This window comes from Cytobacillus sp. S13-E01, assembly GCF_029193815.1.
Lineage (GTDB): Bacteria > Bacillota > Bacilli > Bacillales > Bacillaceae_L > Bacillus_BV.
Window position 1 is genome coordinate 1 of record NZ_JARFVC010000027.1, and the last position, 52,338, is coordinate 52,338.

The following is a 52,338-nucleotide window of genomic DNA, read 5'->3' on the forward strand; positions in this document are numbered from 1 at the left end:
TTTTATACTCCCTCATTAAAGTAAGGTTTTTCTCTTGTTTTCTCTGTTTTTCTCAGTATTTCAAATTTCAATAAGACTGCACTTTAATGGACTAACAGAACTTTATTTGTATTTTAGAGGAGGAGGACATAGTTAAATAAACCCTCTTCTTCTATTTTTTTACAAAAAAGGATAATATCTAGAAATATGGTCGCTATTGGATCCCACAATGTTCATGGCGGCACACCCTCCCATTTCTCACGGCGTCATATGAAAAATATGCGCATACATTCCTTCGTTCTGCCTATCCATGAAGTGGGGTCGGCGATGCTTTCTTGCGGGGTCATTGCCCAATAGTATAAATGCTTGCCGACTGCTCCTAGCTTCTGTTGTAAGTCTTCTTCAAATTGAAACAACTTTAAAATACTTCGACTACTAAGTGAATAAAAAATGAGAATTAAATATTGTCATCGATACTACTGTTTATGTTATATAAATCTTCGACTATTTTCTGCACCTAACTTCTTTTTGATCACTTTACCCTATCCTTTTAAGCAGCTTCTTGCATACTAAAATGAGGAATATCTTGTAACATTTTAGCTGGTTCAAACTCAATTTGTTTCTTTCCAATCGTAAATAAAATACGAATTAATTTACAACATATAGCGATGATAGACTGCTTCTTTTTTAATGGATTTTCATTTCGTGTAATAAAGTACTGATGTAGTGCCTTAAATGCAGGATTTTGAGCTACAAGAGGCAACACGACTTTAAACAATAGTGCCCTTAATTTAGGACGCCCTCGTTTAGTAATAATTGTTTGCCCTTTCCACTTTCCTGATGTAGCTAGTTTTAAGTTTAATCCTGCTAACTTAACAATTTGGTCGGGATGTGAGTACTTTTGTAAATCACCGACTTCTGCAAAAAAGGAGGCTACTGTAACTTGTCCAATACCTTTAATATCTCCCATCTCTCTCGCCCCTGGAACATCTTGTATGATGTTCTCTACTTCACTCCAGACGCTCTCTAATTGTTCTGAAAGAAGATCGTATTGGTCTAGTAAGCTTTTTAATTTTAACCTAGCTAGACTTCGCCCCTCTTTAATGCCTACTGAACGAAGGGCAACGTTTTTCAACTGAACAACCTTCTTTATTCCCACACCTTTTTTAACTTCTTTACGAATTTCAGCTAGAATTTCCAAGTCTTCACGCTCTAATAACTCATCAGGAAAAAGTCCCATTCTTAGAACTTGTAGAGAAGCTTTTCCATCCCACTTCCCAAAGACCGTTAAATATTCAGGAAAGAAACGGTCGAGCCATTGGTGAACTATATTTTTCACAGCTGTTAGGTCCTGTACCAATTGGTTATATAGGTTCATACCTTCACGTAAATCCGAGTATATACCTTCCGGTAAATTGGGCTCCGAATATCTTCCGCCCTCAATAAGTCTAGAGATAACTCTAGCATCCTTGAAATCATTCTTAGTAGGAGAATTGTCATCTAACTCCTTTGTTTGCTTAACATGAGCTGGATTAACTACAACCACCTTTTTTCCTTTTTCTTTTAGCCAATAAGCCAACGGAAGCCAATAATGTCCAGTAGGTTCCATCCCAATGATGACATCTTCCTTAGACTGTTTAGCTTTGATTTGATTTAACCAGTTTATGAAACCTTCAAAACCCTCATATGTGTTTAAAAATGTATGAGCTTTTCCAAATTGTATACCTCTATAATCTTGTGCTCTTGCGACATGCTTATGTTTAGCAATGTCAACCCCTATAATTAAGGTTTTTTCTGTAAGTTGCAGAATCTTGTCATTTTGTTTATACTTCATTTTAAGTCCTCCTTTGGTTATTAAATGTCCTTTGCGCTGATCAGCTTGGACACTTTGTATCATACCAAGGAGGCTTATTTTATTCAAATCTCATTTTGCTTTAATACAGGAATGCTTTCTTATCTTTTAAAAAAAGAGGGACTAAGCTTATGCTAGTCCCACAGTGTCATTTTCTCTAATCTAACATCTATATTTCCGTCCTATGTTTAATAGATAAATAATGTCTATTCCATTTTGGATTGTATCTATTTACTCCTTTTAATACCTGATTTAACTACTATTAGAACATGACGTAGTCAGGCTAAACTACTCTGCTATTCCTTAACGACATTTTTTATGGTCAATACAAAGAAAACCGCTTAAACCGGACATAAATTATAATTTTTATCTGTCCAAATATCAACCTTCGCTCTTTTGTTTTACCATTGTTAGCAGTTGGGGTATTGAAGGCTCTTATACTACCTTACAAATTTTTTGAAGTACAGTTACATCACTGCCAAATTTACACATTGAATCACAATCACAGCGTAAATCGGTAAATAAAATGTAGGCGATAGACAATGAATCCAATGTTCTAAATGAAGGTCTTAATAGCTGGGCGTTTATCTCCTTTTCCCTGCTATTTGGTGCCACTAAGTAAAAAGGTACTCCGCTACCAATTGAAATGGATAAATCGTTAAGCCTTAAAATCCCAGAGTAAATCGATGTACTTTTTTCCACTTCAAAACCACTCACTATGTTATTAGAATCATCCAACCATAGTACGTCAATTAGTGAAACGGTATCAAACACCGGCTTAGGAAGGTCGGAGAGAATTAATTCCCTCAATGAATACTCGCCTAATTTTTCTTGATTCCAAGTGCGCTTGTGGTCATTACGAGCAATCCAAACCTTATACCCAAGTGATTTCCCAAGCTTTGCGAGGTAATATTGCATTTCCGTATGGGCATTTTCCTCAAGCTCATCTTGATTGACTTGTTTGTGACGCTTCGCTCTTGCCTTTACTTGTTTATCCTGCTCAATGTCAATAACCTTTGCAGCGTTCGCTTTAATAACCAAGCGACTACTACCAATCTCAAATAATAGTCCAGCAATCGCACCTAAATCCTTTGATAAATCACTTCGGTAAATATTGTTTTCCTTAATAATAACTTCCCTCATCTCAAGATAAGCTATCCATGAACCTAGTTTTTTGTTTTGATTAAAGAGAATGTTGAATCCATTGGTTATTGCCGTGTTAAAAGGAGGAAAAAGAGTTGGATGTAAAAAATATAAAATGTTGGCAACCGCTGGTCCTAATCCTTTTATTTTCAGCGCATCTAACACATATATTTCATTTAAAAGTTGTTCTTCTTTTGTCATCTCTAAGCACGCTCTTAAAAAACGACCAAATGCTCTTTTATTAGCTTCGTTTTCATAAATGTCAGGTATTCTTAATTTCGGCTTCCAGTAGAAGGCATGTGCTGCACCTTCAAAAATTTGTTTCTGTTCTGAAATAGCAGTTATAACAGTTTCTAAACTCGAACCTTTAAAATCATTGCCAAATGTACCCGCTTCTATTTCATTTATTACATTTGAAAGGCTTTTCCTAATTGTTCGAAATGCTTTCAATCTTTCATCATTATTAAGGAACCAAGTATGGTATACGGATTCAGAATCTTCTTTAAAATTTTTGATGATTTCTTCCAAGAAAAGACCCTCCAATAGACAACTATTTTTTATCAATTATAGCACTATAGTAAACTATGAGTGATAATATTAGCTACGTAATATTATAATTCCCTTAACAAAAAAACATCGTTTCATCTCGTATTTATGTTAAATTAGATGTGTACTACATCTTGTAGGAAAGGAAAGGTTACATGATAAAACGAAAGAAAATATTACTATTTAGCATAATGATTGGTACTCTTATTCTCGCTGTTTCCGCTGTTTTTATTGGAATCCATAAAACTGGAACAGTTAATCATGGCGGTGAGGTTACGTTAAAAACTCATGGAATGACAACCGCGAAAAGCTCATACACAAACCAAAATATGAAACCACTAGTCAATAATACGATTATCCGAATAACGTCCACATTATATGATCAAGAAATAATTGCAAAATTGATGAAAATAAAAGAGATTAAAGATGTGTATGTTTATGTCATGGTGCAAACCGAAAAAGGAGAATTTATTGGGGTTAATCCTACAAAGGATATTCTTATCCCAGCAGATAGTACTCTTATAGTTCCGCAGCTAATTGAAGGAAGATTACTTTCAGCAGAAGATGCAAACGAAAAAGCGATGATCGTTGGATCAGTATTCGCAAAGAACAATACCACAGAAGATGGCTACGCTATTTTAGGAACGCTCGGTTATCACCCAAAGCCACTTCAGCTTGAAGGAAATGATATGCAAGTAGTAGGTGTTGTTGGTGGGACTTCATCAATTGAAAATACAGTAATTTTACCCTTCGACATACTTGAAAAAATATATAAAGATGAAGATAAAAAATATGAACTATATGTCACTTTGGTTAAAGATGAAGACATTGATAAAACGTTGCAAGAGCTAGCCAAATTAAACGGTGACTTCGTTGATATCGAGATATATCAAAAGTAAGCGCAAGCACTTTTTAACAAGTATTCATTAAGCAGCTTTTAAATATGTGAATCAAAATCTACTATACTCTGTCTTTGTAAATAGAAGATAGATTGTTAAACACTAACGGCAATACGGATTGGTGCAATGATTGAACTGAAGATTAAACGTTTTGCCGTTCTATTCAAACTTCACAGGTTAAAAAAAGCAAATGATTAAGCATTAATGCCTAACACTAAATTAAATGAGCAAATCAAGAGTAATAAAGAACCCCAGAACTTTTTCATCCTGGGGTGTGAGCTAAAAAATCATGCGTGATTAAATGCTAGATTATTGATTTTCTAAATGGGATAGACTATGGGCTTTGCCTTTATTAAAGTTTCCTTGTTATATTATATGGTTATTCAACGGTTAAAGTGGACACCATATCTGCATGCCCTTGTCCGCATGGTACGCTACATCTAATCGTATATTCTCCTGGCTCCAATGTAAGCTTTCCTGAACCGTCACCTTGAATATTTAAGTCTGTTCCGTCAATTTGTATTCCGTGTAGGCCTTCTTCGTTTGTAAGATTAAATGTTACCTCACCTGCTTTAGCAGTGTAGTTCTCCTGATCAAATTTCCAGTTAGTTGCAGTAAGGTCAACGGCTGAACTATTACTGCCTCCATCGCTTCCTGTTCCTTCAGTAGTGTTGCCTCCATCAGCATTTTCCCCACCTCCGCAAGCGGCTAAAACGAGCAAAAGAGCAATGAACATCAAAGAAAAAATAGCTTTTTTCATCAAGACGACCCCCTATATATTATTTTGACTTCCTACGTTTTCCATTATAAGCTAAAAAAGGAGTCTAATTATCATATTTGAGTAAGTTTCAAAAAGCTGTCACATTTACTAATTTAATTTTGTAGTTTGTTTCCACTTTTAAGTTGCTTGAGCGGATACTAACTTTCCGGTGAAACCATCTATTTGATTATTTATTCTGACAAAATGGTAGGCGACCACCATTTAGAGTGTTACACTTATTTTTTATTAATTAGCTCCTGAAACATTTTTTCTAATTTATCAGGGGATGTAATGCCTATCATTTTATTTTGAATTATTCCATTTCGATCGACGAAATAAGAGGTCGGGATTGACAAGGCTTGATATACTTTCCCTACTTCACCTTTTTCATCTAGTAAAACTGGAAATTCAAATCCGTAGTCATCCACAAATTCTTGCGCACCCTTCACAGTATCAGATGTCGTAAGATTGACTGCATAAATTTCCATCTGATCACCATACTCTTCATATAATTGAACCAAATCTGGAGCCTCCGCCTTACATGGTGGACACCATGATGCCCAAAAGTTAACAAGGACAGGCTTATCCCCTTTTAAGTCAGAAAGTGCGTATGTCTTTCCATCCAAGCCTACTAGAGAGAAGTCAGGTGCTAATGCTCCTATAAAGGGACCTACTTCCGTTGGGTCTTCAGTTAGTTCAGCTGCAGGTTTTCTATTATTGGTTTTTAGTTCTGAACCTAAAAATTGTTGGGTAATAACAATCCCTATAAAAACACCTATGACCAATAGCAGTACCCTTTTCCACTTCATCATTTTAAAAGCCTCCTTTTAAGCTAAAGTCCAGTAAAACCACCGTAAGGTTTAATGATTGATAAAAAGGAACTAATGCGATAAACACAACGGAAACCAGTTATAAAAAAAGTATGTGTAAACGCCTGATTTTCCTCCAAAAACTACGGCCTTCTTGCTTAATTTCTTGAACAGATATTCCCTGATAAAAGGGGTCATACACGGTGAAATAAACGATAACATTCCAAAACACAACCCAAATCGTTATTTCTGCAGGATTTACAACTATGAAACCCCCTTTATATTACAAAAAAAGTTCCTTTAATCCGAAGTCACTTCTTGATCTACCTTTCGATGAGAGAAAAAGATCCATAAAATACTTAAAACCACCGTTATCCAGGCCCATTGCAAGCCATCAAAAATGATGAAAACATCCTGTATAGCTCGAATTGGAGCTATTATTATATAAAAAAATGCGATGAGCAGGAGTACCCATGGTTCAATTGGATATGACCGCTTTTGCATAAACCACATGATTATAGCTATTACTATTAAAAAAGCAACTATATAAATGTTACTAGGATGATAGAGCTGGCCCTGATAATCATACCCAAACGGTAGATTAGTAAGTACTCCATACTCCCGAATAATTACATACCAGACGATTAAGGCAGGGATTAAACCACGTACCAGCATTTGCCCCGCTCTATGCCAAGCTATGTGGCGTCTTCGCAAATACCATAAAAACCATCCAAATATTAATAGAGCTAACCCGATTTGAAAATAGCTTCCACCACTAAAATAAATGACTGACCAACCACGTTTCCAAATAAGGGAAGGGTTTGAAACGACCGGCCAAAATTTATATAACACGACGCCCGCTACAATAAGAGATATAACACTATCAGACAGCCTTTCTTTGTCACCAATGGGAGGTTCTATCTTGGATTCTTGTAGCCTTATCAAAATATACCAAACAAAAACACTAACCACCATACCTAAAATCGTAAAAGGAACGTTGAGCGGTCCTAGATCTAAAAAAAAACCAGATTGAAACATAATCGTTCACCCTACCCTACTTTTTTATGTAAACATCTATCTTTAGTAACACATCATCTTTAAGTATGACCTTCCACCAGGATACTATCAACAACTACAAATGCGATTACCGCCATTATAGTATAATGGCTGCAACAATAAAAGAGAATTATTGAACCCGTTAATTGAAAGAATCGTTTTACCTCTTATTAGCAAAAATGAGACAGGAATAGTGCTCCTGTCTCTACAACATCTTAATTATTCATGAAAATTTCTACCATCTGTCACTGCTTTGATGATGCCAGTGCGGATAGCAAAGTCACCAAAATGCTCGCCTTCCTGCCGCTCTTTTGCATAGTGGGAAAGAAGTACACGCAGTTCACTCAAAATTTCTTCTTCACCGATGTTTTCGCGGTACATTTTGCTTAATCGGCTGCCGTCAAAGGCTGCACCGAGATACATATTGTATTTGCCGGGTGCTTTGCCGATAAAGCCAATTTCGCCGAGAGCATGGCGTGCACAGCCATTCGGGCAACCGGTCATACGGATGGTAATTTCTTCGTCCCGCAGACCGTTTTCATCGACAATGACCTCAATTTTATCAAGAAGAACCGGTAAATAGCGTTCTGCTTCCGCCATTGCCAAACCACATGTTGGAAGAGCGACGCACGCCAGCGAGCTACGGCGAAGCGCTGTATAATGCTTGCCATCCGTCAAACCAAAATGTTCGATCAATTCGGTAATCTTTTTCTTTTTATGGCTCGATACATTAGCAATGATCAGGTTTTGATTTGCCGTTAACCGAAAATCACCAGTGTGGATTTTGGCGATTTCCCTCAAGCCTGTCTTTAGCTTGTAATTATCAATATCTGCGACGCGCCCACCTTCAACAAACAACGTATAATGCCATTTTCCTTTAACACCCCTCAACCAGCCGTAGCGGTCACCATTGTGATCGAAATGATATGGCTTCGCTTCATCCAACCTCCAGCCGAGGCGGTTTTCTAGTTCAACTTTGACTGTTTCTAACCCCAGTCGGTCAACTGTGTACTTAAACCGCGCATTTTTACGTTCGGAACGGTTGCCATAGTCGCGCTGAATCGTAATGACTTTTTCCGCTACATCATAAATTTGCTCCGGTTTACAAAAGCCAATTACTTTGGCTATCTGCGGATATGTCTCTTTATCACCGTGTGACATCCCCATACCACCACCGATTGCAACGTTAAAACCAACCAGCTTGCCATCTATAACAATCGCAATCAATCCTAGATCCTGAGAAAAGACATCAATATCATTTGATGGAGGAACGGCAATCCCGATCTTAAATTTCCGCGGCAAATAAAGTGGTCCGTACATCGCTTCTACTTCCTCCACTTCCGGCGAGCCGGCCACTTTTTCCTCATCCAGCCAAATCTCATGATAGGCCTTTGTACGCGGCAATAAATCATTACTCAATCGTTTCGACCATTCGTATACTTCAGAATGGATATCCGATTGATATGGGTTCGAGTTGCACATGACGTTCCGATTTACATCACCACAAGCCGCAATCGTATCCAAAAGGGACTCATGAATTTCCTGCATTGTTTTTTTCATATTCCATTTTAAAATACCATGCATTTGGAACGTCTGGCGTGTTGTTAGTTTTAAAGTTTCGTTGCCGTATTTTTGGGCAAGATCATCCATGACAAGCCATTGATCTGGTGTTGCTACACCGCCTGGCATCCGAACGCGTAGCATAAACTGGTAGGCAGGTTCTAATTTTTGCTTTTGGCGTTCATTGCGAAGATCCCGGTCATCCTGCAAGTAGCTACCGTGAAACTTCATCAGACGATTGTCATCGTCTGGAATCCCTGCGCTGATCTGATCCAACATCACTTCTTTTAGCGTGCCGCGCAAATAGTTACTTTCTTCTTTTATGCGTTCAACATCACTTGGTAAGCCCACAGGTGCTTTTAAAATTTGCTTCACCATTTTGAAAAAACTCCTCCCAATCAAAAATCAGTATACATCACGCTGGTAACGTTTTTCCTGCTGCATCTTGGCAAGATAGTCTTCCGCTCTTTCCCGGCTCATGCCGCCTTCTTTTTCGATAATCGCAAGTAGAGCAGTATGGACATCATGTGCCATGCTTTTCTCATCACCGCAAATATAAACCACCGCACCCTCCTGAAGCCATTTGAACATTTCTTTGCTCTGTTCTAGCATGCGGTGCTGCACATAAACTTTTTCAGTAGTGTCACGCGAAAATGCAACATCCATTTTCGTCAGGACGCTCTCTTTCAACCACCTTTGCCATTCAGTCTGGTAGAGAAAATCTGTCACAAAATGCTGGTCTCCAAAGAACAGCCATGACTTTCCTTTCACTCCCTTTTCTTCGCGTTCCTGCATAAAGGAGCGGAACGGCGCAACACCTGTCCCCGGTCCAACCATGATAATCGGTGTATCAGGATTCATTGGCAGCTTAAAGTTTTCATTATGCTGAATGTAAACCGGCAACGTATCCCCTGGTCGCAGAACCTCTGCGCAAAAAATTGAACAAACCCCTTTTCGTTGTCGTCCATGTGCATCATATCGAACGGCTCCGATTGTTAAATGTACTTCATCCGGATTTGCAGATATACTGCTCGCAATCGAATATAGACGAGCCGGTATTTTCCGGAGAATGGAGACAAACTCTTGTGCTGTTCCACCCCACGGACCAAAATCCCGGACTACATCAAGTAAATCCCGACCCACGAGGTATGATTTGATTTTTTCTTCATTGCGCGGTGATAAAAGCTCCCGTAAATCATCATTGGCCAAAAGCTGTTCCACCTTTTCAAGAAGTGGTTTTGTTAAAACAGTAATTTCATAATAAGAGGTGAGTGCTTCTTTAAACCGGAAAACGTCTCCCTGTTTATTAACCGTAACTATTTCTTCCTGATCCCATTTCAATTCCTCAAGAAGCATGTCTACAAGGGCCAGATCATTTTCTGGATAAATACCGATACTGTCACCCGGTTCAAACATGAGGCCAGAGCCTTCAAGTGATAACTCGAGGTGGCGCGTTTCTTTGTTCGAACCGCGACCGTTCAAATTTATATTTTCAAGTACTTCCGCTTTAAATGGATTTGTTCTGGAGAATGCCGTTTCAACTGCTTGAGGTGTTGTTGTTGGCGCTAAAGCATGAGAAGCACTTCCGCCCTGCGCTTCACTTAAGCTACCAAGAACTCCTTCAAGCCATTCGACCGCAGGTTCATCATAATCAAGATCACAGTCGAAACGCGGATAAATTCGTGTACCGCCAAGCTCAGCTAGCCGGTCATCGAATTCTCTTCCTGTCTGGCAGAAAAACTCATATGAGCTATCACCTAGTGATAAAACGGAAAAGTGAAGATCATCAAGCTTTGGTGCCCTTCGGCCATGTAGAAATTCATGGAATGTTAACGCATTATCCGGTGGATCACCTTCTCCATGGGTACTTACGATAATTAGTAGATTTTGGACTTTCTTTAAATTATTCGGTTTAAAATTGCTCATCGATGAGATGGTTACTTGAAATCCTTCCCCCTCTAGCGTCTTGCCCGCCTTCTTCGCAAGTGCCTGTGCATTGCCCGTTTGTGATCCGTAAAGAATGGTTACTTCTTTTGAGATTGTCTGTTCGGTGATCCCCGCAGGAAGTTCTGACTCCTGTACTTCTCGTGTTCCCGAAATAGAAGTGAATTGGGATGCAGCGAGATAACCGCTCAGCCAGACTTTTTGTGATTCTGACAAGGTCGGCAGAAGATTGTTAAGGAGTTCTGCCTGCTCCTGATTAAAAGGGCTATTCATTATCTTAAGTTGCACCAATTTCCACCTCACAAATGAATATTAACTTATCGTACCTCATTGTCGAATGACTGCCGTATTTTACACTTTTTACTATCAGTAGTAACTTCTACTAGTACATATCAGTTGCTTTATATATTAGTTTTCATTACTTGCAGCCGTACCGCTCCCCTTACTAGTTGCTCGATCGATGACAATATCTTCGATAACCCGATGGCTGCTCAACGGACCAGTGTGGAGAATTTGCAGACCTTGCTTTTGCCGCTTACGCACCGCTTGATTTACTTCTGCGATTAGAAGACCCGAAAACAATAAATACGGTACAACAATTACCTTGCCAATAGCTCTTTCAATACTCATCTCTAAACCTTCATCTAGACTCGGTTGGGCGGCAGCCAAATAACATACAGATACGTGCTTACTTCCGAGCCTTCCCCTGATGCCTTCTGCAATCTCCGAAAAGTCAACGTGAATTTCAGGGTCACTGCTGCCCCTTCCAACTATCAATAAATGGTCATGTGGGGACAAGTTAGCTGTAGTAACCCTGACAAGCTCAGCTATTGCATCAAGAATTTTCCCCTGAACACCAAAAGGATCCTTTACATTTACCTGAACATGAGAGTATCTGTCCTGTAAAGAAGTTAGGGCTCGAGGGATATCTTGTTTTATGTGTCCCGCCGCCAAAAGGAACAGAGGAACAACTGTGATATCCGTCGCACCCCTTATCACACAACGTTTGAAGCCCTCCTCAATCAGTGGCTCAGTTAGCTCTAGGAAACTAATTTCCTGAATGGGTACATCTATTCGTTTCATAACTCTTTTGTAAAAGGCTTTTGCCTCATCGGCCCCTTTTTTTGAGCGTGTACCATGGCCAATATAAAGAATTGCTTTCATACTTAGTTCTCCCTTTTAGTCTTATCCGTGGACCACTGGCAAAGTTGGCACAATTTCTTCATGAAACCAATTCAATTTTTTGTGCAGCCTTACGACCTCTCCTATCACAATCATGCTAGGATTGGAAATTTTCGCTTCTTTTACCTTTTCTTCAATCGAACTAAGCGTTCCTACTACGATCCTCTGATCGGTTAATGTACCCCATTGTATAAGAGCAATTGGTGTTTGGGGTGATTTGCCGTTCTCGATTAATTGTTTTGTTATCGTCGAAAGGTGTGAAACCCCCATATAAACACAAATGGTGTCTACTCCATTGGCTAGATGTGACCACTGGTGATTCGCTGCCTCATCGCCCGCTTGGTGTCCCGTAATAAACGCAAAGCTTTTACTCAAAGTACGATGTGTGACAGGAATCCCTGCATAAGCTGAAGCAGCAATGCCAGCCGTGATACCTGGTACAATTTCAAACGGCACATCATGCCTCACACATTCCTCAGCTTCTTCACCCCCACGCCCGAAAACAAAAGGATCTCCTCCTTTTAAGCGGACGACTTGTGAGCCTTTTTTTGCATATTTAACCAAAAAATGATTGATTGTCTCCTGCTTCATTGTGTGGTAATTTGGTAACTTGCCACAGTATACCAATTGGGCCCCTTCTTTCGCGTGCTTTAGTAGCTCTGGATTTACAAGCCGGTCATAAAGGATGACATCAGCTTTCTGCAGGCATCGCAAGCCTTTAACCGTAATCAAATCCGGATCTCCTGGACCCGCACCTACTAAATAAACCTTGCCAACCATGGCTCTACCATCCTTTCTCACCTTCTCAAGCTAGATAATATTCTTATCTTGAAGATATCCCAAAATTTGTTCAACTGCCTCTTCTACTGTTAAAAGGTCGGACCGGACCGTGATTTCAGGATGTTCTGGTGCCTGATAAGGTGAATTAATCCCTGTAAATTCCTTAATTTCGCCACGGCGGGCCTTAGCATAAAGCTGCTTAGGATCACGACGTTCACATTCTTCTAGCGGGCAATCGACGAAGACTTCGATAAACTCACCTTCTTGAAAGAGGGCACGGACCTGGTCTCTATCTGACCGAAACGGGGAAATAAATGCGGTTGTTACGACCGCGCCGCTATCAACAAACAGATTGGCAACTTCACCAATCCTCCTTATATTTTCAGTCCGATCTTGGTCCGAAAAACCAAGGTCACGGTTTAGCCCGTGGCGGATATTATCGCCATCCAGGACATATTCATTGATTCCCTGGCGGTACAATTCACTTGATACAGCATTGGCAATCGACGATTTTCCGGATCCTGAGAGACCGGTAAACCATAGTACGCAGCTTCCATGACCATTTTGAACACGACGGTCTAGCTTTGTAACGGTTGAAGTGTGCCATGTGATATTCGTTGCTTTCGTCATGTTTAAACCTCCTTAGACAGTTACCTCTTCCTTCATTCCCTCGATAAGAACTTCCACAACCTCTTTCCGGCTAAATGTAGACGGTGGAAGTGTACCAGAACGCAGGAGTTCTCTAACTCTTGTACCGGACAGAATCACGCGGTCCTCATTGCTGTGTGGGCAGGTTTTATCTGAAGCCATTCCTTCGCATTTATTGCAGTAAAAGCTATGTTCAAAGAATAATGGCTTAATGCCAAGTTGCTCTTCAGTAAATTGGCCAAAAATGTGCTGTGCATCATATGTTCCGTAATAATTGCCTACGCCTGCGTGGTCACGACCTACGATGAAATGTGTGCAACCAAAGTTTTTGCGTGCAATCGCATGGAAGATCGCCTCTCTCGGGCCGGCATAACGCATAGCAGCAGGATAAACGCCGAGCTGTACCCGCTCTATTGGATAATAATTTTCAAGCAGGACACGGTAGCTTTTCAAACGGACATCAGCTGGGATGTCGTCAGATTTTGTTTCTCCGACAAGAGGGTTGACGAAAAGGCCATCGACCGTCTCAAGCGCAGCTTTTTGAATGTATTCATGGGCCCGGTGGATCGGATTCCTCGTCTGAAAGCCAACGACTGTTTTCCAGCCCTTTTCTTCAAACAAAGCACGCGTCTCCTTTGGTTCAAGCCATACATCGCTAAATACCCCTTTTTCTGGTTTTTTTACAAGAGTCACTTCCCCAGCAACATAGACTGACCCTCTTTCATAAAGCCGTTTGACACCTGGGTGGGCAATTTCCTGTGTTTTATATACCTCAAGCGCTTCTTTATCTAGATCCGGTTTAAACCATTCGGAAACTTTTATCACTCCATAAACCTCTTTGTTAAAAACAAGCTTGATCAAATCGCCCGTTTCAAGTGTTGCTGCAGTTTCATAAGATACAGGGAGCGTCACAGGAATGGACCAAACCGTATCGTCGGCAAGACGCATATTGGACACAACCGATTCATAATCGGCTTTCCCGAGAAACCCGGTCAACGGACTAAACAGCCCGACTCCAATCAGCTCGAGATCACTTAAGGCGACAGCGTCAATTTCAATTTCTTTTTCGATATGTTTGAACTCATAGTATGGATCAAACGCTTGAATAAGTTTTCCTCCATGAGGTTTTGGTAAGAATGACAATAGAATCAAACCCTTCTTAATTTATTTTTAATCTTTTACTACTTGTTGCGGTACCCTTATCGACGGATTCTGCCTTTTCATCAAAGACAGCACACCGAACACGGAAATTAAGACCCCTGCCATAGCGATGATCGGGTAGACATTACGTTCGATCAATAATTGGATAAGTGTGTAAGACAGTACCATTGATAGAACCGGTGAAACGACCCAAACGGTCAGCATCTGAACAACGATGTCTTTTTTCAATACCGCCCAGCCATGTTTGGCAAAGCCTATACCGATAATGGAAGAAGTCGTGATTTGTGTTAAAGGAACAGGGATCCCGAGCATTGATGCTACAGTTACAATGCTTGCACCTGTTCCTGAGATGACGCAACCCTCTTCTAGCTTTAGGGTTGTAATTTTTTTACCGTTTGTTTCAAGGACTCGTTGTCCCAGTAACAGCGCTCCCAAAGCCACAAATAACCCTCCCCAAAAAATGCCGTTACCTGTTGATAGGATGCTGGCTCCGACGAGCGGGCCAACTGCATTGGCTACATTGTTCATCCCGGCAGAAAATGCTTCAAATAAGCCCATAAAAACGACAAGAGTGGACAGAAAAGGAACAGCTTTCGGCGCCTCCATCCATTTTTTAAATCTTTTGTTTTTTAGCAAGGAGGAAGCAAGGATCGCGATGAGAAATGCTGCAATAGGTGTAAGGAGCCAAAAAATGATAATCCAGACGAGATTACCAAGGAATACTGACTGGTAGACAATACCGGCACCCACGACTGAACCAACGGCAACTTCACTTGTAGAGAGCGGAATTCCAACTATATTTGCCAAAAACAATGACAAAGCAGCTGAAGCTATAACGATTAGGGCAATATTCACAGTAAATGTGCTGGTTGGGACAATCCCGCTCCCAATCGTTTTGACTACTTCACCGCCTCCAAGCCAAGCACCAAGAAAGATAGCAATACTGCACAATAATAAAGCCATCCCTTTTTTGATAACACCTGATCCATAGGCGATTCCCATCGAAGCAGCTGCACCACTTGCACCTATATTCATAGCAAAAAATAATCCTATCGTAATAGCAATTATCGTGAGCAAAAGAAAAGCCCTCCTTTAGCGATCGTGCAAACCACATTCCGTTTTGCTGCTTCCCACCCAGCGTCCCGCGCGTGTGTCACCACCAGTCTCCAATGGTTGTGTACAAGGAAAACAACCAATGCTCGGATATTGGTGGTCATGCAATGTATTGTATGGGAGGTCTCTTTCTCTGATGTATGCCCAAACATCATCCCAAGTCCAGTAAATTAACGGGCAAATTTTGATATTCTCAAATTTTTGATCTTTATTAATAAATTCCGTTTTTGCCCTTGTCGATGACTGTTCCCTGCGAAGCCCAGAAATCCAAGCATATTTGGCTGTTAGAGTGTCTCGTAAAGGAATTACCTTGCGGATATTGCAGCACTGGCTAGGGTCTCTTTTCCATAATGCAGACCCATACTGTGCAGCTTGGTCATCGAGATTTAATTCTGGTTGTTTCCGCTCAATCCTTAATATTGGGAAACGTGCTTCAATCTTGTCAATGACCTCATATGTTTCTGGGAAATGTAATCCTGTATCTAAAAATACAATATGTGCATCTGGCTTTATCTGCTGGATTAGATCAATCAAAACAATCGCTTCTGCACCGAAGCTGGACGCATAGACAATCTCTTGTTCAGAATAAGTACAGTAAGCCCACTCCAAAACGGAACGCGCCCCTTTTGTTTCATCCCCGACAGGAAAAGTTTCTGAAATTTGACTCCAATTTTGATATGTTACAGCAGCAGTCATTGCTACAAACCTCCTTTTCTTCATATAAGAAAAACGCAAGGCGCGCCCGCCTTTCGGCGCGTCGATTAAAACCCGCCACGTCCTGTGGCGAACATCGACATCAGCACATCCTGTGCAAGTCAAGCATAAGACGGTTTATTCAAGAAGGTGGTTTTTCCTTCTTAAAGGAAATGGCTTATGGCCTCAGGTCCGATGGCGCCCGGAGCTAGATGTAGATAGGCAGAGACACGAAGTTATACACAACCTTACAATTTTACAAATTCCTAAATAACAAAAAAGGCAGCCTCCCACCTGATAAGATGGAGACCGCCTCTAGTTGATCTAGTCAGCGATTTTTATTCGATTGAAGACGAACCTTTTCATTTTTATCAATTTGCACAATCTTGCCATCTTGGATAACTAGAGTGATAGATCCATATTTTAAAGTTTCAAGCATTGTCTCAAGGTGTGCTAAGACTTCTTCCCTTTCATCTGCTTTCAGTTGATTCGCCCCCTTTCAAATGAAATGTCTTTCCACCCTAGGAAAGGCGTTAGTACTAACTATTGGTTAACACCTTATCCCTAAAACAAAAATCATTTTGCTGGATTTATCACTTTGCTTCGAAGGTTGCCCGGCATTAAGTGAGCCGCTCATGATAAGTAATGTAGTATTTGATGAAATTAATCCTACCACACCAATAGGTTTAATGTAAATAATAAAATCAAAAATTTTAAAAATTCTCATTCAATCCCTTTTTGGGCATTTTCTTATCAATCCTAGTAAGTTCTAAACCTTGAAGATTGTTAATCAGATAACCGTTAACATAAAAAAAAGAGTAAACGGTCATCAGATGCACAGTCTGATGACCTTAGTTTTGAGGTGGGGTTTTACTGCCCCTTGAGCGTGGGATGAATTTCTCGGTTTATTTCCGGAAAATCTGTAGCGGCAATCAGTGTTCTTAGCGCTTACTGCTGCTATTAGGCGCTAAAACTTTTGTTCAAATTACTTTAGGAACAATCAAAAATGCGGCCGTTTTTACGACCGCATTTTTAGGATGAGTAGGACCATCCATTATTATTCAGGTTTGTTATTTGCTTCTGGATCTGGGGTGAAATCTGGCATGAAACCATCATATTTAACCTCTGTAACCATTCCTGCTGAAGCATGGTGAAGGTCATGGCAGTGGAATAGCCAGTTTCCAGGATTATCCGCTTTAAATGCGATCACGTATTCATCCCCAGGCTCTAGATTAACTGTGTCTTTATAGATCGGGGATCCTTCAAGCGGTTTCCCATTTTTACTCAATATCTGGAAGAAGACTCCGTGTAAATGCATCGGGTGGTCATCTAATTTTGAATTATTGACCAAGTTAACTTTTACGAGGTCGCCTTCCTTCACATTAATACTCTCAGTATTCGGAAATGTTTTACCATTGATGGTATAGGCAAGTTCATTATCGAGCATCTCTGTGTTCAAGTTCATTGTATATTCTACATCATAGCTCTGATCTAATGAAAATCCTCCGTCTTGGGGAGCACCATAGTTTGTATATGTGAACGTTGGTAATTCCTCATCCTGGTTTGACTTGTCCGTTGATTCTGTAGCGCCTTCATACTGGATTTTCGCCTTCATTCCATCAGTACCTTCCATGTTGCCATGGCATTCAAGTAGCCATTCACCTGGATTGTCTGCAACAAATTCGATGTCATACCGCTCACCAGGTGCAATAGAAAGTAATTCATTTTCTATTTCCTGAGGCTCGTTTAATTCCTGCCCATCAATAGCCACTACTTTAAATTTATGGCCGTGTAGGTGAAGTTTGTGGGTCATGTATCCGATATTTGCTAAGCGAATCCGGACTTTTTCACCCTCCTTCACTATAAGAGGATCGACACTTTCTCCGCTTTTTCCGTTAATCGTGAAGATATCATAGGCGCTCATGTCATCCATCATCATGCCATCATTTTCATCTGCTTTTTCTTCGTCATTTCCATTACTCATGTCCATGCCTTCCATGTCCTCATCGTCTTCACTCATGTCCATACCTTCATTGCCTTCACTCATGTCCATGCCTTCCTCAGGATTACTCATCCATTCATCAAGCATAAGCGAATAATCGCGATCATATGATTTTTCTTTAGGCTCTACAATGAAAGAACCATATAGTCCCTTATCAAGTTGATTGACACCATCTTGATGGGTATGATACATATAAGTGCCCGGATCTTCAGGTATAAATTCATACGTAAAGGATTCTCCAGGCTGAACGGCATTTTGGGTAACTCCAGGAATTCCGTCCATATTATTTGGAACCGTAATCCCATGCCAGTGAATTGTGACAGGGTCAGGAAGTTCATTTGTTAAATTGATCTTGACTTTTTCCCCTACATTAACACGAAGCTGCGATCCTGGTACTGAACCATTAAAAGTCCATGCATCTATACTTACTTCGTTGTTTAGTTGATGGGTTGCCTCTTTAGCGACAATATTAAATTCGTTACCTGACAATGTTTCAAATTTTGTAGTTTGCAGACCAGCAGGTTCCTTTTTATCGCCTTCCATATTCATGCCTTCCATATTTCCGCTATCTTCTGTTTGGCAGGCTGCCAATACTAATAAAACGAAAGACAACAATGCAATAAGTTTTATTTTCATATTCATATTCATACCTCCTGTGTTGTTGAAATGATTTTATAATATAAGTTTGCAGAAACTATGAATTTTACATGGGAGCCTTACTATTATTTGACCCGGTGCTTGGTTAAGTTTCAAATGGTAGAAGCTGCATAAATAATCGGTATCTTTCCTCTTTCGATCGTTTATATCTTTCGTCGATTGCTTCTTTGTATAATTTTCGTTTTTCTTCTTTTGATAACGAACTATGTTTAATCTTTATTCTAGCATCATGTAAAAACTCTACATATTCTTCATATGAATCATCGTATCTTTCTTTTAAGTTGTCGCGGATTTTTTTTGCTAACATCGGACTTGCTCCCCCAGTTGCAACGCTGATTTGCAATTTGCCACGTGTGAGGGTTGCCGGAATGTGAAAATTACCTATTTCTGAATCGGTAATTACATTTATAAGCTTTGTATCTTTCGTATTTTCATATATTTCCCGGTTTATTTCCGGAAAATTGGTAGCGGCAATGATGAGAAATGCATCCTTATAATCGGCGTATTCAATTTCTTTTCTGATAACATTAATTTCCCCTTCCAAATACAGTTGCTCAATCTCTTGTATAATTTTTGGGCTAACAACAGTAACAGCTGCTTTTGCTTGAAGAAGAGGGCCTATTTTTAAAAAGGCAATGGCTCCCCCCCCCACTACCACACACGGTTTGTCTTCTATCTTAAGTGTAACCGGGTACATAGATGCACTGCTCCTTTCTCTCCTAAATGGTTTCTCAAAATATAAAGATACCTAATAGTTTGTTTGAAAAGTAGCTAAAAGTAAACAGTGAAATATCTTATTTTTGATTCATTTATGACAATAAGGGAAATATAAGGTAAAATGTTTCTAAAATCATATTTTGGAGGAATTCAGCATGAACCTTACATTAACACGTAAAGGAAACTGGATCTGGTTTCTTTTATTGGTATTTGGTTTGCTTCTAACAGCCTGTCAAAATGAAGCAAAACTATCAACTCCCACACCTACTTCCGACTCTCCTCAAGACACTGTAACAAAGTTGGATGTCCCTTCATTGAACTTACTAATGACAAATTCAATGGGAGACTATATCTCATTTGTAAACCCTGCCAACGGAACAACCCAGAAGGTAAAAGTAGGGGCTGCGCCATTTGGTCTTGCCTTGGCACCTGAAAATCGCGCATATGTTGCAACTGCTGAGGGAGTTGCTGTTATTGATACAAAAGATAAGAAGCGTATTGCACTCATTCCATATCGTTCGAATATAAATGAGATTGAATTCGGAGAATATCGCGCAGGGGGTATGGGAATTGCCGTTTCTCCTGATGGAAGCCGAGTGTTCGTCGGAGTTTATCTACCTGGTGAAGTAAACCAGCTAGAGATTATCGACACAGACCGTCTTGAGGTAATTGATAGCGTCCCGATCGAAAATAGGCCATTTCAGGTGCTTATCAGTAATGATGGGCGTGAGGTATATTCTATTAATCATGATTCCTATTCAGTTACAGTAGTAGATACATCCGATTTAAGTGCACGGACAATTGAAGTTGCACCACTAGGACGTGGTGCCTTTGATAAACCAAATTATGGTGCAGTCGATACGAAAGGACGTTTACTTCTTCCCTTTCAAGGAGAAGTACTTGCAATTCTAGATCCCAAAAGTGGTGAATATACTGAAGAACCGATGAATGCAAACACCCATCTTTCTGGAGTCACTTATCGAACGGACGATAACAAATTATATATTATCGGAGCAGGAGCTGCAGGTGGTGCTGATAAAGGCTCAAGTCTTGTTGAAATGGACCTTGACACTATGAAGGAAACCATTTTTCCTTTAAGCCGTCCACACGAAAATGTTATCACAAGTCCTGATGGAAGATGGGCCTTTCTAACTGGCGGTTATACCTTGGCAAACTATGGCTGGGATGGAATTACAATTCTAGACCTCAAAGAAGGAAAATCAATGGAACTTCCAGTCGATGGTCAACCTCTAGATATCAAAATTATCGAATAGTCTTTAAAAGGGGACCGAATCATCCACTTTACATTTATTTAAGTGCATGTTAAATCGATTAGCTTCTTCTTTAGCAAACACCATTCACGTAAGGAAAGGCCGACAACTCTATATGCAGTTGTGGGCCTGTTAAGTAAAACCCATTTGTTCAAATAATCGACATTTATCATGAGCAAAGTTTGATAGCAACCCAGGCAGTGTCTTATTAAATAAACACTACACCTATTCTTTTAGAGGTTTCGTTAAAATACAAAAAATAATAGTTTTTGGCTTCAATAAACCATCAGCATATTCAGCAAAACGTATTTCATAAATCAATTTCTATTTGTCTGCTTACTCTTAACTGGACAGTTGCTACAATAACCAATCCCTTCAACATCTTCATCTAGTTTATAGTACATGCAGCATGTTTTCCTAGAGGGATTCACTTTAAGTTCTTCACCTATTTTCAAATAATGTTTAATTGGATTTTTTTCCAAGTTAAACAAGTCTCCACTAGCACTTCTCAGAAAATTAAAATCATCGTACAATCGGTATACCGTTACAGAGTCCAACTCTTTTGCTAGGAGTTTTCTGTAAGTAGAGTTAATTCGAATAGCAACATTTTCCCACAATATGGATGAATTGATACGTGATGTCTTTTTTAATACTTCTAAAACCGGTGTAATATGGGATGAAAAAAGGTTGCGTAACACCCTTTCACGCCAATGTTCTCTTTTCATACCCTCAACTTCCTGCCATTTACACATACCTTCTTGAATACATAATTTACGGTCCTTACCTAATGAGCATGCTTTTACTGATAAGTTAAGGGCACAGTTGAATTCGACCATACTATATAATGTGGAAGACACAACTAGATAAGCATATCTTTTAGAAAGCATAGAGGCTGCTACTATTATATTCGGGGCTTTAATTTCTAACATTTGCCTTTGTAGAAACAGTAGACATTTTTCCTCATTTAACAGATCAACAATTGCAATATCCTTAGGACTTTCGTGTTCTAAATATATATCAAAAGCCTTTAGTTTGTTCAAAACAATACTACTCATTTTTATCATCCTTAAATTGAATTCGTTTCTAATTAAGATAATGAAAATTATATCAAACAGGAAAATGACTTACTTAAATGATAGATATGTGAAGAAAGTCCTTAAAAAATGCCATTCTTTGCTCCATCATATTGTTATGGATAATGGGACACCACTAAAAGTGGTATTATGTTTACTCGTTTTATTTTCCTATCATGGAAAAATTGTTGTAACACTGATCAACGTACAATAGGGGGCTGTTTTACGAATTAAGTGATGAAGTAAATAAACTTGATTGGGCTGTCGCACTACAGCAGTAAAACGATCAGGACATATTAAAACAGACCAATAAAAAAATCAAATTATAAATTCAAAGTCAACTTGAACGGTGGTTCACTGGCCTTCCCAATTATATCAAGGCCTATTTACCGAATTCACTCTGCGAAAGTTGAAGCCACTAAATACTCTTCCTATATTTCTTATTTTCCCCAACACGTCTCCCTCTACCATATGGAATACATAATGGAGTCCCAAATATAGGGTCTTTTGTAATATCACACTCCATTCGGAAAACATCTTTTACCATTTCGGGGGTTATTATATCTTCTGGTTTTCCCTGTGAATAAACCTTTTTATTTAGAACAGCCACTATATGGTGTGCATAACGACATGCGAGATTTAGATCATGTAAAACCATGACTATAGTTCGGTTTTCTATTTCATTTAACTCAAAAAGGAGATCCAAGATTTCGATTTGATGTGTCATGTCTAAATAGGTTGTAGGTTCATCCAACAAAATAATATCTGTTTTTTGCGCCAAGGTCATCGCAATCCATGCTCTTTGTCTCTGTCCTCCGGATAAGGAGTCAACTGACCTATGAGCAAATTCTATCATCTGTGTTGCTTCGAGCGCTTGATTAACCACTTTTTCGTCTTCATTTGACCATTGCTTCAACCAACTTTGATGTGGGTACCTTCCTTGTTTAACAAGTTGTAGAACCGTAAGACCTTCGGGAGCAATTGGTCCCTGTGGTAAAATAGCAAGACGTTTTGCTACCTCTTTGGTAGATAAATTTCTTACTACTTCTCCTTCTAGAAATATTTTACCTGATTTAGGTTTTAAAAGACGCGCAAGTGACCGTAATAAAGTTGACTTTCCACAACCATTGGCTCCGACAAATACAGTAATTTCCCCTGACGGAATCTTTAGATTAAGATCTTCAATTATTATAGTGTCATTGTAGGCTAGAGTAAGGGAACTTGTTTCTAACACACTCATAGTCTCACCCCTTCTTTAAAAATTCATATTTCTTTACATATTACGATTTTTATATAATAAATAAATAAAGAATGGAGCACCAATTCCAGATACAAATACTCCTGCTGGAAGATCAAGTGGTAAAAAGGCTGTTCTGGCTACTACATCAGCTAAAATTACAATTAATCCTCCTATTAAAGCCGAAACTGGTATTAAACTGCCAAATGATCGACCAACTATTTTTTTTGCAATATGGGGTGCTATTAAACCTACAAATCCAATTCCACCCGCAAATGCAACAGCAGAACCAGCTAAAGCAACACTGACAATTAGCAAAGTAAAGCGGTAAAATTGTACTCTTGCCCCCAAGCCTAAAGCCACATCATCACCTAGTTCCTGTACATTAACTTCACGGGAAAAAATAAGAGCAAGTGGAATAAAAATTAACACCCATGGCAACATTGAATAAACATTCTCCCAATTTGCACCATAAATGCTACCCGTTAACCAAATGTACGCTTCACTTGTAGAGTATGTAGGACTAAGTACAATCATCATAGTTGTTAAAGAACCCATTACAGCCGCAACTCCGATACCAATTAGTACAATCCTTATTGGTGTTACACCCTGCTTCCATGCTAATAGGTAAATGATAAGAGAAACAACTCCAGCACCAACAATTGCAGCAAACGGCATCCATTTAATACTGATTTCTGAAAAATATGTAATGAATATAACCGCTGCTACTCCAGCACCCCCGGTTACTCCAATTATATCAGGGGAGGCCAATGGATTTCTAATTATCCCTTGTAGGATAAGCCCTGACACTCCTAGTGCTGCGCCTACAAGTAAGGATAGAAGCATTCTAGGTAGTCTAAGTGTATTAATTATAAATGTGTTTTCTCCATCTCCTGCCCCTACCAAATGTTGAACAATTGAAACTGGATTAATCATTGTACTTCCAACTGATAAGCCTATAATAAAAATGATTAATGTAAGGACAAATAACAACAAAAACATCTTAATGGCTTTTCTTTCTATTAAAAAGGAAAACTTACCTGATTTATTTCTAATGGTATTAAATTCTTTCATTCCTTTTTAAACCCCCTACGTGCTATGTAAATAAAAAATGGGGCTCCAATAAGAGCAGTCATTACACCAATTGGCATTTCTTCAGGCATAATAACAAACCTTGCCGCGACATCAGCCAATAATAACAAGCTTGCTCCGAACAAGGCACAATAGGGAATAATCCATCGATAATCAATTCCAACAAACGAACGAACAATATGGGGAACAATTAGACCTATAAAACCAATAGAGCCCCCCACTGCGACTGATCCACCTGCTAAAAAAACAATAACAATACCGATTAAGCTTTTTATTAAAATAGTTCTTTGCCCCAATCCCTTGGCTATATCTTCCCCGGAGGTCAAAATATTTATCGAAGTACCTAATAAAAATGATAATATCCCTGCTCCTATCATGAACGGTAAAATAGGTTCTAACATATCCATTGTTCTTCCTGAAACAGAACCGGCCAACCAAAACAATATTCCTTCTAAGTTTTGTTCATTAAGCACTAATATTCCTTGGGTAAAGGAACTAAAAAAAGCGGATATAGCAGCACCGGCTAATACAATTTTAATTGGAGATAATCCGTCTCTCCCTAAAGAGCCAAGAAAAAAAACCATGACGGCTGCAACTCCGGCACCCAAGAATGCTATCCACATAAAATGGACCAGTGACGTTACTGATAAAAAAACAGACGAAAAAACAACAAAAAATAATGCACCTGCATTTATTCCAAATATACTTGGGGAGGCTAAAGGATTTCTCGTTAACGCCTGCATCAAGGCACCTGCAATAGCAAGACTGGATCCAATAACAGTAGCGATAACTGCACGTGAAACTCTTGTTGTTGTAATTATAATATGTTCTGTTGAAGATTCGTCAAATTGAGTAAATGCCTCAATAGCAGTCTTAACTGAAATCGGTGTCTGTCCGAATACAATACTTGACATAAAAGATATAATAAAAATGCATATTCCAATGATAAACCCAATAATTTTTAGTGATGTACGAGGAAATAAGTGTGTCATTTTTCCACTCTTTCAAAACTAAGATTTTTAATAAGAAAAGCGCAGGGCGCCCGCCTATCGACGACAAGCATAAGACGAGCCCTGACTAAAGGCGTTTTTTGCCTTCGGGAAGGGATTGGCTTATACCATAGAGTCGATGGCGCCCGGAGCTAGACACTAAAACTAGGTACAAATTTTTATACTTTCTTTTCTTTTGATAAGAGGGGGATAGTACCCCCATTTTGTCTCTTAAACAGCACTGTACTGACTATTACTAATTTTCTAATTCAAAGTGTTCATAAAGTTGGTCTAACATCATATTGGCTGAAGTTATTCCACCTGCCATATTCCATGCAACTTCATCAATCTGATATACTTGATTGTTTTTTACAGCATCAAGTTCTTTCCATAAAGGATGATTAGTCCATTCCCCAAAAGTTTTTTGTACAGCATTTTCTTCACCCGGATCAGATAAGAAGTAGAAGAAAACATTTGCATTCATATTTGGAATACTTTCTTTATCTGTCAGTTTCAGAACAACAGTACCCTTATCTGCTTCTGCCTGCTGGAATTCTGAACGTACAAAACCAATTTCATCTAATATATCTCCTGCATAGCCTGTTACATAAATACGAGCATGATCTGCTCTGAAGTTAAGGACTGATGCTTGAATTGGCCACTTATCACCTAATTTAGCAGAAATCTTTTCTTTAAAATCGACAACACGATTATCCCAATCTGCAAGAAGTTCTTTCGCTTTATCTTCCTTATTCATCGCTTTTCCCATCAATTCAACAGTGTCTTTAAACTTAAATACCGTTTCATGTGTCACGGTTGGGGCAATTTGGGATAATTGGTCATAAACTTTTTCATGGCGTAATTTTGAAGCAATAATTAAGTCAGGTTTTAATTTTGCAATTTCCTCTAGATTTGGTTGTGTCTCCAGACCTACATGCTTAACCCCTTCCAAGTCGTCTCTTAGATATTTGTACATTGGCTGTTCTACCCATGAGTCAACAACTCCTACTGGTGTTACTCCCAAAGCAACCGCAACATCAGTAGCACCTTGATACAAGGTAACAATTCTTTTTGGAGTTCCTTCAATCGTTGTCGTTCCCATCGCATGAGTTATTTCTCGAACATTCTCTGATTCTGTTGTTTGGTTTTCCTCATTTTGTTCAGTTTGTTCGGCTCCTCCCTCATTGCTAGTTTGGTTTTCTGATGCCTGATTTCCACACCCAGCTAAAAATAATACGAAAAAAAAGATAACTGCAAGTAAAGAAAATGTATATTTTCTTTCAGATGAATATGTAATTGTAGACATAAAATTTCCTCCTTTTTAAATTCATATTATTGATAATGAAAATTATTATCATTTACAATTACAAATTTTATACTACTTAACTAATTAAATCAATAGTTAATTTTTAAAGAATTTCTAAGACAATTTTTCTTATTGATCTCTTACTTTCGTTACGATGAATCCATATAAGTGATTCAAAACTAGGTCTATTTCACAGACTAATAGGGGCAAATGAATATTACTTATTTTTATTTTTTTAGGTTCCTTCATAATAACGAACCCCATTGAAACATCTTTCAATGGGGTTCCTAATTATTATGCTCTTATGGTGGCTTACAGGGGTTGTAATTGATACTTTTTTGTGTAGGTATATCTACGCTTTATTAAAACAGTAGGGGCTACTGTTTGTTTATAAATTTCGGGGTTTAGCAACACCTTATATCATCCATTACTTGTAGCTGGTCGGTAAAAAACCACAAAGCCTCTCAACCCTAACTCACCTTATTTCGCTCCCGCACTAAGAATTATTTTAACACGAGTGTTGATTATCCAAAATTAGACAGACTTATCCCTTGTGAATTTTTGTATTTTTTCAAAACAACAGCCATTTCAGAGCACCAGTCAATAGGTAAATTGTCTTTCAGTAGTTTTCTTTGGAATGAGATAAACGACATTTTTTCGAATATCCGTCCTTCAGATGTCTTTGTATAAAGCCATTTCAATAGAACATAAGCGATTAAAGCGGTAAAAAGCTGATTAAAAACGGCATTTTCAGTCGTGCCAAATAAAACAGGAACATTTAGATTCTGTTTAATCCAGCGGAAGCACGTCTCGATTCTCCATCTTGCCTTGTACATGTCGGCGATTACTTCTGGCGAAACGTTCATTAAATTAGTAACAACACGCATCTCGTTACCGTAATCGTCCTTAAAAAATACCACCCGATGTCGATTCTTAGAACGAGATTGCTTAGTACCCAGTTGGCAGGTGATATCACGCGTGACAGGCGATCCAGCTACAAGGCGTTTTAAAGAATGAGGACGAAAAATCTCTACATTTTCTTTCATTCGAATGACAAACATTTGCTGGTCTGAGTCTGATGTAAATTGATCAATTCGCTTGATCTTAAAATAGGCTCGTTCTTCTACCATGATAAATCGAGAATCGACCAACTGTTCACCAATCGGCCCATCATGCACAAGTCCAGTAGTTTCAACGACTTGAAGTGGCATTTCAGTTAGAGGAGAATAGCTGACATGCAGTTTGATTCCTGCGCGCTCCCCATGATAAAGGGCCCACGGAAGACGTGACTTTCCCACTGTAATTGTGGTGGAGTCTACCAATAGGAGCTCCTTTGAAATTTTTAATGCTCGACGTGTCATTCGATTGCATTTAGACACGACTAAATGAAATAATTTCTTCATGATATTGTAGTCCACATGGCCAGCTTTCTTAGAGAGCGTGGAGTAATTGACATTGGGCAGTCCATATTGGTTGCCAACATCCGCACAGTCTCGATAACTTTTGAGCTCATTCATTGAAGTGCAGAGTAAATAATTAATGAGTGTTAACACATCAAGCTTACGAGCTGTATCCTTATAACCGATGGAGGCCTGAATGTCGGCTACTTCTTCTTCTGAGACAATCTTTTGAAACAAATTGTGGAATGTGGTATTCTTCTTCATGAGGGCACCTCTTCTGTAGTTTGTATGTTCGCAAACTCCATTCTACAAGAAAGGTGTCCTTTTTGATATATTTTAGTTGGATATTATTGGTTAATCACACTCGTGATAAAATATATCTATTTGAACAAAAAAATTTCTCAATACCTAATTGCTCAAGAAAGTCAATTTCTGAATATCCTACGCACTTTTTATGATAATATTTCTTGCCTACTTGTAATCGTTTTTTGGTCCTTCATCCATTAAAACCTCTACCATATTGGAAGACCCCATCTTAAGTTTAGGCCTACGCTCTGAGTTTAGCTTACTATAAAGCTCTAATGGACTTATAATAACTCCATCTAAGGTATTATGTAGGATTCCCGGCACACATGTATAAATTCTATCATTATTATTTGCATTCATGGAGGAAATGGTAACGGAGGTTCCACTATGGTTATCTATACTCATGGATACCTTGTATCTATAGAATGAGCCTGTCCCATTAGACTGAGCAGAATAAACCACAGGAACCACTGCGAGAATATCATTCGTTAGCCTTAATTTAATTATTTCTGTCTTCTTTGATCCACTGCTTCTCCCAATATCCCCCATATGTTCCACTGCCCCGTTACCAAACCGGTAGAGGGGCGGTGTTCCTTCAGCTCCAAACATTGCTACATCTATCTGCTTACCATTCTTTGTATAGACTAAAGCATAAATATCATAATCTGTCCCTGTCTTCCAAGATACCGTAGCAGTAATCTCTGGTGTTTTCTCAATGATAACTGACTTTTGACCTTTTTCGAGACTTATTTTACCCATTACCTTTTCAAGGCTTATCGTTGACAACGTGCTTTGTCTTTTATTATTTTCAGGAATAGTTAGAGTCTTTTCAGGTTCTTTTGGAGTTTGTTTTTGAATAGCTTTAGGTGCAGGGGGCTTGTTTTGCTCATCAAATTCAACCTCAACACCGTAATTTTTACATAACCCGTCAAGCCCGGAATCAAATCCGCGCCAGATTGATTTTGCCTTTATCTGACTATTCCTTAGATATAATTCTAATACGACAATTCCATTTTCATTTTTGAAGCTAGATGGGGTTAACTGGATAATATTGTTATCGGTGCATATCTCTGCCTTTAAACTCTTTACATTTGAAAATCCCGTGCTATTATCCTCTGTAAGAGTTATAGCTATTTTTGTAATACCTTCTGGGACTCTACTCATGTCAAAATCCATTTTATGTACTTTTGTATTACCTACTTTCTCAGATGGTATAAGGGTAGCTACACCAGAAGAACTCGTTGGTTGATTATAAAATATAATTCCGCTGTCCCCTTGTACCTTGTCTGAATCAGTTAAAAGGAAAGCTGTTAAGGAAATATCTATCGTATTAGAAATTTCGTAGCTAACAGTAACATTACCTTTTGGGGAACTTAAAACTGTATTGGCTCCCATCTGAAGAAATTGATTCATTTCAACAACTCCCTACTCCTCTGTCTATTAATCACCTAACAACTTTATATAAATCACTACAAAATCCTCTTCACCCAGATTAAAAGGGGATGTTTAAATTGCTTAAATTAATCATATCAAAAAATTAACATAATCCCCAGGTAAATTACAATTATTGTTGTTTTTAGTAAATATAACAAATTAACGCCTAATCTAAACAAACAACAGCACCACTCCAAATCTAACGGAATGGTGCTGTTTTGTTTTTTTTTTTTTAATATTTAGTACATGTTATGCTTGTAATGTGGATTGTGGATTTTGCTCTCGTTTTTCTGTTTTATCGATGATAGCCGTACCAACTAGGTCGCCAGTCACATTAAGTGCTGTAGCACCCATTCCTACAATAGCATCAATCGCTGTCAATAATGCGACTGTTTCCATCGGTAAACCGAGTTGAGCAAATACAGTTGCAATCATAATAATACCAGCACCTGGAACCCCAGCTGTGCCAATTGAAGCCAACGTTCCTACCAATACGACGACAAGCATATCAGTAAAATTCAAAGGACTTCCTACAAGGTTTGCAGCAAATACGGCAGATACCGCGATACGAATGGCTGCCCCATCCATATTAATAGTTGCTCCAAGTGGGAGACTGAATCCATAAAGACTTTGAGAGATTCCTAGTTTTTTAGCAGCGTCTAACGTGATTGGTAATGTACCTGTACTACTCTGTGTAACAAAGGCCGTAATCATCGGCGATTGCGCATGAGCGAAAAATTGACCTGGACGAACTTTGTATAAAAGCATGAAGACGATGTATATACTAATTTGAACAAGTAATGCTACGTATAGTACAGCGATTACGTTTCCCAAAGATAATAAGGCGCCCATCCCTTGGTTACCAACGGTTTTTGCTATAATCGCAAAGATACCGATAGGAAGATATTGTAGGAACCCCTTCATTATAGTAAGTGTTGCTTCATTTAGTCCTTCAATAACTTTATATAAATGTTCACCCATTTTAGCATGTTCTTTGGATACTCTTAAATAGGATATGGCAATCCCAAAAACAATCGCCGTGAAGATGATTCCTAAGAGGTTGAGTTCGCTAAAAGCAGTTACAATATTAGCAGGTATAATATTTAAAAGAACTTCGATAATACCAGGATTTTCAGGAACCTTAAATGCTTCGTTACTGTTAAACTCTATCCCACTTCCTAGGTTAAATAAACTAGCAACAGCTAAACCGACCGCAATGGCAAGTGCAGACGTTAACACATAATATAGAAACACCTTTCCCCCTACACGCCCTAAATCACCAATCTTTGTTTGATTAACACCCACGATAATGGTAAATAAGACAAGCGGGATGATTAGAAATTTAAGCAAACGAATCAAAAGATCGCCTAAAGGCGTCAAAATAGTTGCTTGTTCCCCAAATATGATTCCAGTAATAATACCTAACACTAAAGCAACTGTAATTTTTAAAATAAACGAGGCATTAATGTAACTTCTCCAAATCGCCTTCATAAAACAACCTCCAAATGATAATTTTACTATTCTTTTAGTTTAAAACAGGCTTTTAAGACACAATGACCTTTATTCCTATAAATTTAGTTGGTCATTATATCATAATGTATGTAAATTTCTTTGTCAAAATGTAAGCTTGTGTACCTGACCCTGCGTAATAAATCCAAATTACATAAAGAAAAGTGCAAGGCGCCCGCCTATCGGCGACAAGCATAAGACGAGCCCTGACTGAAGGCGTTCTTTGCCTTCGGGAAGGGCTTGGCTTATAACCTCAGGTCCGATGGTGCCCAGAGCTAGACACTAAAACTAGGTTCAAATTTTTATACTTTCTTATCTATTAAAAAATACAACAAGTTTCTACCTGCTGCAAACGCCAAAAGGAAAAGAAAGAGTCAGCATAAACGAGTACATGATAACAATGACTTTCTTTAAGTATTTCAGTCAAAAATGCATTGGGTATTTGAAGTTCAGATGGTAGCTCATGGAAAATAGACGTCTAAATACGTGATGGTTATGCTGTTATATATCTAGCTAGACAATCCAGACGAATGGAGGGGATTATGATGAGTACGCAATGGCAAATTCAAGAAGCAAAAAATCGGCTGAGTCATTTGGTTAAAAAAGCAGCGGATGATGTATCACAACTTATTAGTGTACGGGGCAAGCCTGCTGCTGTTGTCTTGTCAGTAGAGGAATATCAGAGGGTGACCAAACCCAAGACCCGTCTGACGGATTTCTTTAAGTAATCTCCTTTACAAGATATTGAACTTGATTTATAAAGCAGTGCAGACCACGCTCGAGAGTTAGAATTATGAGATATCTTTTAGACACAATCGGAGCTCGTCAAAACGGTTCCTCATCTGGGCGTCTTTCGCTGGATTAATGAGCGTGATGAAACTTCTTTGTTTTTGAGTGTGATTACATTTGGCGAACTGCAGAAAGGCATTAGTAAATTAAACGATAAAGCTCGGGCTGAATGCCGTAAAGGCATTTTTTATCCATCCGCCGGCTGGGAACTACCACGGACACAAACGTGGTCAAGGGTGGTGGACTCAGGATAAACCACTAGATATCTAAGGTAAGGCAATTAAAACCCAAAATATAGAGGGGAGGTTTATCTTAAAAAATTGGATTTTGTGTCTTGACAAAGGGATACATTACAGTGAGCGGATGTTCCTTTTTTGATACAGTATGCTTGATTCCTTTACTAATTTTAGCGAAACAATATTTACTCTCTTTGCGGACTTAGTCAATGATTATTCCTCCTAAAAATTAAAAGGCAATGCACAGCTTTACATTGCTGTACATTGCCTTTTATATTATCAGGATAATAATATATATTTATATGGTCATTTATTACGCTAAATATTTACTTAATTAATTGCAATCTCTAATTCTAGTTCTACCTGATAGTCCTGCTTACTCATTGATAAAGTATAAAATGCGGCTCTTGCGATATGCCACCCCAATACAGGTGGAACAGCATTACCAATCATTTTGTAAGCACTAGAAGCCGATACAATGAAATTAAAATCGTCTGGGAAAGATTGAAGTCTTGCACACTCTCTGACAGAAAGTCTTCGCCAACCTTCCATATTTGCTTCATCTTCTGGTGTTTGAGTTCTATAATGCGCTTCTATATTACCGTGATGTTCAGCACGAATAGTGCATGAAGGTCTATCCATAGATATGCGATTGTTACCTTGCATTTTTTTCCCCGGATAAAACTTAGCCCTCGAATAGTCCCTACTTGTGTGATTTAATATAGCAGGGTCATCTATTTTGTCCCACAGGTCATCAATAGCGTTCTTTGAAGTTTTCCAAGGTTTCCGTCCAAGCTCTCCTAGTTCATCATGAGTAGCTAATGGATAATAAATTGCTTTAAAAATTTCCTTTTTTACACCGAAAATAATAACCCTTTTTCTTATTTGTGGAACACCATAGTCAGCAGCATTTAGTACCTTATATTGAACTACATAACCACTATTTTCGAAATCTCTTAAAATTTTATCTAGGGCTGATAAATTTATACTTTTATTGGTCTTATTTGTTCTAATTCCATCCACATTTTCTGCAATAAACATTTTTGCATCACAGTGTTTGATTACTCTTATCATGTGTTCATAAAGTCTACCTCGTTCAGTCATCAAGCCTTTCCTTTTACCAGCTAGACTAAAATCTTGACAAGGAAATCCTCCAATTACTATATCAGCTTTGGGAATGCTGTTTAAGTCCATTTCCGATATACTTTCTTCAACACCCTTATGTTTAAAGTTATGTTCATAAACCTTCATAGCTGCTGAAAAAATATCATTAGCAAAAATTATATTAAAAGGATTCTCTTCATATGTTTGACCTAAAAATTCAAAATCTCCTCGAAAGCCGAGGTCCATCCCTCCGCAACCGCTAAAGAGAGATACAACATTTATTTTACGCTCATTTTTTAATTTCAACTTATGAACGTCCACTTCAAGTGGTTTATCTTTGTAATATGTTTCAATACTCATATAGTCACCTCCGATGTTTGTATTGTATAATTGTAAAATCATTCCTATATCCACAAACTATTCAAGGGGGCTTTTTAATGATAGAAGAAGCACTAAAAGTATTATCAGAAAAAATACACCTAGATAAAGAATTGTTTCGTACTGTTCAAACTGGCGACGATTTTGAGAAAATTGTCTTAAATAAATTTCAAGAATTAATAACATCTAAACCAGAATTAAATATCAAAAATGTTGAACATAATGGCTCTCATTCTTTTCCCGATTTAAAAGTCACCTTTACCAATGATAGCATATACGGGGTTGAAATTAAATTCTCTGCTTCTGGAAATTGGAAATCAAAAGGAAATAGCGTTTTTGAAAGCCTTTCTAATAAAGAACAAGATGACAATGCTTATAAGGAAATTTACGTTTTTTTTGGAAGGAAGCCGAAACTAAAAGAAGACTTATGTTCTTTGGAAGTTAAGTTTGCTCCCTATGGCTCAAGTGTTGATAAAATTGAAGTTACACACTCTCCTAGATTTGCAATTAACATGGCTAAGTCTAAGAGCAATCTTTCTAATTTATTTGGTTCCGATGGTACTTACGCAGAGTTCCGAATAAAAAGTAACCAAGAGAAAAATGACCTGTTGCGAGAATATTTCAGTAAAAATATAGAAGAAGGTTCATCAGATAAATGGTATTTACCGAAAATATCAAATGAGGATATAATAAATGTTGAGCCTATTTTATTTTCAACTTTAAGTATTCCCCAACAACGAAGGATTTTGGCTGAATCGTTTATACTTTATCCAAAAGATTTATTCGGAAAACAAGCAAACTACGCCAGGGTAGCATCACATATGATATCAGAACATTTTGTATACGGTACTTCATTAAGAGATTGCTTCTCTGCTGGTGGAAAAATCATTATTCTTGAAAAGGAAATTAAATATCCAAGAATTCTTATGACATTTTATACTCTCGCTTCCACAATCAAAGAATTGTTGTTAAATCCCCCATATGGTAATTTTGAAGAGGAATGCTTTTTTATTTGGGAAGAGTCATTTAACGATAATCCAACAATTATAATAGATAAAAATAGTGATTTAGCAACTACTTACCAAAAAATAATTTCTAATTTTAAGCCTTGTATGGCAATTCAAAGTGTAGAAACCGATAAAAAAACAGATATTAATATTGACCTCACAAAATTCTACTTTCATAAAGAAGAATAGTCATTGCAAACATCAAACATGAGAGGTTGTCTCAAAAGGCTAATAATTTTTTTGAGGCAATCCTTTCACTATTTTTTATAATTTTGTTTCAATACGTTGTAAGGCTTTTAGTATTTCAATAAGTAATTCCTCAAGGTTACTTTGCCTGTTTTCAGATACAATCATACCTAAAGGAACCTCACTTGTTTTCCGCCTTGGAGTTGCATTCAAACCTTCCTTGAAAGCTATATCCCAAGTAGTATGGTGGTTTTCTTTATATTCCCTAATTCCCTCAAAAATTTTAACATGTTCTTCTGAAAACTGTTGTCGATTTCCTATTAAGCCTAGTCTTCTTAAATGCTTTTTAAAAAAGCGTACATTCCCAATTTTATCGTTAACTCTCTCCATAAATTCTTCGTCAGTATACTTATAAATAGTTTCTCCCCCCAATGCAAATTCATTAAAAATTATGTTGATTTTTTTTGATGTTATTATAAGTTTAATACATAGTTAACTATTAGTCAACATGAATACAAACATTTGTTCTGATAATTTTGGATGATATAAAAAGAGCAGTCCTATAAGACCACTCTTCAAAAAAAACCTTATGGTACGGTTCACCGCACCTAACTAACATGCAATTTTTCATGTTCGAGGAAAGGTTTATTTCATTACTGTATCCATCTATTGACGTAAAAAGATATTCAGCATAATAATTTTCTTAAACCAAACGTAACTTTATGTTTTATGATAGGGATAGGAAATAAAAGTGGATGACAAGAGATGAGGATTTCAAAACTTTATAAATAGGGCGTTGATTTAATTTTTCTTCACTAAATAATTAGTAGGAGGCAAAGGATGAAAATACTTATAGCAGAAAGGGATGGACTTGAACGAAAGGGGATAAAGTGGTTATTATTATCAAACCAGGTTTTAATAACGCAGTTAAAAGAAACGGATAATGAAGAGGAGTGTTTTGACCTCCTTATCGATTGGAAGCCAGATGTTGTAATCATAGAACTTGAGATGTTTACCAATTCTCGAAAAAAATTAACGAATTTACTGCGGGAACTGGAGATAAAGACAATTGTTCATACGAATCATAAAACCTTTGAGGCAGCTGAGCAGTCGTTAAAGATGAAAGCAGAGGCTTTGTTTATAAAACCTTATGAAACAAGTGAGTGGTTACATACGGTTAAAAAAGTAGTTATAACCACACAAAAAAAGCCAAGCGGAGACAGAGAATCTTTTATCCATCACGGATGGGCGTATGACCTTTTATTTGGAAGGGTATTCAATAATCCACTTATTTTAGAGGAGGTTCAAACATGGGGGTATCAACAAATCCCTACACTTGTTGTCGCACTTAGCCCTGATAAGTCGAATAAAGAACAAGTTGACCTAACTAAGCTAGTCCATCTTATCAATACAGAGTTTCAACCCTACCACCCCTTTGTGCTAACCGTTCAAGATCATCTCGTCCTATTGTTTAGTGTAGAGTTTTTGCCTTCCAATCAAGAACCAATTCATTCATTGAAACGGATATTAGTGTACTTCTGCCAAATGATGGGGACTAAAAATGATTTATCCTTTTCAGCAAGCATTGGAAAATGGTACGACAATCCGAAGTTGGTGCATCAATCGTACTGGGAAGCAAAACGTGCCCTGTTACGCCGTTTTTACTTTGGAGGGAACCATGTATTTCCTCCAATTGAAAACTTGGTCTTAACCGAAATCGATCCGTTTCTTTCGCCTAATGAAAGCGATGAATTTATGACGCATTTACGAAACATCAATCGTGAGATGCTGAAGAAATGGCTTTATAATCACGCAAATAACTCTCCGATAACGGAAGAAAGTTTCCCCGATTCGGAAATCGTCCGCATTCGATTAACAAATATCTTGTCTCATATAAGACGCTTCATGCTGGAAAAAGTATATCTACTTAAAGAAGAACCTCTTTATAAGCAATTATTTGACGATATTTTATACGGCGAAGTGTTATTTGATATTGTTCACAACATGCTGTTATTTTGTTACCGATTATGCGACCAGGTTGAAAAAGAGGAATTTACTTATAATTCTATTCTTATAAAAAAAGCGATTCAATATATAAATGAACATTATTCCACCCCGATTACTCTTGAGGAAATTTCAGCTTATGTAAATCGAAATAACCAGTATTTTAGTTCTATGTTTAAAAAGCAGATGGGGTGTACATATACGGAATATTTACAAATGAAGCGAATTAAAGAAGCACAATCGCTGCTAAAAGGGTCAACAATGACGATTTCAGAAATAGCCGAACAGGTTGGTTTCACAGACCCGAGCTATTTTAGTAGAGTCTTTAAAAAGATAATGGGATATTCGCCTAGGCTTTGGAAAACTAATAATTATCCAGATATCTAAAATTTATCCATATAACGTGGATGAATTTTACTTTTTATCATCAAGTTATTTTTATGTTTTCATAAAATTCTAAATATTATCCATAGAATTATGCAACACAGAAAGGTAGGATTAATCTAACGAGTAAAGAAAACGTTTACAACTCGATTTGTGAAAAACATATTATACATTTAGGAGGAATATTAAATGAAGTATTCACCAAAGAAAGGTCAGCAACACGGCTTACCATATGATCCCTTCAAAAGTAGTACTATACCACGCCCTATCGGCTGGCTTTCCACCAGATCTAAAGATGGAGTAGATAACCTTGCACCATACAGCCAATATCAAAATCTTACCTGGGATCCACCAATGGTTATGTTTGCGGCAAATCAATCTGTATTAGGCGGACGAAAGGATACAGTTCGAAACGTGGAGGAAACAGGTTGGTTTGTTTGGAACATGGCTACTTGGGATTTACGCGAAGCAGTAAATATTTCCGCAAAGGCGTCTACAGCGGATGTTGATGAATTTGAGGCTGCGGGTGTAACGAAGAAAAGCTGCATTGAAGCTCCTGTCTCACGTGTTGCCGAATCACCTGTTCAATTTGAATGTGAGTATGTTCAGACCATTAGAATACCAACTGGTAACGAGGTTTCCACAGTTGATATTGTTATCGGACGAGTAGCTCATGTTCATATCGCAGATGACATCATTTTGCCTAGTGGGAAACTTGATATATTGAAAATTAAACCGATAGCCCGCCTTGGGTATTATGATTATACTGTTATCAACGAAATTTTTGAAATGAAGGCGCCATCTGCTACAAAAGAAGAGTTAGCTGGCCTTGAGGGAAGAAATGTATAATGACAGTTTGAGAGCCCTTTGATTTTGAATACAAAAGACTTTTGAGACTATGTACGGTAATTGAATCAAACATACCTCAATGTCTTTTATCTCATGAATCTGATTTAAAGATTTCTTTTTTATCGGAATAAATTTTTGGGTATTTAGAAATTTTCATTTTTTATAAAAAAGGGAGGAATTCATACTGTGCTAAATCCTCAAACAACAAAAGCAGAAGAAAAAACTATGCCTCAAGAACCAATAGTGAACAGTATTTCCAATGTCTTAAAATTCATTGGTTTTAGTTTAATTGGTATTTTTGTTTTTTTTGTCCCGATTACTGTTAATGGAACTTCATCTATTCCTCTTGATCACACAGTTACTTGGATAAATACAACCTTTCCATCTCTTACACCGATATACGCTTTACTTCTTATTTTAGGGGGAGTAATCTATCCATTTATAACGAAAACGTGGAATCAAAATATTTTTAATATCGTTTTCTCATTGTTAAAGATTGTGGGTTTGGCAGTTGGGTTAATCATATATTTAAAACTAGGCCCAGATTGGTTAATGAATGAATATGTTGGACCCTTTCTATTTGATTTACTAGTAGTGCCCGTAGGTATAATGGTTCCACTAGGTGGGGTCTTTTTATCCTTACTAATAGGTTATGGTCTTTTTGAGTTTATTGGTGTACTTTTTCAACGAGTCATGAAGCCAATATGGAAGACTCCAGGTCGTTCAGCAGTAAATGCTATGGCGTCATTTGTTGCAAGTTTTGCTGTCGGTATATTAATTACGAATCGAGAATTTAAAGAGGGTAAATACACAATAAAACAGGCTGTTATTATCGCAACTGGATTTTCAACTGTAACCGTTTCCTTTATGGTTATTGTTGCTAAAACGTTGGATCTCATGAGTATATGGAATTTGTATTTTGCAGTAACGGCGTTTGTAACGTTTCTTGTAACGGCTATTACAGTACGAATTTGGCCAATAAGCAAGATACCTGATGAATACTATAATGGAATGGAAGGCGAGCCAGAAAAGGTTATCAAGAACAACTATTTACAGAATGCTTGGAAAGAAGCAATGGAAGCTTCTAATAATGCACCAAACCTTGGAAAAAATATCTGGGTGAATTTACGTGATGGTATAATTATGACAATGAATATTTTACCCACTATTTTATCTATTGGCTTAATTGGTATTCTACTCGCCGAATATACACCTATTTTTGATTATATAGGTTATATTTTCTATCCATTTACAGCATTATTACAATTGCCAGATGCATTCCTAACAGCTAAAGCAGCTGCGATTGGAGTTACTGAAATGTTTCTTCCAGCATTATTAGTAGTTGAAGCAGCACTTGTTACGAAATTTGTTATTGCAGTCGTTTGTGTCTCATCAATTTTGTTCTTCTCAGCGAGTATTCCTTGTATTTTGGCCACAGAGATTAAAATTAGTATTCCTAAACTTATTGTTATTTGGATAGAACGTACAATTTTAAGTTTAATTATTGTAACACCACTAGCCTATCTATTATTATGAGCGTTCACTGTAATACCTAAAAGTCATCGTGACTCCTCGGGGTTGGTCGGAATTCGCTGAATAATAAAGAAAAAAGGCCAGTCTACTCAGTGACTGGCCTTTTATGGAATATATCCAAAGGTTGGAGCTGTTTTGGTTTGGTTCCTGCACCTAATTAAGCGACTTTTCCATTTAACATTGCAACACTTCGTCACTTTTTCATTCTTTGTTTTGTAAAATGAAGGACAAAACCCACTCCAGGAACCTTCAAAACTTCCTTCTCCACAGTATTTGATAGGAATCCCTTCAAATTATTCAAAAAAAGCTGCCTCTATTTATGGTACGGTTCTCCCCGATTAATCTTAAACGCCCTATATACCTGCTCAAGTAAAATTAATCGCATTAGCTGGTGTGGAAAAGTCATTTTCGAAAATGATAGAGTGTCATTTGAGCGCTTCATGATTTCTTTGCTTAGTCCAAGAGATCCACCGATTACAAAGGCTATTTTACTTTTGCCGTAGGTCGCTAATTTATCTAAGTCGCCTGCAAGCTGCTCCGATGATTTCATTTTTCCATCAATTGCGAGTGCAATGACATGCGTGTCGTCAGTGATTTTACTGAGGATTCTCTCCCCCTCTTTTTGCTTAATTTGCTCCATTTCGACCTCACTTAAGTTTTCTGGCGCTTTTTCATCTGGCATTTCAATGATATCTATCTTTGCGTATGGTGTTAATCGCTTTAAATATTCATTAATTCCCTGTGACAAATACTTTTCTTTTAATTTACCAATTGTAAAAATTGAGATATTCACATACTCCCCCACTTTATAAACAAGTTATACACAAAAGTTATACACATATCCACAGTCTACATCCACATCTTGTATGAGAATATTAGTTCCCTACAAAATATGTCGCCTTGTTTTGACAAAATTCACACTTTGTGGATAACTTCTCTTCTTCTGTTAACAACTTCATTTCTGGCGGTAGTTCATATTTATCAACGTACATGTCTAAGGCAAGCTCTATATGGTCTTCACAACATTTCATGATTTCTATCCTCCAATTTATTAACTGTGGAAAAGTTCTAATTCTCTGTTAACAATTTCATAATACCTATAACTTCCGACAAATTCAAACAAGTTTTTTATCCACAATACAAAAGATACTTTATACAGAAATATAAAAAGAACAGAGGATTATTGTTACTTTCCCCTGTTCTTCAATCCTTATAATGATTCTTTTGCTAATTTCATATTTACAGTTTGAATTTTTCCTTCACGGTAGAATTTCACTTCCATTGTATCACCAATTGACTTGTTATATAGATGTTGACGAAGCTCGAGAACATCGGATACTTTATTTCCATCTAACTCGACAATAACATCATATAGTTTTAAACCTGCTTGGGCAGCTGGTGAAACAGGTACAATTTCTATAATGGCAATACCTTCTGTTACATCAGTTGGAAGACGAAGTGTTTCTTGCTTATGATAATTTGAGACCTCACTAAGCGATTTTAAGCCTACTCCCATGTATGGCCGGCGAACTTCACCATACTTCTCTAAGTCGGCGATAATTGGTGAAACAATGTTTGTAGGTATGGAAAGACCAATGCCTTCTACTGCTTGTTGAGCAATTTTCATTGAGTTTATCCCAATTACTTGGCCTTCGATATTTACTAATGCTCCACCACTATTACCTGGATTTATTGCAGCATCTGTTTGTAAAACCTCAGCATTCCAGTCAGGTATTGAATCCCCATCTAAATCTACTGGTATCGAACGCTTTGTTCCTGAAATAATTCCTTGAGTGACAGAACCAGAAAAACGTAAACCTAACGGGTTACCAATGGCCAATACAGGCTCACCAGCACGAACTGTATCAGAATTCCCAAACTCTGCTATCATAGTTACATGTTCTCCATCAATCTCTAATACCGCTAAATCTGTTAAAGGATCGCTTCCGACCACTTTTGCTTCCACTCTAGTTCCATCACTTAAACTAACCTCAATTTGGTTGGCTCCATCAATGACATGGTGGTTGGTTACAACATAAGCCTTATCTCCAGCTTTCCTATAAACAACACCAGAGCCTGTACCAGCTTCCTGCGTACCACCCTCGGACCAAAAGCTAGCTTGTTGAATATTAACCACACCAACAACCGCTTCAGATACCTTATCAACAGCATTCGTAACTTCACTCACTACATTGACAGAGACATTCTTTTGAAAATCTTGATATGTTTGTTCTGTCGTTTGCTGCTGATTCTCTTCTACTTCGTCTGAAAAATCCATGTCATAAGGTAGTAAATCATACTTTGATAGTGCTGGCATTGAAATAATAATTAGAAAAGCACCTAAAATGGCACCAACTAGGGCTGATAGAAACCAACCACCACGATTACCCTTTTGCTTTCTTTGTCGTAGGTGTTCATAATCTTGATCGTAATACCCCATTCTAGTCACCAATCCTTTCGTGAATGAACGACTGTATTTAAATTTGCACAGGGCGTACCATCTAAACAGATGCCCTGCATTTTATTTATACCAAGAATTACCTGTCACTTCTTAAATTTACCTTAAAACCCTATATTTTTTCAACCTATACATATGCTAATTTTGTTGGAATTTTAGGATCTGTATCATATATATCAAAGTTTTCACCCGTGACAAAACCTTTATTCTCTAGCGTTTGGGTAACCGACATCCTAGCTAAATCCTTCATATTATTATCTTTGCTTAAATGTGCTAAATAAATTCGTTTTGTTCTTTCTCCTATCATATCTGTTAATGCAAGTGCAGAATCTTCATTGGAAACATGCCCAACATCACTTAAAATTCTCCGTTTAATATTCCATGGATAGTGACACATCCGAAGCATTTCAACATCATGATTGCTTTCTATAATAAAAATATCAGCATTACTCGTAACACCTTTCATGCGGTCACTTATATAGCCCGAATCTGTTAATAGCACGATCTTTTTACCTTCATGATGAAATGCATAAAACATCGGTTCAGCAGCATCATGGGACACGCCAAAAGACTCAACCTCTAAATTACCGAAGGTTTGTACAGTATCCATTTTAAAAATAAACTTTTGGTCTAGCGGTATCTCCCCTATATAACTCGCCATTGCTGACCATGTTTTTTCATTTGCATAGATTGGTAATTTATATTTTCTTGCAAGTACTCCTAGACCTTTAATATGGTCACTGTGTTCGTGAGTTACTAGAATACCAGATAGATTTTTAATCTCACACTTAACTTCATTAAAAAGCAATTCCATTTGTTTTCCGCTCAAACCAGCATCAACTAATAAAGAATGCTTATCCGTTCCTACATAGAAAGCATTTCCAGTGCTCCCACTTGCTAACACACTAAAATGCAAACTCATAATTATTCACTCCTGTATTTCTATTATTTGACCCTCAATTGCATTTACATAATAATCCGTTTTATCATCAACAACAATATGCCAGGTAGGTGTTAAAAATTGAGATTGTGATAAATTCACGAGTGGATAATAACCTAGTTCAATTTTAGTAACTTTACTTCCATACTTTAAATAGTCCGTCCTATATAAATATTCTAGGGATTGAATGGCGGAAAGTATCTCCTCATTATCATATTCTTCAATCTCCATTAAGAGGGTTTGCATATAGGAAACTATCTCGTTATTATCGTTTAGATAAATGGCTAATAGGCCCCTTGGGTTGTTATAAAACACATCATTGTTATATTGTTGAAACAATATGATCGTTTTTGTATCTTCATTATAATCCCAAAACACATATGATTCTCCAGAAATTATTTGATCTTTTAAAAATTGATTAAGCTTTGAGGAAAAGTTCGTATCGGTAAACTTAATTGGCTCGGTAAAAGTAGCTCTAAGAATCGTAGGATCTTCAAGGATTATCTCCTGGTTCTTCAAACGATTTATATCTTCACTTAAAAATATCTTTGACTTCCCACTAATATATGTTCCCTCAACCGGTTGCTTTGGGAGCTCAACATAGGTGATTTCTTCTGTCTCAAGCTGTTCCTCTATTGATGCTTCCCTGATTAAATCTAACTGACTTAAACTCCTTTTTTCAATAAATTGATAGATTAATACTAAATCTAGGATAAGAAAGGTAACGATAAATATGGTCTTTGTCTTACTCCAATCCACTTTCATTACCTCCTAGATCATTTTGCTGCGGAAACTCTACCTTTTTCCAACTTCCATCATACAGATAGCTCCATATAGGCTCTAGGATCACAACTTTTGATCTTGTTGGATCTTCCTTAAGCTCATAGCCTATCGAAACGTCACCTATCAAATCTAGGTTTAGATTGGGATTATCTTTTAACGTATTATATACTTCATAGCCTGATGGCAATTTTATTTCAACTATATCAACTGGTAATTCTAATTTTAAAAGTGGTCGTTGATATCTAGTTACTTCATTCTTTCCCCATACTTGTTCAATTTCAGTAAGACCATTTACATTGAAGATTGGTATATTTTTAAAATATAATCTAAAGACTGTTTTTTGTTCATACTTATTCCAGCTAAAAAAGCGATATTTATCTGTCCAGCCACTATGATCGTTAATAAAATCTATGCTATCTTGGATAAGGTCTACATTTGCCGGACTAATTTCTTCTCTTCCGATTGGATTTACATAACGGATTAGTTTTTTACTTGGATCAACCCTTAATAGCCTGGATCCATCTGTATAAACATCACCGTAAGTAAACTCATCCTTTTTCACAAAATTAGGGTTTGTAAAAAGCGCATTTTTAAACATTTCTGGCTCAATAGTATCCGTGTAATATTGTACACGACTTATTGTAGTTGGCTGCTCTGGCAAATATATACTCTTTGTATCTGTAATAATAAAAGCTTTATATTTGGGATACTGTGAAGACAAATGATAGTAGTTTCGCTCAAACGAACGGACATATTCACCTTTTACTCTTCCTTCATAAATTACTTGATTGTTTTTAGAAATAAAGTGAATAACTCCTTCATTATCTTGATTTTCATTAATGTTAAATATGATACGATTAAAAGAAACCTCAGGTAAGTTACGATCATCAATTTGTATAATAGAATCAAATAAGTTTAACGGTATATCATCTGGAAATTCAACTTCAACACTTCCACTATAAGCTAATTGCCTTATATAATCTTCCTTTGAAATGGTGAGTGATTTATTACGCAGATCATAAAACTCCCATTTTTTTATTTCTTTCATTATCTTATTGATTTCAAGTTCATCTACGGTCCCATAATTGACATTGCTCTTATGAAATAAAATTTTCGACGGTTTTATTAAGCTTGTATTCTCTTTTTTATTACTTATTGGTACATCAATAAAGTAATCTGAGTTCTCAATTTCATCATATTTTGGTGAGTATGTCCAAAGAGTCCATGTTAAAACAATACTAATGATAACTAAAATAGATAGTACTATTGATTTACCCGCTTCATATTTCATGACCACTCATCCTCTTGTTCATTCTCGAGGGGAAGTGTAAAGTATATCTTTGTTCCAACACCATCTTCACTTTCCGCCCAAATTTCCCCGCCATGTGCCTCTATCATTTCCTTAGCAATTGCTAGCCCTAAACCTGTACCACCGAGTTGTCTCGTTCTTGCTTTATCAACACGATAAAAGCGTTCAAAGATATAAGATAAGTTTTCCTTTGGAATTCCTACACCTTCATCAGTTACAATTACCTGAATTTTATCTTCTAGTTCCTTAAGATAGAATTTGATCTTTCCACCTTCAGGAGAATATTTCATTGCATTAGATATTATATTATCAAGTACTTGCGTAATCTTATCTTGATCGATATCTATAAATATTTCTTTTTTTGGTAAGAGCCTTGTAAATGTCACGGATTGTTCTTTTGTCATTTCAAAGCGATCAATTATCTTATGATAATACTCTGTAAAGTTAACCCAGACTTTTGTAAGCCGATAGTCTTTGCTATCTAATTTTGATAACTGAAGTAAATCATTTACAAGTCGTATCATTCGTTCTGTTTCTGTTTGCGTCACATTTAGAAATTGAGGTGCGATCTCTTTATCTTTCCAAGCACCTTCTGCAAGAGCCTCTAAATAACTACGCATTGTAGTTAGTGGGGTCCTTAATTCATGTGATACGTTTGCCACAAATTCTCGACGTTCCATATCGATTTTTTCTTGTTCAGTAATATCATATAATACCGCAATTAGACCATTTATAAACCCTGTTTCTTTTTGTATAATTGAAAAGTTCACTTTTAAAATAAATGGTTTATTTTTCGTACTAAAATCTAAAGTAACAGAGTCCCTTTCACTAACAAGTTGATCAAAAGAAAACTGTAGATCTAAACCAAGTATAGACAGAATTGATTGGCCGATGACTGTTTCACGTGAAACATTTAACATTTTTAATGCTGGCTTATTGATAAGGATCACTCGTCCTTTTCTGTCTGTCGCAATAACACCATCTGTCATATGTGTTAGTACAGAGGATAGCTTTCTTCTCTCTCCCTCTGTTGTTGCCTGTGCTTCCTGTAGCTTCTTGGTTAGAGTGTTGAATGTCAATGCTAACTGACCAATTTCATCATATCCATATACTTTTACTTTACGTGAAAAATTCCCTTTAGCCATCTCTAAAGCATGCTTTCGCATTGCTGAAATAGGACGAGTTATCGTTTGAGCGAGAAAAATACCAAGTATAGCTGTTACAGTTAAAGCAATTCCTGTTCCTGTAATTAAGATATTATTAATCTTTTTTATATCCTCGTAGATATTTTCCATAGATGCAACCAAAAAGATAGCACCTTTTATTTCATTGTTTGATAAGATTGGTGTTGTAGAAACGTGTACGCGGTGTTTTGACTTCGGTTCAATAAATACTTTTTCCCAATACGTTCCAACGAGCAAAGCTCGTTTAACACGTATTTCGCTCGTTCGTTTCCCGACAATTTTTTGATTAGAAGGATCAGAGGTACCTATTACTCTACTTTTATTATCAATTACTCGGACTTCAGATGACAAATCATCTGAAACAAAGTCCTCTAATATCAACTTAATATCATATTCTAAGGTTGGAGTTTTCTCATCTCGTTCCTTTTCCATTTCTTGTTGAATGTTATAAGCAAGTAAATCAACTCGTTCATTTAAAGAGTCCTTAAAATTCTTAACAAGCTGTTTTTCAAGTTGTCCTACGAAATAGACACCGATAATTTGCATAGCTAAAATAATCAAAAGAACATAGATAAGAACAAACTTTAGATGAATCGAACGAAAAAAGCCTACTTTTCTCATAAAGCATTACTCCTGATCTGGATTTCGGAGATAATATCCGACACCCCTTCTAGTTACAATCCATGTTGGATGACTCGGACTATCTTCAATTTTTTCACGAAGACGGCGAACTGTTACATCCACTGTTCGTACATCCCCAAAATAATCATAACCCCAAACCGTCTGTAGGAGATGCTCACGTGTCATTACTTGCCCTAAATGCTTTCCAAGATAGTGCATTAATTCAAACTCGCGGTGGGTTAATTCAATGGTTTCTCCACGTTTAGATACAACATAAGCATCTGGATGAATAATTAAAGAACCAACTGTAATATCATTCGATCCACCTGTATCTGCATTTGCTTCTTCTTTGTTTGCATGCCTTCGTAAGTTTGCTTTAACCCTTGCTAAAAGCTCCCTGGTACTAAATGGCTTTGTTACGTAATCATCTGCACCAAGTTCAAGGCCCAATACTTTATCGATCTCAGAATCCTTTGCAGTAAGCATAATAATCGGCATATCATACTTTTTCCGAACTTCACGACATACTTCCATCCCATCTTTATGTGGAAGCATAATATCCAACAATATCAAATCTGGCTTTACCTCTTCAACCTTTTCTACTGCGCTATTTCCATCGTAGGCGCAAACAACAGTATATCCTTCTTTTTGTAAATTAAATTGTAATATATCTGCAATTGGTTTCTCATCGTCTACAACTAGAATTACTTTACTCATCTTTTCGTTCCCCTTTAAATGAAGTTATAAATATGTTGGTATCGTAGGTAACTAGTTTCTACCTTTACTTTACCATGACTACTCTTGTAATTGTATTACCAATATTCGTTATCCCTGACTAATTATATTTATCATTGGTAACATGAAGCCAAATAGTCATTTTTACTTCCTTTGTCTCAATATTAATTGAACGACCTATATTAATAAAAATAACCTCCAGCAGTAAGCTAGAGGTTATTATTTAATTTAAGAAATCCAAAGGATTTTGTAGTTTTCCATTTTTATAGACTTCAAAATGAAGATGTACTCCAGTGGAGTTCCCAGTTGTACCCATAACTGCAATTTTTTGACCCTTTGATACAGTTTGTCCCGCTTTTACAGAAAGAGACGCTAAATGTGCATACAAAGTACGAAAACCATTATTATGATTAATAACTATTTTATAACCATAACCACCGTCCCATCCTGCTGAAACAACTGTTCCATTGTCTGGTGCTATAATTGTTCTATTATTTGGTCTTGCGATATCTATGCCTTTGTGCAATGAACCCCAACGATACCCGTAATTACTAGAAATATAACCACCCGCCGTTGGCCATGCAAGCTGACCAGTTCCACGCGAAGGAACAACCTTTGTACCTTGTAAAACTATTTGATTAATAGGTTCTTTTATTATCTTTTCTTCAATGACCTCACGTTTAGAAACCTGTCCGTTAACTTTTTGAACCGTATAATTTACTATTTTTTCGCCATCTTGACCCTCTTGTTTAATTTTCTTATCACCTTTAAACATTTCCGAGTTTTCTATTGTTTCATTTTGAAAAGGAATCATTTCTTTAGTTACTTGTTTTTCTTCGATAATAACATCCACAAATGATTTTAATGCAGTTACATTTAATTCTTGACCAATTTTAATTAAAGAATCTTCGGTAAGACCTGGATTTAGTGAGAGAAGTTCTTTGGTAGATAAGTTATGCGCAATTGCAATTCCTCCAAGGACATCTCCTTCTTTTACAGCATACTTCTTCTCTTCAAGAGTACCTTTTTGTAATAATCTTACTGCTTCATCAACCGTTAATATAGAAGCAGGCGAAATATTTTTAGCAACACTTGTAACATTTGCAGTTAATAACACGTCTACTATTAAAGATTCACCCTCTTTTAATTGAGGAGTTTCAGTGTTAGCTAGTTTTCTAGATTCCACTTCTTGTAAAGCTTCTGCTGAAATATATTTTAATTTTAACTGTTGAATAACATTCTCTACATCTTCTGGACTTGCTAAATATGTAACAGGTTCTCCATTTACTACTAAAGCAGCAGCTTCAGTTACGATATCTACCTTTGATGCGATACTTGCAGCTATTTTTTCATTGTCTGGATTAGGTCTAAATGTCTTTTCTGCTATATATGTAAGCCCATCTGCCGTTAATTCAAGCCCTTGATATTCTTTCTCTATTTGATCTATTTTTTTGTCTACAGCTTTATCAATTATGTCTTTACTATCAACAATACCAACTCGTTCACCTTTTATATATACATGATACACAGTGCTAATTGCACCATCATCATTAGCCCCCACCGAAATTGTCCCAAATGTTAGAGTTGCGAAGGCCGAAGCTGCTATTGCAAATTTTTTTAAAGCAATATGTGGATGTAATGTTTTTTTTCTATTATTCTTTTTTTCTTTCCTATTTAACACGGTATTTCCTCCTATACAAAGGCTTACTGCCGGACATTAGTGCTGTACGTTCATCTCACCTTGTGAGAAAAAGATATAATCGACAATATTCACATTATTCTACACTTAAATACTTTATCATATATTGTTAAAAATAGAATAGTAGTATGAGCTATATGTAACATAATTGTAGTATTACTGTCATATTCTAGCGATAATTGTGTATATTTAGGTCTAAATAGTGACTATATTCGTATGTTTTATTGTAAATTAATATCGAATATTGCGAATATGATACATATTACATACTTGATAACTAGTTATTTGGGCATGAAAGAACAAAAGCGCAGGGCGCCCGCCTTTCGGCGACAAGCATAAGACAAGCCGGCTGGAAGGTTGTTCTTTAACCTTCCGGACGGATTGTTCGAAATGCGTAAGCGCCTTGGTCAGAAACGAGAAAACTGAGACTCCGACGAAAGAAGCGTTCTTTGCTTCTGTAGGAGGAGTTGAAGTTTCCCCTCGTTTCTAGGCGCTGGAGCTAGACAGGCTTATGACCTCAGGTCCGATGGCGCCTGGAGCTAGACATAGATAGACAAAGACACGAAGTTATACACAACCTTACAACTTTATAATGTCCTAAACAATAAATAAAGCGTAATTGATGATAACATCAACCACGCTTTATGATAGTGGCTCAGGACGGAATCGAACCGCCGACACAAGGATTTTCAGTCCTTTGCTCTACCAACTGAGCTACTGAGCCGTATACTAATATTGATTCCATTATTTAGTTAATGGATAATTCGTTGTTGCTTCATTCTCATCTCAGGGAGCTTATGCAAGGAGCAGCTCGATGAGAATTCTGAAGATTATTCAGGGAAGCTTATTCGATCGTGCTCTACCAACTGAGCTACTGAGCCGTATACTAATATTGATTCCATTATTTAGTTAATGGATAATTCGTTGTTGCTTCATTCTCATCTCAGGGAGCTTATGCAAGGAGCAGCTCGATGAGAATTCTGAAGATTATTCAGGGAAACTTATTCTATCGTGCTCTACCAACTGAGCTACTGAGCCGTATAGAAGTTTGTTGGTCCATTACTTTGTAATATATGATACTCTGTTAGCTTCATTCTCATCTCAGGGAGCTTATGCAAGGAGCAGCTCGATGAGAATTCTGAAGATTATTCAGGGAAGCTTATTCGATCGTGCTCTACCAACTGAGCTACTGAGCCGTATAATATTGGCTATTAATATGTAAAACTATATAACTACTTGTTTAATCTACTAAAAATAATCTATATGAACTAGCCTTTTAGGCTAGATAAATAAGTGGTTGTCATGACTAGTATTGAACTGGCAATCCTCTGAGTGACTAACCGGGCGACGGGACCCTTATGTAAAACTATTAAATTAGTAAAGTGACCCATACGGGATTCGAACCCGTGTTACCGCCGTGAAAGGGCGGTGTCTTAACCGCTTGACCAATGGGCCATTTTAAAAAAATGGTGAGCCATGAAGGATTCGAACCTTCGACCCTCTGATTAAAAGTCAGATGCTCTACCAACTGAGCTAATGGCTCTAAAATATTATTTGTTTTATACTTTGTAATCAAGACTTGTTAAAAATTTATGTTAAGAGCAGCTAAAAGACGTCAGAATCTCAGGATGATTATGCAAGCAGCAGCTCGATTTTGACTCTGAAGAATTCCTTCGTGTTTTTAAGTTTACTAAGTTTAAAATAGAACTTGGATGTGTCCTCTTCTCAGTAAGCTTAATCAAGCAGCAGCTCGATGAGTACAACTCGTCGTTTATTCAAGAAGCTTTGCTCGTTGCTCTACCAACTGAGCTAATGACTCTAAATATTTAATCGTTTTTAACGACGCTTTTTATAATATCATAGATGATCATCAGAATGCAACAAGATTTATAGAAAAATTATAACATTTTATCATCTTAAATAAAAAGCTAAATTGCAATACTAAATGCATAATTTTTTATAAAAAACCTATAAGATAGCAATTTTTCTTAAAATGCAGTTATATCAAGGACTTATCCCGGTTTTGATCATTGGGGGTTTTATATCCCACTCCATTTTTTTCCTTTTGTTGGCATGGCTTTTTGTAGTCTTGGAGGAGAGTTTGTCAAGAGGAAGAGCGTAGCGGCTCTTGACAAACTCTCCTCCAAGACTTATTCTATCTGACCAACAAAAGGAAAAATTAAGCTACACTATGTAGTTCACGATCTATACATTGCCCAGGTGTTTGGTAGCCTAGTATTTTTCTAGGTCGATTATTAATAGCGTCTGTGTACATTTGTAAGTCGCTATAAGTAAGAGTCCTTAGTGACTCTCCTTTTGGTATGAACTCCCTTAAAAGTCCGTTGTGTCGCTCATTTGTGCCTTTTTCCCATGAAGCAAAAGCGTGCGTAAAGAACACTTGTACTGCTGGTTCTTTTTCTTCAATAAGAGAAAGTGTAGAAAACTCTGATCCATTATCAGTTGTAAGTGATTTGAAATCTTCTAATCCATGTTTCTTCATCAATTGTAAGGTTGCAGCTTGAACTGTTTCCGCATCTTTACCCCAAATCTTTTTCGTCAAGAGGAAGCGAGATTTCCTCTCAACCATTGTCAAAATAACTGGTTCTCCTTTTGTCTTTTTACCAATTACCAGGTCAACTTCCCAATGACCAGTTTCTTCTCGTGAAAGTACAGAGGCGTCTCTTTCTTCTATACTTCGACCGAGATGTTTTGTATTTTTACCTTTTGGCTCAGAAGGTTGTTTCTTTCGTGGCCGCATCCGCGTTTTCATTGGTAAATCAATATTACGGATAGATAGAACGCCTTGACCAATTAACGTATAAACCGTCTTCGTACAAGGTACATGTTCATCTGGATGGTCCTTTCGATACGTGTGGACAAAGGTATCAATACTATGTTCACGTGGCTGTTTCTTAGTAGAAATGATGGCCTTTGGTAATTCCTTAAAGAAACCCTCCGAGTATTTATGGAAGTCTTTTGCATGACATGATTGCCTGTTTTCATGATAAACACGTGCTCCGG

The 52,338-nt window shown here is 37.3% G+C and carries 43 protein-coding genes, 3 tRNA genes and 1 pseudogene; 8 read left to right on the forward strand and 39 right to left on the reverse strand.

Annotated features, from left to right (window positions below):
- Nucleotides 1-529: 529 nt before the first annotated feature.
- Both PY093_RS15225 and PY093_RS15230 read right to left on the reverse strand, forming a co-directional pair.
- Nucleotides 530-1,813 (reverse strand): IS110 family RNA-guided transposase, encoded by a 1,284-nt coding sequence (locus PY093_RS15225; RefSeq protein WP_275645258.1) that lies wholly within the window; start codon nucleotides 1,811-1,813, stop codon nucleotides 530-532.
- Between the two features lie 453 nt (nucleotides 1,814-2,266).
- Nucleotides 2,267-3,502, reverse strand: coding sequence for a hypothetical protein (locus tag PY093_RS15230; RefSeq protein WP_275646712.1), 1,236 nt, complete (start codon nucleotides 3,500-3,502; stop codon nucleotides 2,267-2,269).
- Nucleotides 3,503-3,675: 173 nt separating this feature from the next.
- Here PY093_RS15230 and PY093_RS15235 point away from each other — a divergent pair, with 173 nt between their 5' ends.
- The gene (locus tag PY093_RS15235) at nucleotides 3,676-4,419 is read left to right on the forward strand and encodes an ABC transporter permease (RefSeq protein ID WP_275646713.1); all 744 of its coding nucleotides are present in this window, start codon (nucleotides 3,676-3,678) and stop codon (nucleotides 4,417-4,419) included.
- A gap of 379 nt (nucleotides 4,420-4,798) precedes the next feature.
- Here the strand turns inward: PY093_RS15235 and PY093_RS15240 are convergent, their stop codons facing one another.
- The 14 genes from PY093_RS15240 to PY093_RS15305 all read right to left on the reverse strand — a co-directional run bounded on the left by PY093_RS15240 (nucleotide 4,799) and on the right by PY093_RS15305 (nucleotide 19,481).
- On the reverse strand, nucleotides 4,799-5,179 hold the full coding sequence (locus PY093_RS15240) for a cupredoxin domain-containing protein (protein WP_275646714.1): 381 nt from the start codon (nucleotides 5,177-5,179) through the stop codon (nucleotides 4,799-4,801).
- A 236-nt stretch (nucleotides 5,180-5,415) separates the two neighbouring features.
- Nucleotides 5,416-5,991: a TlpA family protein disulfide reductase gene (locus tag PY093_RS15245; protein WP_275646715.1), complete on the reverse strand. Its 576-nt coding sequence runs from the start codon at nucleotides 5,989-5,991 to the stop codon at nucleotides 5,416-5,418.
- A 297-nt stretch (nucleotides 5,992-6,288) separates the two neighbouring features.
- Nucleotides 6,289-7,026: a hypothetical protein gene (locus PY093_RS15250; RefSeq protein WP_275646716.1), complete on the reverse strand. Its 738-nt coding sequence runs from the start codon at nucleotides 7,024-7,026 to the stop codon at nucleotides 6,289-6,291.
- A 237-nt stretch (nucleotides 7,027-7,263) separates the two neighbouring features.
- Nucleotides 7,264-8,982, reverse strand: a complete 1,719-nt coding sequence (gene cysI, locus PY093_RS15255) for an assimilatory sulfite reductase (NADPH) hemoprotein subunit (RefSeq protein ID WP_275646717.1) — start codon at nucleotides 8,980-8,982, stop codon at nucleotides 7,264-7,266.
- A 27-nt stretch (nucleotides 8,983-9,009) separates the two neighbouring features.
- Nucleotides 9,010-10,836, reverse strand: a complete 1,827-nt coding sequence (locus PY093_RS15260; RefSeq protein ID WP_275646718.1) for an assimilatory sulfite reductase (NADPH) flavoprotein subunit — start codon at nucleotides 10,834-10,836, stop codon at nucleotides 9,010-9,012.
- A 120-nt stretch (nucleotides 10,837-10,956) separates the two neighbouring features.
- Nucleotides 10,957-11,712 carry a sirohydrochlorin chelatase gene (locus PY093_RS15265; RefSeq protein ID WP_275646719.1) on the reverse strand — a complete coding sequence of 252 codons (756 nt, stop codon included), beginning with the start codon at nucleotides 11,710-11,712 and terminating at the stop codon, nucleotides 10,957-10,959.
- A gap of 21 nt (nucleotides 11,713-11,733) precedes the next feature.
- Entirely contained in the window at nucleotides 11,734-12,510 is a 777-nt protein-coding gene (gene cobA / locus PY093_RS15270; protein WP_275646720.1) for a uroporphyrinogen-III C-methyltransferase, read from the reverse strand.
- Nucleotides 12,511-12,540: 30 nt separating this feature from the next.
- Complete coding sequence (gene cysC / locus PY093_RS15275) at nucleotides 12,541-13,140, reverse strand: adenylyl-sulfate kinase (RefSeq protein WP_275646721.1); 600 nt, start codon at nucleotides 13,138-13,140, stop codon at nucleotides 12,541-12,543.
- 12 nt (nucleotides 13,141-13,152) lie between these two features.
- Nucleotides 13,153-14,301 (reverse strand): sulfate adenylyltransferase, encoded by a 1,149-nt coding sequence (gene sat / locus PY093_RS15280; RefSeq protein WP_275646722.1) that lies wholly within the window; start codon nucleotides 14,299-14,301, stop codon nucleotides 13,153-13,155.
- A 27-nt stretch (nucleotides 14,302-14,328) separates the two neighbouring features.
- Nucleotides 14,329-15,396, reverse strand: a complete 1,068-nt coding sequence (locus PY093_RS15285) for an inorganic phosphate transporter (protein ID WP_275646723.1) — start codon at nucleotides 15,394-15,396, stop codon at nucleotides 14,329-14,331.
- Between the two features lie 15 nt (nucleotides 15,397-15,411).
- A complete protein-coding gene (locus PY093_RS15290) occupies nucleotides 15,412-16,128 on the reverse strand; it encodes a phosphoadenylyl-sulfate reductase (protein ID WP_275646751.1) in 717 nt (238 codons plus the stop codon).
- A 325-nt stretch (nucleotides 16,129-16,453) separates the two neighbouring features.
- Nucleotides 16,454-16,609, reverse strand: a complete 156-nt coding sequence (locus tag PY093_RS15295) for a YezD family protein (protein ID WP_481769308.1) — start codon at nucleotides 16,607-16,609, stop codon at nucleotides 16,454-16,456.
- 573 nt (nucleotides 16,610-17,182) lie between these two features.
- Nucleotides 17,183-18,763: a multicopper oxidase family protein gene (locus tag PY093_RS15300; RefSeq protein ID WP_275646752.1), complete on the reverse strand. Its 1,581-nt coding sequence runs from the start codon at nucleotides 18,761-18,763 to the stop codon at nucleotides 17,183-17,185.
- Between the two features lie 106 nt (nucleotides 18,764-18,869).
- Nucleotides 18,870-19,481: an NAD(P)-binding protein gene (locus PY093_RS15305; protein ID WP_275646725.1), complete on the reverse strand. Its 612-nt coding sequence runs from the start codon at nucleotides 19,479-19,481 to the stop codon at nucleotides 18,870-18,872.
- A gap of 175 nt (nucleotides 19,482-19,656) precedes the next feature.
- On the opposite strand from PY093_RS15305, the gene PY093_RS15310 reads away from it, so the two are divergent.
- Entirely contained in the window at nucleotides 19,657-20,775 is a 1,119-nt protein-coding gene (locus PY093_RS15310) for a YncE family protein (protein WP_275646726.1), read from the forward strand.
- A gap of 314 nt (nucleotides 20,776-21,089) precedes the next feature.
- Here the strand turns inward: PY093_RS15310 and PY093_RS15315 are convergent, their stop codons facing one another.
- The gene (locus PY093_RS15315) at nucleotides 21,090-21,827 is read right to left on the reverse strand and encodes an IucA/IucC family C-terminal-domain containing protein (RefSeq protein ID WP_275646727.1); all 738 of its coding nucleotides are present in this window, start codon (nucleotides 21,825-21,827) and stop codon (nucleotides 21,090-21,092) included.
- Between the two features lie 165 nt (nucleotides 21,828-21,992).
- Here PY093_RS15315 and PY093_RS15320 point away from each other — a divergent pair.
- A pseudogene (locus tag PY093_RS15320) lies at nucleotides 21,993-22,258 on the forward strand (IS4 family transposase); the annotation flags it as partial.
- Between the two features lie 5 nt (nucleotides 22,259-22,263).
- Here the strand turns inward: PY093_RS15320 and PY093_RS15325 are convergent.
- The 7 genes from PY093_RS15325 to PY093_RS15355 form a co-directional block, all read right to left on the reverse strand.
- Nucleotides 22,264-23,085 carry an ABC transporter ATP-binding protein gene (locus PY093_RS15325; protein ID WP_275646728.1) on the reverse strand — a complete coding sequence of 274 codons (822 nt, stop codon included), beginning with the start codon at nucleotides 23,083-23,085 and terminating at the stop codon, nucleotides 22,264-22,266.
- 33 nt (nucleotides 23,086-23,118) lie between these two features.
- Nucleotides 23,119-24,156, reverse strand: coding sequence for a FecCD family ABC transporter permease (locus PY093_RS15330; RefSeq protein WP_275646729.1), 1,038 nt, complete (start codon nucleotides 24,154-24,156; stop codon nucleotides 23,119-23,121).
- Nucleotides 24,153-25,166, reverse strand: coding sequence for a FecCD family ABC transporter permease (locus tag PY093_RS15335; RefSeq protein ID WP_275646730.1), 1,014 nt, complete (start codon nucleotides 25,164-25,166; stop codon nucleotides 24,153-24,155). Before PY093_RS15335 ends, PY093_RS15330 begins: the two co-directional genes overlap by 4 nt.
- 253 nt (nucleotides 25,167-25,419) lie before the next feature.
- Complete coding sequence (locus tag PY093_RS15340) at nucleotides 25,420-26,469, reverse strand: ABC transporter substrate-binding protein (protein ID WP_275646731.1); 1,050 nt, start codon at nucleotides 26,467-26,469, stop codon at nucleotides 25,420-25,422.
- A gap of 524 nt (nucleotides 26,470-26,993) precedes the next feature.
- Complete coding sequence (locus tag PY093_RS15345; protein ID WP_275646732.1) at nucleotides 26,994-28,133, reverse strand: IS4 family transposase; 1,140 nt, start codon at nucleotides 28,131-28,133, stop codon at nucleotides 26,994-26,996.
- Nucleotides 28,134-28,340: 207 nt separating this feature from the next.
- Complete coding sequence (locus PY093_RS15350) at nucleotides 28,341-29,588, reverse strand: TerD family protein (RefSeq protein WP_275646733.1); 1,248 nt, start codon at nucleotides 29,586-29,588, stop codon at nucleotides 28,341-28,343.
- A 270-nt stretch (nucleotides 29,589-29,858) separates the two neighbouring features.
- Nucleotides 29,859-31,100, reverse strand: a complete 1,242-nt coding sequence (locus PY093_RS15355; RefSeq protein ID WP_275646734.1) for a dicarboxylate/amino acid:cation symporter — start codon at nucleotides 31,098-31,100, stop codon at nucleotides 29,859-29,861.
- Between the two features lie 563 nt (nucleotides 31,101-31,663).
- Between PY093_RS15355 and PY093_RS15360 the strand changes: the two genes are divergently transcribed.
- Nucleotides 31,664-31,846, forward strand: a complete 183-nt coding sequence (locus PY093_RS15360) for a type II toxin-antitoxin system Phd/YefM family antitoxin (RefSeq protein ID WP_275646735.1) — start codon at nucleotides 31,664-31,666, stop codon at nucleotides 31,844-31,846.
- Between the two features lie 627 nt (nucleotides 31,847-32,473).
- Here the strand turns inward: PY093_RS15360 and PY093_RS15365 are convergent.
- A complete protein-coding gene (locus PY093_RS15365; protein ID WP_275646736.1) occupies nucleotides 32,474-33,607 on the reverse strand; it encodes a DNA cytosine methyltransferase in 1,134 nt (377 codons plus the stop codon).
- A 77-nt stretch (nucleotides 33,608-33,684) separates the two neighbouring features.
- Here PY093_RS15365 and PY093_RS15370 point away from each other — a divergent pair, with 77 nt between their 5' ends.
- Nucleotides 33,685-34,821 (forward strand): hypothetical protein, encoded by a 1,137-nt coding sequence (locus tag PY093_RS15370; protein ID WP_275646737.1) that lies wholly within the window; start codon nucleotides 33,685-33,687, stop codon nucleotides 34,819-34,821.
- Nucleotides 34,822-34,896: 75 nt separating this feature from the next.
- Here PY093_RS15370 and PY093_RS15375 read toward each other — a convergent pair whose 3' ends face one another.
- On the reverse strand, nucleotides 34,897-35,208 hold the full coding sequence (locus PY093_RS15375) for a hypothetical protein (RefSeq protein WP_275646738.1): 312 nt from the start codon (nucleotides 35,206-35,208) through the stop codon (nucleotides 34,897-34,899).
- 450 nt (nucleotides 35,209-35,658) lie between these two features.
- Between PY093_RS15375 and PY093_RS15380 the strand changes: the two genes are divergently transcribed.
- From PY093_RS15380 to PY093_RS15390, 3 genes are all read left to right on the forward strand, one after another.
- A complete protein-coding gene (locus tag PY093_RS15380; RefSeq protein WP_275646739.1) occupies nucleotides 35,659-37,209 on the forward strand; it encodes a helix-turn-helix domain-containing protein in 1,551 nt (516 codons plus the stop codon).
- 186 nt (nucleotides 37,210-37,395) lie between these two features.
- Nucleotides 37,396-38,055, forward strand: a complete 660-nt coding sequence (locus PY093_RS15385; protein ID WP_275646740.1) for a flavin reductase family protein — start codon at nucleotides 37,396-37,398, stop codon at nucleotides 38,053-38,055.
- Between the two features lie 225 nt (nucleotides 38,056-38,280).
- Entirely contained in the window at nucleotides 38,281-39,591 is a 1,311-nt protein-coding gene (locus PY093_RS15390; protein WP_275646753.1) for a YjiH family protein, read from the forward strand.
- A gap of 310 nt (nucleotides 39,592-39,901) precedes the next feature.
- On the opposite strand, the gene rlmH is transcribed toward PY093_RS15390, so the two are convergent.
- From rlmH to PY093_RS15455, 13 genes are all read right to left on the reverse strand, one after another.
- Nucleotides 39,902-40,381: a 23S rRNA (pseudouridine(1915)-N(3))-methyltransferase RlmH gene (gene rlmH / locus PY093_RS15395; protein ID WP_275646741.1), complete on the reverse strand. Its 480-nt coding sequence runs from the start codon at nucleotides 40,379-40,381 to the stop codon at nucleotides 39,902-39,904.
- Nucleotides 40,382-40,463: 82 nt separating this feature from the next.
- Nucleotides 40,464-40,619, reverse strand: coding sequence for a CxxH/CxxC protein (locus PY093_RS15400; protein WP_275646742.1), 156 nt, complete (start codon nucleotides 40,617-40,619; stop codon nucleotides 40,464-40,466).
- A gap of 179 nt (nucleotides 40,620-40,798) precedes the next feature.
- Nucleotides 40,799-42,028: a S1C family serine protease gene (locus tag PY093_RS15405; RefSeq protein ID WP_275646743.1), complete on the reverse strand. Its 1,230-nt coding sequence runs from the start codon at nucleotides 42,026-42,028 to the stop codon at nucleotides 40,799-40,801.
- A 145-nt stretch (nucleotides 42,029-42,173) separates the two neighbouring features.
- Nucleotides 42,174-42,968 (reverse strand): MBL fold metallo-hydrolase, encoded by a 795-nt coding sequence (locus tag PY093_RS15410; RefSeq protein WP_275646744.1) that lies wholly within the window; start codon nucleotides 42,966-42,968, stop codon nucleotides 42,174-42,176.
- A gap of 6 nt (nucleotides 42,969-42,974) precedes the next feature.
- The gene (locus PY093_RS15415; protein ID WP_275646745.1) at nucleotides 42,975-43,751 is read right to left on the reverse strand and encodes a two-component system regulatory protein YycI; all 777 of its coding nucleotides are present in this window, start codon (nucleotides 43,749-43,751) and stop codon (nucleotides 42,975-42,977) included.
- The gene (locus PY093_RS15420) at nucleotides 43,732-45,060 is read right to left on the reverse strand and encodes a YycH family regulatory protein (protein ID WP_275646746.1); all 1,329 of its coding nucleotides are present in this window, start codon (nucleotides 45,058-45,060) and stop codon (nucleotides 43,732-43,734) included. The genes PY093_RS15415 and PY093_RS15420 overlap by 20 nt, the downstream gene beginning before the upstream one ends.
- Entirely contained in the window at nucleotides 45,057-46,883 is a 1,827-nt protein-coding gene (gene walK, locus PY093_RS15425) for a cell wall metabolism sensor histidine kinase WalK (protein WP_275646747.1), read from the reverse strand. Before walK ends, PY093_RS15420 begins: the two co-directional genes overlap by 4 nt.
- 6 nt (nucleotides 46,884-46,889) lie before the next feature.
- Nucleotides 46,890-47,600: a response regulator YycF gene (gene yycF / locus PY093_RS15430; protein WP_275646748.1), complete on the reverse strand. Its 711-nt coding sequence runs from the start codon at nucleotides 47,598-47,600 to the stop codon at nucleotides 46,890-46,892.
- 241 nt (nucleotides 47,601-47,841) lie between these two features.
- Entirely contained in the window at nucleotides 47,842-49,299 is a 1,458-nt protein-coding gene (locus tag PY093_RS15435) for a M23 family metallopeptidase (protein ID WP_275646749.1), read from the reverse strand.
- 669 nt (nucleotides 49,300-49,968) lie between these two features.
- Nucleotides 49,969-50,041, reverse strand: a tRNA-Phe gene (locus PY093_RS15440).
- Between the two features lie 659 nt (nucleotides 50,042-50,700).
- Nucleotides 50,701-50,772, reverse strand: a tRNA-Glu gene (locus PY093_RS15445).
- Between the two features lie 12 nt (nucleotides 50,773-50,784).
- Nucleotides 50,785-50,860: transfer RNA gene (locus PY093_RS15450), tRNA-Lys, on the reverse strand.
- Nucleotides 50,861-51,496: 636 nt separating this feature from the next.
- Nucleotides 51,497-52,338, reverse strand: an 842-nt coding sequence (locus PY093_RS15455) for an IS30 family transposase (RefSeq protein WP_275646750.1), incomplete at its 5' end; no start/stop codon positions are given.

Coding starts and splice junctions, on each gene's coding strand:
- PY093_RS15225 (WP_275645258.1), bottom strand. CDS start 1,813: ATGAAGTATAAACAAAATGACAAGATTCTGCAACTTACAGAAAAAACC.
- PY093_RS15235 (WP_275646713.1), top strand. CDS start 3,676: ATGATAAAACGAAAGAAAATATTACTATTTAGCATAATGATTGGTACT.
- PY093_RS15240 (WP_275646714.1), bottom strand. CDS start 5,179: ATGAAAAAAGCTATTTTTTCTTTGATGTTCATTGCTCTTTTGCTCGTT.
- PY093_RS15245 (WP_275646715.1), bottom strand. CDS start 5,991: ATGATGAAGTGGAAAAGGGTACTGCTATTGGTCATAGGTGTTTTTATA.
- PY093_RS15250 (WP_275646716.1), bottom strand. CDS start 7,026: ATGTTTCAATCTGGTTTTTTTTTAGATCTAGGACCGCTCAACGTTCCT.
- cysI (WP_275646717.1), bottom strand. CDS start 8,982: ATGGTGAAGCAAATTTTAAAAGCACCTGTGGGCTTACCAAGTGATGTT.
- PY093_RS15265 (WP_275646719.1), bottom strand. CDS start 11,712: ATGAAAGCAATTCTTTATATTGGCCATGGTACACGCTCAAAAAAAGGG.
- cobA (WP_275646720.1), bottom strand. CDS start 12,510: ATGGTTGGCAAGGTTTATTTAGTAGGTGCGGGTCCAGGAGATCCGGAT.
- cysC (WP_275646721.1), bottom strand. CDS start 13,140: ATGACGAAAGCAACGAATATCACATGGCACACTTCAACCGTTACAAAG.
- PY093_RS15290 (WP_275646751.1), bottom strand. CDS start 16,128: ATGACTGCTGCTGTAACATATCAAAATTGGAGTCAAATTTCAGAAACT.
- PY093_RS15300 (WP_275646752.1), bottom strand. CDS start 18,763: ATGAAAATAAAACTTATTGCATTGTTGTCTTTCGTTTTATTAGTATTG.
- PY093_RS15305 (WP_275646725.1), bottom strand. CDS start 19,481: ATGTACCCGGTTACACTTAAGATAGAAGACAAACCGTGTGTGGTAGTG.
- PY093_RS15310 (WP_275646726.1), top strand. CDS start 19,657: ATGAACCTTACATTAACACGTAAAGGAAACTGGATCTGGTTTCTTTTA.
- PY093_RS15315 (WP_275646727.1), bottom strand. CDS start 21,827: ATGAGTAGTATTGTTTTGAACAAACTAAAGGCTTTTGATATATATTTA.
- PY093_RS15325 (WP_275646728.1), bottom strand. CDS start 23,085: ATGAGTGTGTTAGAAACAAGTTCCCTTACTCTAGCCTACAATGACACT.
- PY093_RS15330 (WP_275646729.1), bottom strand. CDS start 24,156: ATGAAAGAATTTAATACCATTAGAAATAAATCAGGTAAGTTTTCCTTT.
- PY093_RS15335 (WP_275646730.1), bottom strand. CDS start 25,166: ATGACACACTTATTTCCTCGTACATCACTAAAAATTATTGGGTTTATC.
- PY093_RS15340 (WP_275646731.1), bottom strand. CDS start 26,469: ATGTCTACAATTACATATTCATCTGAAAGAAAATATACATTTTCTTTA.
- PY093_RS15345 (WP_275646732.1), bottom strand. CDS start 28,133: ATGAAGAAGAATACCACATTCCACAATTTGTTTCAAAAGATTGTCTCA.
- PY093_RS15350 (WP_275646733.1), bottom strand. CDS start 29,588: ATGAATCAATTTCTTCAGATGGGAGCCAATACAGTTTTAAGTTCCCCA.
- PY093_RS15355 (WP_275646734.1), bottom strand. CDS start 31,100: ATGAAGGCGATTTGGAGAAGTTACATTAATGCCTCGTTTATTTTAAAA.
- PY093_RS15360 (WP_275646735.1), top strand. CDS start 31,664: ATGAGTACGCAATGGCAAATTCAAGAAGCAAAAAATCGGCTGAGTCAT.
- PY093_RS15365 (WP_275646736.1), bottom strand. CDS start 33,607: ATGAGTATTGAAACATATTACAAAGATAAACCACTTGAAGTGGACGTT.
- PY093_RS15370 (WP_275646737.1), top strand. CDS start 33,685: ATGATAGAAGAAGCACTAAAAGTATTATCAGAAAAAATACACCTAGAT.
- PY093_RS15375 (WP_275646738.1), bottom strand. CDS start 35,208: ATGGAGAGAGTTAACGATAAAATTGGGAATGTACGCTTTTTTAAAAAG.
- PY093_RS15380 (WP_275646739.1), top strand. CDS start 35,659: ATGAAAATACTTATAGCAGAAAGGGATGGACTTGAACGAAAGGGGATA.
- PY093_RS15385 (WP_275646740.1), top strand. CDS start 37,396: ATGAAGTATTCACCAAAGAAAGGTCAGCAACACGGCTTACCATATGAT.
- PY093_RS15390 (WP_275646753.1), top strand. CDS start 38,281: ATGCCTCAAGAACCAATAGTGAACAGTATTTCCAATGTCTTAAAATTC.
- PY093_RS15400 (WP_275646742.1), bottom strand. CDS start 40,619: ATGAAATGTTGTGAAGACCATATAGAGCTTGCCTTAGACATGTACGTT.
- PY093_RS15405 (WP_275646743.1), bottom strand. CDS start 42,028: ATGGGGTATTACGATCAAGATTATGAACACCTACGACAAAGAAAGCAA.
- PY093_RS15410 (WP_275646744.1), bottom strand. CDS start 42,968: ATGAGTTTGCATTTTAGTGTGTTAGCAAGTGGGAGCACTGGAAATGCT.
- PY093_RS15415 (WP_275646745.1), bottom strand. CDS start 43,751: ATGAAAGTGGATTGGAGTAAGACAAAGACCATATTTATCGTTACCTTT.
- PY093_RS15420 (WP_275646746.1), bottom strand. CDS start 45,060: ATGAAATATGAAGCGGGTAAATCAATAGTACTATCTATTTTAGTTATC.
- walK (WP_275646747.1), bottom strand. CDS start 46,883: ATGAGAAAAGTAGGCTTTTTTCGTTCGATTCATCTAAAGTTTGTTCTT.
- yycF (WP_275646748.1), bottom strand. CDS start 47,600: ATGAGTAAAGTAATTCTAGTTGTAGACGATGAGAAACCAATTGCAGAT.